Origin of the sequence: Pedobacter roseus (genome assembly GCF_014395225.1) — a bacterium.
In the GTDB taxonomy this organism is placed as follows: domain Bacteria; phylum Bacteroidota; class Bacteroidia; order Sphingobacteriales; family Sphingobacteriaceae; genus Pedobacter; species Pedobacter roseus.
The window spans coordinates 1,499,459-1,557,129 of record NZ_CP060723.1 but is presented as its reverse complement, the minus strand read 5'-3'; the positions used below and the strand labels follow the sequence as shown (position 1 = coordinate 1,557,129).

Annotated in this window: 44 protein-coding genes (2 of these 44 running past the window's edge); 23 read left to right on the top strand and 21 right to left on the bottom strand. The window is 41.9% G+C overall.

The annotated features are described in order from the left end of the window. Both H9L23_RS06875 and H9L23_RS06870 read right to left on the bottom strand, forming a co-directional pair. Positions 1-96, bottom strand: the 5' portion of a protein-coding gene (locus tag H9L23_RS06875) for an aminopeptidase P family protein (protein WP_187594268.1). Its footprint begins 1,680 nt before the window's first position; only the first 96 of its 1,776 coding nucleotides appear in the window; its start codon is at positions 94-96; its stop codon lies beyond the left edge, outside the window. 224 nt (positions 97-320) lie between these two features. Further along, positions 321-1,850, bottom strand: coding sequence for an arylsulfatase (locus tag H9L23_RS06870; protein WP_246474873.1), 1,530 nt, complete (start codon positions 1,848-1,850; stop codon positions 321-323). Positions 1,851-2,138: 288 nt separating this feature from the next. On the opposite strand from H9L23_RS06870, the gene H9L23_RS06865 reads away from it, so the two are divergent. Beyond that, positions 2,139-2,714, top strand: a complete 576-nt coding sequence (locus tag H9L23_RS06865) for a dihydrofolate reductase family protein (protein WP_187594267.1) — start codon at positions 2,139-2,141, stop codon at positions 2,712-2,714. Positions 2,715-2,723: 9 nt separating this feature from the next. On the opposite strand, the gene H9L23_RS06860 is transcribed toward H9L23_RS06865, so the two are convergent. Beyond that, entirely contained in the window at positions 2,724-3,605 is an 882-nt protein-coding gene (locus tag H9L23_RS06860) for a sugar phosphate isomerase/epimerase family protein (RefSeq protein ID WP_187594266.1), read from the bottom strand. Between the two features lie 93 nt (positions 3,606-3,698). Further along, complete coding sequence (locus H9L23_RS06855; protein ID WP_187594265.1) at positions 3,699-5,348, bottom strand: DUF4980 domain-containing protein; 1,650 nt, start codon at positions 5,346-5,348, stop codon at positions 3,699-3,701. 73 nt (positions 5,349-5,421) lie between these two features. Here H9L23_RS06855 and H9L23_RS06850 point away from each other — a divergent pair, with 73 nt between their 5' ends. Then, a complete protein-coding gene (locus H9L23_RS06850) occupies positions 5,422-5,925 on the top strand; it encodes a hypothetical protein (RefSeq protein WP_187594264.1) in 504 nt (167 codons plus the stop codon). A gap of 253 nt (positions 5,926-6,178) precedes the next feature. Next, positions 6,179-7,111 (top strand): patatin-like phospholipase family protein, encoded by a 933-nt coding sequence (locus H9L23_RS06845; protein ID WP_187594263.1) that lies wholly within the window; start codon positions 6,179-6,181, stop codon positions 7,109-7,111. Positions 7,112-7,153: 42 nt separating this feature from the next. Here the strand turns inward: H9L23_RS06845 and H9L23_RS06840 are convergent, their stop codons facing one another. From H9L23_RS06840 to H9L23_RS06825, 4 genes are all read right to left on the bottom strand, one after another. After that, positions 7,154-7,543, bottom strand: a complete 390-nt coding sequence (locus tag H9L23_RS06840) for a RidA family protein (RefSeq protein WP_187594262.1) — start codon at positions 7,541-7,543, stop codon at positions 7,154-7,156. A 135-nt stretch (positions 7,544-7,678) separates the two neighbouring features. After that, positions 7,679-8,767, bottom strand: a complete 1,089-nt coding sequence (locus tag H9L23_RS06835; protein ID WP_187594261.1) for a PAS domain-containing sensor histidine kinase — start codon at positions 8,765-8,767, stop codon at positions 7,679-7,681. 218 nt (positions 8,768-8,985) lie between these two features. Continuing rightward, on the bottom strand, positions 8,986-10,143 hold the full coding sequence (locus H9L23_RS06830; RefSeq protein WP_187594260.1) for a zinc-dependent alcohol dehydrogenase: 1,158 nt from the start codon (positions 10,141-10,143) through the stop codon (positions 8,986-8,988). A 21-nt stretch (positions 10,144-10,164) separates the two neighbouring features. Continuing rightward, positions 10,165-10,542, bottom strand: a complete 378-nt coding sequence (locus H9L23_RS06825; RefSeq protein WP_187594259.1) for a hypothetical protein — start codon at positions 10,540-10,542, stop codon at positions 10,165-10,167. A 372-nt stretch (positions 10,543-10,914) separates the two neighbouring features. On the opposite strand from H9L23_RS06825, the gene H9L23_RS06820 reads away from it, so the two are divergent. The 5 genes from H9L23_RS06820 to H9L23_RS06800 all read left to right on the top strand — a co-directional run bounded on the left by H9L23_RS06820 (position 10,915) and on the right by H9L23_RS06800 (position 16,794). Further along, on the top strand, positions 10,915-12,318 hold the full coding sequence (locus H9L23_RS06820) for a hypothetical protein (RefSeq protein WP_187594258.1): 1,404 nt from the start codon (positions 10,915-10,917) through the stop codon (positions 12,316-12,318). 331 nt (positions 12,319-12,649) lie between these two features. Then, positions 12,650-13,075, top strand: coding sequence for a hypothetical protein (locus H9L23_RS06815; protein ID WP_187594257.1), 426 nt, complete (start codon positions 12,650-12,652; stop codon positions 13,073-13,075). 175 nt (positions 13,076-13,250) lie between these two features. Next, positions 13,251-13,793 (top strand): DUF3347 domain-containing protein, encoded by a 543-nt coding sequence (locus tag H9L23_RS06810; RefSeq protein WP_187594256.1) that lies wholly within the window; start codon positions 13,251-13,253, stop codon positions 13,791-13,793. A 3-nt stretch (positions 13,794-13,796) separates the two neighbouring features. Continuing rightward, the gene (locus H9L23_RS06805; RefSeq protein WP_187594255.1) at positions 13,797-14,264 is read left to right on the top strand and encodes a heme-binding domain-containing protein; all 468 of its coding nucleotides are present in this window, start codon (positions 13,797-13,799) and stop codon (positions 14,262-14,264) included. 19 nt (positions 14,265-14,283) lie between these two features. After that, the gene (locus H9L23_RS06800) at positions 14,284-16,794 is read left to right on the top strand and encodes a multicopper oxidase domain-containing protein (RefSeq protein WP_187594254.1); all 2,511 of its coding nucleotides are present in this window, start codon (positions 14,284-14,286) and stop codon (positions 16,792-16,794) included. Positions 16,795-17,186: 392 nt separating this feature from the next. On the opposite strand, the gene H9L23_RS06795 is transcribed toward H9L23_RS06800, so the two are convergent. Next, the gene (locus H9L23_RS06795) at positions 17,187-17,423 is read right to left on the bottom strand and encodes a hypothetical protein (protein ID WP_187594253.1); all 237 of its coding nucleotides are present in this window, start codon (positions 17,421-17,423) and stop codon (positions 17,187-17,189) included. A 180-nt stretch (positions 17,424-17,603) separates the two neighbouring features. On the opposite strand from H9L23_RS06795, the gene H9L23_RS06790 reads away from it, so the two are divergent. The 8 genes from H9L23_RS06790 to H9L23_RS06755 all read left to right on the top strand — a co-directional run bounded on the left by H9L23_RS06790 (position 17,604) and on the right by H9L23_RS06755 (position 31,332). Further along, positions 17,604-19,004: a S41 family peptidase gene (locus H9L23_RS06790; RefSeq protein WP_187594252.1), complete on the top strand. Its 1,401-nt coding sequence runs from the start codon at positions 17,604-17,606 to the stop codon at positions 19,002-19,004. 78 nt (positions 19,005-19,082) lie between these two features. Beyond that, positions 19,083-19,697, top strand: a complete 615-nt coding sequence (locus H9L23_RS06785; RefSeq protein ID WP_187594251.1) for an RNA polymerase sigma factor — start codon at positions 19,083-19,085, stop codon at positions 19,695-19,697. A gap of 1,762 nt (positions 19,698-21,459) precedes the next feature. Next, positions 21,460-22,485 (top strand): FecR family protein, encoded by a 1,026-nt coding sequence (locus H9L23_RS06780; RefSeq protein ID WP_187594250.1) that lies wholly within the window; start codon positions 21,460-21,462, stop codon positions 22,483-22,485. Positions 22,486-22,653: 168 nt separating this feature from the next. Then, positions 22,654-25,905 (top strand): TonB-dependent receptor, encoded by a 3,252-nt coding sequence (locus tag H9L23_RS06775; protein ID WP_187594249.1) that lies wholly within the window; start codon positions 22,654-22,656, stop codon positions 25,903-25,905. Positions 25,906-26,287: 382 nt separating this feature from the next. Continuing rightward, complete coding sequence (locus H9L23_RS06770; RefSeq protein WP_187594248.1) at positions 26,288-27,589, top strand: hypothetical protein; 1,302 nt, start codon at positions 26,288-26,290, stop codon at positions 27,587-27,589. A gap of 101 nt (positions 27,590-27,690) precedes the next feature. After that, on the top strand, positions 27,691-28,764 hold the full coding sequence (locus tag H9L23_RS06765) for a hypothetical protein (RefSeq protein WP_187594247.1): 1,074 nt from the start codon (positions 27,691-27,693) through the stop codon (positions 28,762-28,764). 279 nt (positions 28,765-29,043) lie between these two features. Continuing rightward, positions 29,044-30,483: an inorganic phosphate transporter gene (locus H9L23_RS06760; protein WP_246474872.1), complete on the top strand. Its 1,440-nt coding sequence runs from the start codon at positions 29,044-29,046 to the stop codon at positions 30,481-30,483. Positions 30,484-30,510: 27 nt separating this feature from the next. After that, positions 30,511-31,332 (top strand): universal stress protein, encoded by an 822-nt coding sequence (locus H9L23_RS06755; protein ID WP_187594246.1) that lies wholly within the window; start codon positions 30,511-30,513, stop codon positions 31,330-31,332. 728 nt (positions 31,333-32,060) lie between these two features. On the opposite strand, the gene H9L23_RS06750 is transcribed toward H9L23_RS06755, so the two are convergent. Continuing rightward, positions 32,061-32,393: a hypothetical protein gene (locus tag H9L23_RS06750; RefSeq protein WP_187594245.1), complete on the bottom strand. Its 333-nt coding sequence runs from the start codon at positions 32,391-32,393 to the stop codon at positions 32,061-32,063. A 116-nt stretch (positions 32,394-32,509) separates the two neighbouring features. Between H9L23_RS06750 and H9L23_RS06745 the strand changes: the two genes are divergently transcribed. Then, positions 32,510-32,704 carry a KOW motif-containing protein gene (locus H9L23_RS06745; protein ID WP_187594244.1) on the top strand — a complete coding sequence of 65 codons (195 nt, stop codon included), beginning with the start codon at positions 32,510-32,512 and terminating at the stop codon, positions 32,702-32,704. A gap of 109 nt (positions 32,705-32,813) precedes the next feature. Beyond that, on the top strand, positions 32,814-33,170 hold the full coding sequence (locus H9L23_RS06740) for a response regulator transcription factor (RefSeq protein ID WP_187594243.1): 357 nt from the start codon (positions 32,814-32,816) through the stop codon (positions 33,168-33,170). A 21-nt stretch (positions 33,171-33,191) separates the two neighbouring features. Here the strand turns inward: H9L23_RS06740 and H9L23_RS06735 are convergent, their stop codons facing one another. From H9L23_RS06735 to H9L23_RS06700, 8 genes are all read right to left on the bottom strand, one after another. Further along, the gene (locus H9L23_RS06735; RefSeq protein WP_187594242.1) at positions 33,192-35,144 is read right to left on the bottom strand and encodes a PAS domain-containing sensor histidine kinase; all 1,953 of its coding nucleotides are present in this window, start codon (positions 35,142-35,144) and stop codon (positions 33,192-33,194) included. A gap of 749 nt (positions 35,145-35,893) precedes the next feature. Beyond that, positions 35,894-36,229, bottom strand: coding sequence for a hypothetical protein (locus H9L23_RS06730; RefSeq protein ID WP_187594241.1), 336 nt, complete (start codon positions 36,227-36,229; stop codon positions 35,894-35,896). Between the two features lie 281 nt (positions 36,230-36,510). Then, complete coding sequence (locus H9L23_RS06725; protein ID WP_246474871.1) at positions 36,511-37,371, bottom strand: PorP/SprF family type IX secretion system membrane protein; 861 nt, start codon at positions 37,369-37,371, stop codon at positions 36,511-36,513. Positions 37,372-37,384: 13 nt separating this feature from the next. After that, positions 37,385-47,503 (bottom strand): MBG domain-containing protein, encoded by a 10,119-nt coding sequence (locus H9L23_RS06720; protein ID WP_187594239.1) that lies wholly within the window; start codon positions 47,501-47,503, stop codon positions 37,385-37,387. 134 nt (positions 47,504-47,637) lie between these two features. Then, complete coding sequence (locus tag H9L23_RS06715; protein WP_187594238.1) at positions 47,638-48,153, bottom strand: phage tail protein; 516 nt, start codon at positions 48,151-48,153, stop codon at positions 47,638-47,640. A gap of 30 nt (positions 48,154-48,183) precedes the next feature. Further along, complete coding sequence (locus H9L23_RS06710) at positions 48,184-48,705, bottom strand: phage tail protein (protein WP_187594237.1); 522 nt, start codon at positions 48,703-48,705, stop codon at positions 48,184-48,186. A 30-nt stretch (positions 48,706-48,735) separates the two neighbouring features. After that, a complete protein-coding gene (locus tag H9L23_RS06705) occupies positions 48,736-49,266 on the bottom strand; it encodes a phage tail protein (RefSeq protein ID WP_187594236.1) in 531 nt (176 codons plus the stop codon). 24 nt (positions 49,267-49,290) lie between these two features. Beyond that, positions 49,291-50,247: a methionyl-tRNA formyltransferase gene (locus H9L23_RS06700; RefSeq protein WP_187594235.1), complete on the bottom strand. Its 957-nt coding sequence runs from the start codon at positions 50,245-50,247 to the stop codon at positions 49,291-49,293. Between the two features lie 282 nt (positions 50,248-50,529). On the opposite strand from H9L23_RS06700, the gene H9L23_RS06695 reads away from it, so the two are divergent. The 3 genes from H9L23_RS06695 to H9L23_RS06685 all read left to right on the top strand — a co-directional run bounded on the left by H9L23_RS06695 (position 50,530) and on the right by H9L23_RS06685 (position 52,708). Continuing rightward, a complete protein-coding gene (locus H9L23_RS06695) occupies positions 50,530-51,111 on the top strand; it encodes an aspartyl/asparaginyl beta-hydroxylase domain-containing protein (protein ID WP_187594234.1) in 582 nt (193 codons plus the stop codon). After that, a complete protein-coding gene (locus H9L23_RS06690; protein WP_187594233.1) occupies positions 51,108-52,079 on the top strand; it encodes a hypothetical protein in 972 nt (323 codons plus the stop codon). The genes H9L23_RS06695 and H9L23_RS06690 overlap by 4 nt, the downstream gene beginning before the upstream one ends. 83 nt (positions 52,080-52,162) lie before the next feature. Then, positions 52,163-52,708, top strand: a complete 546-nt coding sequence (locus tag H9L23_RS06685) for a hypothetical protein (RefSeq protein ID WP_187594232.1) — start codon at positions 52,163-52,165, stop codon at positions 52,706-52,708. Between the two features lie 92 nt (positions 52,709-52,800). On the opposite strand, the gene H9L23_RS06680 is transcribed toward H9L23_RS06685, so the two are convergent. Genes H9L23_RS06680 through H9L23_RS06670 form a run of 3 tightly spaced genes read right to left on the bottom strand, consistent with a single transcriptional unit; the run spans position 52,801 to position 55,846 of the window. After that, complete coding sequence (locus H9L23_RS06680) at positions 52,801-54,033, bottom strand: MFS transporter (RefSeq protein WP_187594231.1); 1,233 nt, start codon at positions 54,031-54,033, stop codon at positions 52,801-52,803. 4 nt (positions 54,034-54,037) lie between these two features. Next, positions 54,038-55,114, bottom strand: a complete 1,077-nt coding sequence (locus H9L23_RS06675; protein ID WP_187594230.1) for a zinc-binding dehydrogenase — start codon at positions 55,112-55,114, stop codon at positions 54,038-54,040. 48 nt (positions 55,115-55,162) lie between these two features. Beyond that, on the bottom strand, positions 55,163-55,846 hold the full coding sequence (locus H9L23_RS06670; RefSeq protein ID WP_223191045.1) for a phosphonatase-like hydrolase: 684 nt from the start codon (positions 55,844-55,846) through the stop codon (positions 55,163-55,165). Between the two features lie 290 nt (positions 55,847-56,136). On the opposite strand from H9L23_RS06670, the gene H9L23_RS06665 reads away from it, so the two are divergent. Together H9L23_RS06665 and H9L23_RS06660 are read left to right on the top strand one after the other, a co-directional pair. Continuing rightward, a complete protein-coding gene (locus H9L23_RS06665; protein ID WP_187594229.1) occupies positions 56,137-57,306 on the top strand; it encodes a sensor histidine kinase in 1,170 nt (389 codons plus the stop codon). Positions 57,307-57,398: 92 nt separating this feature from the next. After that, a protein-coding gene (locus H9L23_RS06660) for a RibD family protein (RefSeq protein WP_187594228.1) crosses the window boundary here: on the top strand, positions 57,399-57,671 show its beginning. Its footprint extends 441 nt past the window's final position; the window shows 273 of its 714 coding nt (coding positions 1-273); it begins with the start codon at positions 57,399-57,401; its stop codon lies beyond the right edge, outside the window.

Here is a 57,671-nt window from a genome sequence, read left to right as displayed (position 1 = left end):
ACTGATGTGCGGATCTGCAGCTGGAATAATATAAGCGTCTATATTTTGCGCGGTCATTAAATCGCGTAAAGCCTGCAATTTTTCTATATAGGTCATGTTGAGGAAGAATTAATATCGGTCAAATTTAAAAATTACAATGATATACACAGGGTGAACAGGTAAAGATTTTGCTTCCGAATGCTATAGCTTAGCGTTTTTAGCCGCGGATATACCATATAGGTGAATCGACTGATTAACCACAGATATACAGTTTTTTTTATCTGTATACATCCTTTTTACTAATGGTTAAATCTTTTAGCATGTAATGAAATAGTCAGAACTTACTGTTTTTCTTTTTCCAGCACGGGTATTTCGAAACGTTTAATGAGCGGTGTATGGTGTTCCTTTTTCGAAATGGCCATCATCTGTTTTACAATATCAGGATGGGCCGAGGCAACGTCATTCTGCTCTTTAAGGTCGGTATTTAGGTCGTACAACGTCCATTTATCATTGCCTTTCAACATCTCCAATCTTACCCCTTTCCAGTTCCCGATGCGAATGGCCTGCTGTCCGCCATATTCAGGGTATTCGAAATAGAGGTAATCATGTTGTATCTGTTTTCCTTTGTTTAAAATGGTCGGCAAAATGCTTAATCCATCAATTCCGGCTGGTGTTTTAATTTTCAAAAGGTCGCAAAAGGTTGGCATGATATCCAAAGTGGAAGAAATGAGGTCGCTGGTGGCTCCTTCTTTTACTTTTCCAGGCCAGGATACGATAAATGGTTCTCTGATGCCCCCTTCCCTAACAAAACCTTTGCCCCAGCCGTATTCGCCTTTAAAAGGACCATTGCTGTTAAAAAATACCGGATCAGCGCCTGCATTAAAGGCAGTACCGTTATCGGCACAAAACATAATGATGGTATTGTCGTAAACGCCTTCATCTTTGAGTTTCTTGATCAATTGTCCTACCTGCCGATCGAACAATGTGATCATAGCCGCATAGGTTGCGCGGGGATAACGGCAAGGAAAATAGGAACCGCCTAAAAATGGTTTCTCTTCGCCAAACTTTTTATGATAATAATCAACCAGGTCTTTAGGCGCCTGTAAAGATACGTGTGGCAAAGGACTGGCATAATATAAAAAGAAGGGGTTGTCTTTATTTTTACCAATGAAATTCAATGCAGCTTTGATCAGAAAATCGGGTGCATAGTCGTTCTGCTGGTATTTTTCATAGTTCTTTTCGTTTAAAGGATCAAGATCTGCCGGAAATTTAACATCCGGATCAACGATCTTATTATCAAGCGGTACCCTGTTTTCGTTCTCCCATAAATGCCCGCTGTAATAGGTGTGATCCTGCCGCTGGCAAATGAAACCGTAAAAGTAATCAAACCCCTGGCGGTTAGGCACACTAGCGGTCATCGGACTTCCTAAGCCCCATTTCCCTACCAAAGCGGTATTATAGCCCACCGTTTTTAATACCTTAGCAATGGTGATGGTAGAATCGGGTATAGGATACTGACCTTCGAGAAAAGGATTTGCTTCCATCGCTTTAAAATTCCATACATCGCCACGTTCGCCCCACTCGTGGTTACCACGGATAAATGCCTTGCCTGAGTTAATACCGGTCATTAAGCCATATCTGGATGGTGCACAAACGGGATAGGCATAATGTTGAGTAAAACGCATACCACGTTTGGCGAGTTCATCTAAATTGGGGGTTTCAATTTTTTGCTGTCCGTAGCTGCCCAGTTCGCCGTAGCCCAGGTCATCTGCAAGGATATACACAATATTGGGTTTGGATGTAGTTTTTTGAGCATAAGTGCCGGCAGTGCTTAGGCCAGCCAATAATATTAGGTAAATTCTTTTGATCATATACATTACCAGGTTTAGGTGATACAATATATTGATAACAAATGTTGCTGTGCTTATTTTTCTCTGCACAAACGTTTGCATAACAATGGCATATTGCCACATTTGAACAAAAACAGGCATAGTTTTAAACTGAATCTGATCTATTGTACCCTGTTTACTCCTGATTCAGTAAAATGGATCAGCATCAAATACAGCTAGTCACAAAAGCGGCCATATATTGTCACGATTGCCCCGTATGCGTGTACCTTTTGCTATTTATCTTTGATTAACAAGTAAATGGGAAATAAAATGAGAAAAATAAAGATTTTTGAACATATCTCGCTTGATGGGGTAATTCAACACGAAAATGATGAACACTTCACCTATGCCGGATGGACAAATCCATATCGTACCCCTGTAGGTTTAGCAATTTTGCTGGAAGCACAGGGCACTAATTTCGATTTGCTACTTGGCCGAACAACCTACAACCAGTGGTCTGAATTCTGGCCAAAGGCAGGCGACACGCCTATGGCAAACAGCTTAAATGCCGCGACGAAATATGTGGCCACACACAGACCGGACAGTTTAGAATGGGGACCAGCTGCAGATTTAGGTACTGATATTATAGCTGGTATCCGCAGCATCAAATCAACAGATGGCCCCGACCTGGTTTTATACGGAAGTTCTACCTTAACCTCATTGTTAATGGAACAAGGTTTGGTTGATGAGGTGGTATTGATTGTGTACCCGATTTTACTGGGACGGGGCAAACGTTTCTTTTCTGACCGTGTAAAGGCTCAGGAACTGGCTTTTGTAAACACCAAAACGACTCCTACAGGTTTGTTATTAAATACCTATAGATATGTTGGTGCTTTGCAAAGCTAAATTTTCCTTCTATTTGGAAGAATAAACCTCTGCAAGCTGAGCAGAAAGATATTTAAAGGCCTGTGGCATTTCTACGGCGGCATTACTGATACTGGCTTCCATAAAGATATAACCTTTATAGTTGATTTTCTTTAATGCCCGTAGGTATGGCCTGAAATCATCGCCAGCTACGCCCGGTAAAGTACGTTTCACTTTTTCGGCAATTTCACAAAATCCTACTTCTTTAGCTGCATTAATAATTTCATCGGGCGATTCGCCTTCACGCAGCATGTGGAAGACATCCACATTCAGCCTAAAATTGGGTTCGTTTACCTTTTTTACAATTTCTGCTGCTGCTTTTAACGAAGTAATAAAATTGGTTTCAGTGGTTTCGAGGTTTTCTAACAGGATTACGACATCGTTTTTCTTTGCAATCTGCCCGAGTTTTTTGCAAAGCATTACAAAATCTGCCTTTGCTTTTTCCATATCGTAACCTGCAGGAATACTCCTCGCTCCGGAACTACCCAGCACGATATATTTTACACCTGCTTGTTTTCCCCTCGAAAGCACAGTTTCGGTATAACTTAAAACTTTTGCCTCATCAACATCGGGGCCTGCTATTTTTAAACTACCCGGAAAGAAGAGATTACAGCTTAACACTTTACATTTCGCGGCTTTAATCCTTTTCAAATTGGCTTGAAACTCAGCATCGCTCAAAGTGGGCGATAATATTTTCGGCACCGATTCACCGATTAACCTGAAGCCAGCCGCATAAGCTGTACTATCTTGTGCTAAACCGCTTACAATGCCTAATTCCGGGTATTTTTGCTGCGCCGAAAGTGGACCTGAGGTCAGGAAAATAAGGAAGCTGGTAATAATTGATAAGGATGTATTTTTCATAATGTTACTCATTCAGAACAGGATTAAAGGATTTCAGGATTAACAGGATCATAGTTTTTAAATGATAGGATCATAGTTTTATAATGATTGGGGCGTTATGCGTGTTTATTCCCAAATCGATTTAACAGAATAAACCTTTAAATCTTTAATTTCGATATTATTTCCCCAAAACTGAAAGCCTTCGGTGTTTTTACCATCTAATTTTCGTTCCATCGAATAAGAATAAGCACCACCATCAATAAAAACTTCAATTGAGGTCCTGTCGATATAAATATCAGCAGAAATTTCCATGCTCGTCATATCCTCTGGCGAATAAAAAACACCGTTTACCAGGTTGAAATTCATATCATAATCCAGTATTTTCTGCCCGGAAAGGCTGAGACCCGCACTGGTGGCATGAGAAAGTTTCAGTTTTGTTTTAATCCGGATCCTGTCTGTATTGTTAAAGGTTTTGAGTTTTTCGATGGCATCCTTTGCACTTAAATTGCTCCATTCGCCAACGCTTTCGAAAAGCTGTTCTGCCTCTTTTACCGGTTCGCTTACCAAACGTAAGCCATCTTTTGTGGTTTTAAGTTTCAGTTCGGTGGGCAAAAGCATCATGCCGTTGAAAGGCATATCAGGGTGACCGATCTTGCCCCATCCTATCTGGATCCTCCTGCCATCACTTTCAGGGATATTGGTAAAGGTTTGAGCGGCGTAAATGCTTCCGGTTACATAATAATGTTTTCCAGATTCAGGCGTAAATTTCTTGCCGTCAAAAGTACCGGTCATATAGGTGTTGGAAGCCCCATACATTACCCATTTCGTTTTAGTTTTATCGCCATCAATGGGTAGTTCGAATAAATCAGGGCATTCCCAAAAACCAGTGGTATGGCTTTGGAATGTCCAGTCTTTTAAATTGGCTGAATTATAAATCGAGTGACCGTCACGCTCATTCAGCACCATTACCCAATGTTTGCCGGGTTTGTACCAGAAAACCCTTGGGTCTCTGGTATCTACACTGTTCCATTTTGCTTTCGAATCAATGATCGGGTTTTTACTGTATTTTGTCCATGTACGTCCTCTATCTAAACTATAAGCCACACACTGTACCTGTTTTTCATCGGTAAAAGCAGTGTAAGTGGCCACCATGGCAGGTGTGTTGCCTTTGTTAAAACCAGCAGTGTTGTCATAATCAATTACGGTTGAACCAGAAAACATCGTACCTGTTTGATCAGGACTTAAAGCGGTTGGCAACTCTTCCCAGTGGATCATATCTTTACTTACGGCATGGCCCCACGACATATTTTCCCACTCTCTTTCGTAAGGATTATGTTGGTAAAACAGGTGATACTCGCCTTCGTAAAATATAAGGCCGTTCGGATCGTTTATCCAGCCTCTTTTGGTCGTAAAATGAAACTGTGGACGGTTTTTCTCCTTATAAATGGACTTTTGACCTTCAATTTCGTCGTTCTGATAAATTTTCTGCAATCCGGCTGCATCCCCTTCATAACTGATTTTTATTGTTTTACCTTTCAGTGTGCTTACATCACAGAAAACCCAATATTCGGGTTCGTCTTTTGCCAACCGGATTTTAAAAATCCGTTCCTGTTTGCCACCAATTTCGAACATCATATTTGCCCTGGCCTGCTTTTGCGAAACGGGCAGGTTGAGGTAACGCTTGTTGATTTTGATTTCGATATCAGCTGCAAAGCCAAATTTGGATAGAAATAGTAAAGTGCCAATGGCCAAAATTGCTTTGTATATAGTTTTCATGTTCCGGAAACGGTAAATCGTTTTATCTATAAAAGGGAATACTGGTTAGAAAAGGAAAAGATAACTAAAAATAATGAGGCTGGTTAAAGTGTATTATTTTATTTACGTGATTCCTGTAGTTCCAGGAGCTCCGGAACATCCTTGCCCCGGCGAGGCACCTGAAAGCTCCTTCGTCGAACCTCAGCGCAGCATCGTTGAAGCTAAAAGCTCCGGCGAGGCACCTGAAAGCTCCTTCAGCGAACCTCAGAGCAGCATCGTTGAAGCTAAAAGCTCCGGCGAGGCACCTGAAAGCTCCTTCATTGAACCTCAAAGCAGCATTGTTGAAGCTAAAAGCTCCGGCGAGGCACCTAAAAGCTCCTTCGTCGACCCTCAGAGCAGCATTGTTGAAGCTAAAAGCTCCGGCGAGGCACCTGAAAGCTCCTTCATCGACCCTCAGCGCAGCATCGTTGAAGCTAAAAGCTTCGGCGAGGCACCTAAAAGCTCCTTCGTCGACCCTCAGAGCAGCATTGTTGAAGCTAAAAGGTCTGGCGAGGCACCTGAAAGCTCCTTAATCGACCCCTCAGAGCCTAATCATTGAAGCTAAAAGCTCCGGTGGGGTACCTGAAAGCTCCTTCGTCGACCCTCAGCACAGCATCGTTGCAGCTAAAAGCTCCGGCGAGGTACCTGAAAGCTCCTTCAGCGAACCTCAGGGTTTCATCGTTAATACCAGAATCTTTTAACTTAAAAACTCTAAGAATCAATGCGTAATTGACTCATTTTTGACTATACACCAGACTCCAGACTTAAAACTAAACCATTATATTTGATTATAATTTTCTTAGGAGCGTATCATGAAGACATTGGTTATTTCGGGCGGTGGTAGCAAAGGTGCTTTTGCTGGTGGTGTAGCAGAATACCTCATTAAATACCGCCAAACAAATTATGATCTTTTTGTGGGTTCTTCTACCGGTAGTTTGCTTATTCCTTTTTTGGCCATTGGCGATGTAGCACGCATTAAAAAGCTCTACACCACCATTTCACAATCCGATATTTTTACAGTTTGTCCATTCATCGTTAAATACAAAAACGGAAAAGTAAAACTGCGCATGAACCATTTCGGGATTATTAAGCAGTTTATTAAGCGACAGAAAACCCTTGGCGACAGTACAGGTTTAAGAAATTTAATCAGGAACAATTTTAAGCTTAAAGATTTCGAAACCATCAAATCGCTGGGTAAAGAAGTGGTGGTTACCGTGGCCAATTTAACCACACAACTAATTGAATACAAATCGAGCAATGATTATGGTTATGAAGATTTTTGCGACTGGATGTGGGCTTCGTGTAATTTAGCCCCATTAATGAGTCTTTACCAGAAAAATGGCAACGATTATGCTGACGGAGGTTTCGGGAACCTGATCCCGGTGCAGGAAGCGATTGTAAAAGGAGCAACCGAGATAGATACCATTGTTTTAAGACAGGAAAAAGCGGTTTATAACAACCCTCCCCTTCAAAATGCGATTGAGGTATTTGCCCGGACGAGTGATTTTATGCTCAACCAGATTGCGAACGACGACCTGATTATCTCGAAACTGCAAACGGCAAATAAGAATGTAAAAATAAATTTCTATTTCATTAACCGCGAACTCACCACCCATTCTTTTGTATTTAATAAACAGGAAATGACCACCTGGTGGCAGGAAGGATACGACCTGTTTAAAGCAAAAGACTGTACCACACATGTACTGGCAGTTGAAGCAGATGAGGGAATTAAACTGACCAGATAAAAAATGAGTTTCGGTCTGTGTGAACACAGACCGGGTTTTAATTTACTTTACAACAGTAGCTTCTAACTCAACTTTCAAAGTTTCAAAAAGGCTTTTTACTTCGAGCAAGGTTAGCGACTGCTGAATGTTGTGTTTAGCGATCCAATCCTGAAAGATATTAAAGTGCGGCCAGAGCTCGTGGGTAGCTGTGGTATAAATATTCAGCCTTACAATGCCACTGCATTCGTAACCTGCCTGTGCAATTACGGTTTCGAGGTTTTTCAGGGCAGCAATCAATTGTGTTTTCATATCTGCATCGCTCGATATTCCATCATCGCTAATGGCTGTCTGGCCTGAAATATATAAGGTACTGGTTACATTTTTTACTTCAACAGCCTGTACATAACTGCGCTGATCTTGCCATTTCCAGGGATTAATGATTCTTTTTTCCATCTTGCTGGTGTTTTAAATTAAACACCACAAAATTGCAGATAGCAATTGGAAGCTGTTGTTGATAAACCGCACGATTTTAATGTGAGGTTTATCACAGTTGCATTTTTTTATTTGCTGCGTAGTTTAGTATCAGGTTTAATGGGTAATATGTTCTAATTTTAAATACACTTTAAATACAGACCCTTTGCCAACTTCACTCTCTACGGTAATTTTTCCACCCGCATAATCAACAATTTCCTTTACCAGGTAAAGGCCTACACCGGTACCTTCAACATCATTATTTAAGCGTTGAAATTTAGTAAAAATGGTATTCAGGTTTTCTTTTGCTATCCCCATGCCGTTATCAGAAACGGTTATGGTAACATAAGCTTCTTCTAACGCCGTTCTGATTGTAACTACAGGAGCACGGTTTGCAGATTGATATTTAATGGCATTACTAACAAGATTATATACAATACTGCGCAGTTTTCGCCTTACAAACATTATTTCTGAAACCCCTATTTCAGTATTTATTACTGCTCCGGATTCTAAAATCTGAGGAGCAAGTGTAAGGCGGGCATCCTCTACAATATGCTCAAAACTGATCAGCTCTGCAAAAGCCTTGTATTTTTGCTGGTGATTTCTTGAATCCGTTAAATCGAAAATCACATCTTTCATTTTCTGTAAACTGTTCTCTACTTTCTCCAGTAAAAGGGGAAACCGTTCCATGCCTTTATCCGGCAATGCCTTTAACATTTCAATGGTCAGGTCAAGGCTGGTAAGAGGTGTTTTAATGTCGTGCGATATGGTATCCAGTAATAATTCATGTTCGGCAATCAAACGTTCCTGCTCTTTCAGGTCTCTGATGCGCATGGTGATCTCCACAAACGTAATAATCACTCCATTGGTTTTATTATTTTTCCTTACGATATAGGGTAGTATATTCATCTGGTACCAACGAAAATCGATGGTTTGAATTTCTTTTTCGAGGATTTCTCCTGTATCAATTACCTGCTGGATATTTTCCAGAATAGAAGGGAAACGGAAATTTTCTTTAACATCAGTTATTGGTTTGCCGATGTCACTGTCATTCAGGCTAAACTGTTTCATTGCAGGAGGCGTAAACTTCCTGAGCGTTAAAGATGCATCAACAAAAAGCTGTGGGATAATGGTATTACGGAAATAATTCTCCAGTTCTTCATTTAGATCGGTTAGTGCGTTAACCTGCAGTTTTTGATCGTGCATTTTTATGTTTTTATATATCAGGGATCGATGATGAAAATTCGTACAGATACGAAATCTTTCTAAAATAGTAAGAAAATTATCAAGGAAGGCAAAATTGCTATAAATACGCGTAGTAATCTGCAAAAATTAAATCGGGTATCGTTTTAAGCTTATAACCTTATCAATCCAGGATGGGTAAAAACAAAGGGCAGGTCTGGTGCCTGCCCTTTATTAAAAATTTAAGGTTTTAATACCACTTTTACACAATCCTCTTTTTTCTCATCAAAGATTTTGTATCCATGTGCCGCTTCCTCAAGTGGCAAACTGTGTGTAATGATATCATCAAGTACCACTTTACCATCGTTAACCAAACCGATTAGTTTATCGATATAATTTAAAACCGGAGCCTGCCCCTGCTTAATGGTAATGCCTTTATCGAACATACGGTGCAACGGGAAATTATCGTAAGTTGAGCCATAAACGCCCACAATGGAAACGGTTCCCATACGGCGAACGGCTTCAAAACACATATCGAGTACTTTCATCGATCCCTTTTCGAAATTAACTGTTGCCTTTACCTTATCCATAAAACTACGTTCGGGTTCAAAACCCACCGCATCAACACAAACATCAGCACCACGTCCGCCCGTCATGGCGCGGATGGCCTCAACTACATCAACTTTATGCGGATTTAAGGTATCAACATTATTAACGGCCTTTGCTTTTTCTAAACGGTAATCGAGCGGATCGATGGCAATAACACGGCTTGCTCCGTTTATCCACGCGGCTTTTTGTGCCATTAAACCCACTGGTCCTGATCCAAAAACAGCCACCACTTCGCCACCTTTTAACTGCGCCCAATCAATGGCCGACCAACCCGTTGGAAAGATATCCGTTAAAAAAAGGGCCTGCTCATCGGTTAAATGTTCGGGCACAATGCGCGGACTTACATCGGCATAAGGAACACGTACGTATTCTGCCTGCCCACCCGAATAACCTCCATAAAGATCGGTATATCCGAAAAGCGCCCCACCCTTCTGGTCCATCATATCGCCATTCGGGCCATAATGCTCATAATTGGAATTTTCGCAAGCGGGTGAAGCTTCATGGGTACAGAAAAAACAGGTACCACAAGAAATCGGGAAAGGTACCACTACCCTGTCGCCTTTTTTAAGGTTGGTGATACCAGCGCCCACTTCTTCAACAATACCCATAAACTCATGACCCAAAATCATGTTTTCCTTTTGTGGCACTGCGCCGCTTAAAATATGCAGATCGGAACCACAGATGGCGGTTGAAGTTACTTTTAAAATAACATCACGAGGATCGAGGATTTGCGGATCCGGCACATTATCTACCCTGATATCTCCTGGTTTGTGAAAAACAGCTGCTTTCATAATTCGGTAGTTACATCTGGATTAATAATTATTTTCTTTCTCTTCTGATTCGTCATCATTTTCACTTTCGAAACCGATTTCCTCCTCATCATCATCGGCCAGGGCACCATCATCGGCCAGGGCATCAAGATCAGCCGTAGTTACCGAGGGATCATCGTAATCGGCATCACTTCCAGCCATCTCGTCTTCCGCATCATCATCTTCAACGGCCTCATCGCTATCGGCATCGCTACCCTCAGTTTGTTCATCAAGATCAGATAATTCATCTTCTCCTTCTGCGCCGCTTTCACTTACCGGACCATCCGTAGCATAAGAACCATCATTCTCATTTGTTTGATCAGCATTTACCTTGTTTTGATCCAATTCGTTTTCGTTCTGCTCAAAATTTAAATTTTCCATGTTTTTATAGGTTGATCAGGATTTTATTATCCTTATTTAAACAACCTTATGTAATTGCCAATTGTTCAGCTAACAGCCGTTATTTATGCCCGCATTTATACCCGATTTTAATAGTGCGCTTAATGCCTTTCTTACTCATTCAAAAATACATTTGCGTAATATTTAAATTACAAACAAGTCTTTCTGTTTTAAATTGCTAACTTAAATTAATGATCCGCCCGTACAGGTGGATTTATTTTCAACCAATTTACTAAAACGTTTTATTTATACGATAAATACGTTTTACAATTGTTATGGGCCGCAAAAGATGTCGAAAGTGGGATGGCCGGTATGATTTGGGAATCAACTCAAACCTAAATATAAAAACCTATTATGAAACACAGATTAATCCTCATCCCGGGCATCCTGATCTTGCTTAGCCTCTCCTGCAAGAAAAAAGAACTGGAACAACAAGAGCAGCTTTTGAAAAAACCTGTCACACTGGCCAGTACCAATTTATTGGCCGAACCACCGCTAACCTGGCAGGAACACTGGTTCGACCATGTACAGGTGCTGCAACGCTTCTACCACGATACGAGCATTGTGGTTTACCACGATAATGATGTAAGCAGCACGGTTACCTGGCCTAATACCTATCTGGCCCAGGTATGGAACTATACCAAAAGTAAATATGGTTCGTTCGGCCCTGATTCACGTTTGTGGGCTATTTTTCACACGGGTAAGTATAGCGGCGGCCACCCCAGCACCTATATGGATGCCAGTCACGATTACCGGAATGTAATTGATGTAGGCTCATCGAGCACCAGCGCATGGTTATCGGGGACGGGTAACGACCTTGATATTACCACGCATGAGGTAGGCCATATTGTGGAAGGTGCATCGAGAAATGTGCTAAACTCTCCTGCATTTGGCATCTGGCACGACAGTAAATGGATGGAAATCTACATTTATGACGTTTATGTTGGCCTTAACCGCACTGCCGATGTACAACGCTGGTATAACCTGGTGGCCAATGGGGCCGAAAATTATCCAAAAGCACAGACTTACTGGTTTAGGGACTGGTTTTTTCCGATTTATAGTCAGCAGGGCGATGCAGCTTCTTTAAACAAATATTTTAGTTTACTGGCGCAATATTTCCCAAAAGAAACGGTAAATAACGGACAGGGCAACATTACCCGTTTTTCGAGATCAATGAATTATGGAGAATTTATCCATTTCTGGAGCGGAGCAACGGGCATAGATCTTAAACCCCTTGCTTTAAGCGCTTTTGGCACACTCGATGAGCAGGGCAACAACTGGACCACACAATTAACAACTGCCAGAACAGCTTTCCCTGGTGTAAGTTACCTGAAAGATACTTCAGGCTCGGCAACCCTAAGCGTAAGCAATGAAAATGCAGGTGGTGCTGGTGCTGCTGAAGGTTCGTCGAAACTGGCCGATAGCTACTACAATACCAAATTCTTTTTGGGTGGCTATCCTGCTACTTTCTGGGCGCAGCAAACTTTTACATCAGCTCAGGTGGTTAAGGGTTATACCATCACTGCCGGCAATGATGCTCCAGACCGTGATCCGAAAGGTTGGAAATTAATGGGATCTAACGACAATGTGAATTTTACACAGCTTGATATCCAGAGCAACCAGACTTTTGGTTTAAGAAGACAAACTAAAAAAATACTGATCAGCAATACCACAGCCTACAAATATTATAAATTGTTTATCACTTCGAACAATGGAAGTGCAGATCTGCAGTTTAGTGAATGGAGGTTGTTGCAGTAACATCTTAACTATAATGGCCAGGGATTTATGAGTTGAGCAATCCCCGGCCGTTATTACCATTGCCTCGCAGCGCCTGTTCCGATTTTTCGGAAGGTGTCCGCAGTACGGTCTATCATTGTTTTTTTTGAAAATCAATACCTGCATTTCAATTCGGTGTTCATTCATGATGTAACGACATTTCCCACTTCGACTCCACATCTACAACAATAAGATTCTTTACTGCATTCAGAATGACAACCTATTAAATGAATATAATCCCATCTAAAAATCATATAAACTTTCGCCAGAATTATATAACTCTCTTCGATCAGCGCAGCATAAATTTGTTGCTATGAAACTTAAGGCAGTTTTCTTCCTCGTAGTATTTATGCTCAATACCCTTGTGGGTTTTGGCTGTTCCATATTAATGGGAAACGAAGGACATGAACACAGCCATCAGGAACATCAGCATCAGGCTTCAAGCCATCATCACTATACAGATCAATCACCTGATGGTGCTTATAGCAATTTAAAAATCACATCAACTGCAAATTCCTGTTGCAAAACGCTGGTGAATGATTTTCTTATACAGGGCAAACTCATTCCAGATTATGCAAAGCTGAACCTTAAAGCACCCGCGTTGGTTCCGTTTGGTTTTAACTATACTTTCATTCAGGAAGAAAAAATCATTAATGCAGATCAGCAAAATACCGATCAGCATCAATACCATCCGCCGCATCCCGACATCAGGATATCCATACAGAGTTTTCAGATATAGCATTAAGATAATATCTTTTTGTATCCCGCTGATTTCGCAGAAAAGGGAAGCAGATTTAAACATATCTATAATATGTTTAAATAACATCTGCTGTAAGCTGCGCTTTTAATCCTTTAAATCTGCGGGAAAAATTAAAAATCTTAATGCGGTTTAAATCATTTTAAAATAAAAACACATGAAAACTTTAATATATAGTTTTGCTTTCTCTTTATTATTCATCAGCACATACTCTGCAAATGCTGCAGCTAAAAAAGTAATCATTCTTGCTGAAGATCAGGCACCTAAAAACAGTCCGACTGCAATTTTAGATGCTTACCTCAAATTAAAAAATGCCCTCAGTACCGACAATGCTCAAAATGCCGCAACAGCCGGAAACGAACTGGTAAAAGCATTTAAGGATTTCGATCAATCTAAACTCACAGCCGCGCAACGCAAAACCTATACCGATATTGAAAGTGATGCTAAAGAGCATGCGGAGCATATTGGACTTAATGCAGGTAAAATTGCTCACCAACGTGAACATTTCGATATGCTGAGCAAGGATATCTACGACATCGCTAAATTATTGGGTGCTGGCCGCGAAATTTACGTTGACAGGTGCCCGATGTACAACAAAGGCAAAGGGGCTATCTGGCTTAGTGAGGTGAAAGACATTAAAAACCCTTATTTCGGAAAAGCAATGTCTACCTGTGGTTCGATCAAGGAAACATTGCATTAACAAATGCTGAGCGTAAAAAAAATTATAATTGGACTGCTATTGATTATCGTAGCAGCCCAGTTTTACAGGCCTGTTCAAAACAAAGATTTATCAGCTATGTCAGATCATATTTCGAAGGTTGTTACCATCCCTCACCAGGTAAATGGCATACTCAAAAAAGCCTGTTACGATTGCCATAGCAATAACACCAGTTATCCCTGGTATGCTCAAATACAACCGGTTAACTGGTATCTCAACAAACACATTAAGGCAGCAAAAGCGCAGCTCAATTTTGATAACTTTAAGCATTATAGTACCCGGAGGCAGTTGAGCAAACTCCGTGCGATTGAGAACAGTGTGGAAGAGGGTACTATGCCCATTGCATCTTACACATTGATCCATAAAAATGCGGTATTGAGTAAAAGTGAAAAAAAATTGGTTATGGCCTGGGCAGCAGCATCGAGAGATAGCCTTGAACAAATTCCGTTTTAAAAAAGATAAATACCGAAAGATGAAAAATATAATATTCAGCATTTTAATGTTCTTTTCACTAGGCGTTTCTGCCCAGGAGATGAAAGGAATGAAAATGCAAGAGAAAGAAAAAGCGGCAAGTACGGTTTATACCTGCCCCATGCATCCAGAAGTACTTTCTGATCAACCCGGAAAATGTCCTAAATGCGGGATGAACCTGGTGGCTAAAAAGGAAAATGCTCCGAAAAGCAAAACCGAACATGAGGAAATGCGTGGATCAGAGGAGGAAAAGATGGATATGAAGGGGATGAATATGGGAAATCCCGACCTAATGGATAACATTAAAAAAGCGAAAGCCAATCTTGGTCCAATAAAAACTTTACCTTCTAATGCGCTTCCAAGAACCGTACGCTATGATTTATATGTTACTGACACTACTGTTACCTACGGTGGTAAACCTAAACATGCTATTGCGGTAAACGGCAGTATCCCCATGCCTACTTTAACTTTTACCGAGGGTGATACCGCCGAAATTTATGTGCACAATAAATTAATGGAAGAAACCTCTATGCACTGGCACGGACTTTTCCTTTCAAACCGTTACGATGGAGTGCCCAATATGACGCAGATGCCGATAAAACCAGGTGCTACACACCATTATAAATTCCCGGTTATACAAAACGGCACACACTGGTACCACAGCCATACCATGCTGCAGGAACAAATTGGCATGTATGGTGCTTTTATCATCAAAAAACGCAATGAATGGGACATTCCGTCTATACCCTTGGTACTAAGCGAATGGACCAATATGAAACCAGAGGAAGTGCAAAGAAGCCTCCATGCGGCTACCGATTGGTTTTCGATTAAAAAAGGGACTACACAAAGTTATGCAGAGGCCATCAAAACCGGGAATTTCAAAACCAAGGTAGTCAATGAGTGGAAAAGAATGAATGCCATGGATGTTAGTGATGTGTATTACGATAAATTCCTGATCAACGGAGAAAACCAATATTTGCAACCGAAGTTTAAGGCTGGCGATAAGGTAAGGTTAAGGATTGCCAATGCAGGCGCGTCATCTTATTTCTGGCTAAAATATGCTGGCGGGAAAATAACCGTAGTGGCAACTGATGGCAACGATGTAGAACCTGTGGAGGTAGACCGTTTGATTATTGCAGTTTCTGAAACCTATGATGTGGTGGTTACCATTCCGGAGAATAAAAATTATGAATTTTTAGTCACGCCTGAAGACCGGACCAAATCAGCCTCTCTATGGCTGGGAAGTGGGGGAAAAGTAGCAGCAGGGAAAATGCCAAAACTGAAATATTTCGCGGGGATGAAGATGATGAACGATATGATGGACATGAACGGCAATATGGTAGAGATGAAAGGAATGAAAATGCAGAACCAGATAATGGACATGAATACCGTAATTACAGGGCCGGCAGACATCAAGAAGATGGATAAAATGGACGATATGGATATGGCTGATATGGACATGAGCACCGAAAAGCCCGATATCGTGACTTTAAACTATAACATGCTGCGCGATCCTAAAAAAACGGTATTGCCTAAAGGACCGGTACGGGAACTCAAATTTGACCTTACCGGCAATATGAACCGTTATGTATGGACACTGGATAATAAAACGGTTTCGGAATCGGATAAAATCCTGATCAAAAAAGGCGAAAACCTAAGGATTATTTTATACAATAACAGCATGATGCGCCACCCGATGCACCTCCATGGTCATGATTTTAGGGTCATTAACGGACAGGGAGATTATGCCCCGATGAAAAATGTACTCGACATTATGCCTATGGAACGGGATACGATCGAATTTGCCGCTACAGAAAATGGTGGCGATTGGTTTTTCCATTGCCATATTTTATACCACATGATGAGTGGCATGGGCCGGGTATTCAGCTATGAAAATTCGCCTCCCAATCCTGATGTACCCGATCCAAAACTAGCCCAACGCAAACTCTTCCGGGACGATCGGATGCCGCACCTGATGGGGCGTGTAGGCATAGAAAGCAGTGGTAGCGATGGACAGTTGATGCTGGCACAAACCCGTTGGTCGCTCAATACCATGTGGCATTTGGGAACCAACGCTATGATGGGTTACGAGAGCGAAACCATGTTGGGCAGGTTTATTGGCCGGAACCAATGGTTGTTTCCTTATGTGGGTTTCGATTATCATTACAAAAAATTCAATCCCGATGAAAAAAACATTTTCGGAAGTGATGAACGCAATATGTTCGGGCAGATCAGCAATAAAGAAAACCGGAAAACCATTGTGGCGGGTATCGCTTATACCCTACCGATACTCATTGTTGCCGACGCCAGGATTGATGGTAACGGAAAATTAAGGTTTCAGCTGGGACGGGAAGACATCCCGGTTTCGAAACGTTTACGGGCAAACTTTATGGTGAATACGGATAAAGAATATGCCGCAGGCCTTCGGTATATACTAACGAAATATATCTCACTATCTACGCACTATGATAGCGATATGGGCCTTGGCGGTGGATTAACTTTTAATTATTAGTGATAAAATAAAAACGGGATAAATCGGTAAGGCACCTATTTATCCCGTTTATGAAATAAGCCAAACATCCATTTAGGCTTATCAAATAACCAAATAATAACTAATATCTATGATAGATATGCCTCAAAACTAGCAAGGCAAGATGAATAAAAAATGAAGTTTTTATTTCTGCAGACAATCGAACAGATACATGACAATCGGGATAAATAGTTGTAGAGGAAGGAGTCGAACCTTCGGCATGCTACCGGCCAGCGCTCTACATCGACCTTTTTCTTTAGATCGCCGCAAAAGTAAAAAGTCAGCTTACATTTAAATGCTCAAACCAAAAGCTTAACGCTTTAATAACATGGACTTTTTTAAGCAAAAAACAACCTGCAGCCCATTTAACTGATTTACAGGTAATTTGGCCTGAAGGTTTGGCTTAATACTTTTAATTCTTCGTTATCAATAAGATTAGGATCATCAAACTGCTTTTTCAAAAGATTTATGGGTACTTTTATCGTTCCATTGGTGGTACGGATGATGCAGATTTCGTGATCGGCGGTAGAGGATACATAATGTCCGATTTCGGCTTCAATTTCAGATAAACGGATCAGCAATTCGTAATAGATGTAGAGCGGGATATTCACCACGCAAAGTTAACACAATAAAAAGCAAACATTTAATTATTGTTATGTTAACGTTAATTCATCTGCTAATCATAAATTAACAGTGCCCATTTTTCATTTCAGTTCACCAGCCGGAGTTTAAAACTTAATCCCCGCTTAACAATAGTAGTTTTAAGTTTGTTGTTGAAATTCAGAAAAGTTATGAAAAAACGCTCAACTCACTTAAAAAGAATACTTTATTGCTGTTCTTATTTTATTTTTCTGATCATTTCCCTTCATTCCTGCAAAAAAGATAAAAAAAGCCCCGATTATCCTGCGGGAAGCAACGAAAACATCAATACCTGGATAATTGATAGCCTAAAACGTTATTATTACTGGAACGAGCAGCTACCCTCCGATCCTAATATCGGTTTATCACCCAAAGTTTTTTTTAATTCGGTGCGCAATGCATCCGACCGCTTTTCTTATATCAATATCCCCAACGATGCCACAACCATTACACCGAACAACCGGAACTTCGGTTTTGATTATGTTACCGTTAGCGACCAGAACAGCGCAAAGGTAATTGGAATTATTAAACTGGTTTTAAAAGATTCACCTGCATCACGGTCAGGATTGAAACGTGGAGATTACATCAGCAAAATAAACGGAAAAACCTTAACAACTGCCAATGCACAGGCCCTGCAGGAGGAAATTTTAAGTAGCGACCGCTTTTCGATAACGCTGGCAGAGCAGAATAACAATGTATGGACAGATACACGTGCCATAGAACTGACTAAAGGGGCAATCCTCGATCAAAAAGAAATCAGTAAAGTGATAGAAAGTGATGGAAAAAAGATCGGTTACCTCTATTTTCTTGATTTTAATGGTGGATTAGCCAGTTCATTAATTCCGGTTTTCAGTAATTTTAAGGCTGAGGGCATTACCGACCTGATCCTCGATCTACGTTATAATTCTGGCGGTCAGGTAGCAGAAGCGGCAGCAATATGTGCCATGATTGTACAGAATATATCTTTCGATAAAGCATTCATTACCTATAAGGGTAATAAAAACGGCGGAACCAGAACAGAATCCATCGGTACCGCAGCTACTTTCGATCGGACTGTAAATTTCAATGTCCTTCTTCAGCAAAACCTGGGCTTAAGCAAGGTTTATATTCTGTCAACCGCCGCCACAGCATCAGCTTCGGAAGTGATGATCAACAATTTAAAACCCTTTATCCAGGTGATACAAATCGGTGAAAAAACGAGGGGAAAAGATGAAGCATCGTTCAGGATATTTGATGCACGGATTCCAAAACAAGTCAACTGGGAAATGCACCCGATTGTGTATAAACTATTTAACGCACAGGGAACTGGTAATTATAGTGCTGGTATCCCACCCGATTTGACTGTAAATGAAATCAACACCTTACCCCTGCTCCCATTTGGCGATCAGGCCGATCCGCTGATTAAAGCAGCAATGGCCAGGATAAGTGGTAAAGTAGCCAAAACAGGTGTAAGCCTTAACACTATGCTTTCGGGAGCTTTCCAACCCGGAAATATTTTAATGGATTCGAGGGCCCAATCGGCGCAACAGGGCATAATTATTACTCACCGATAGCAGAGACAGAAAAGGTTCTCATTAGCTTAACATTAACTTTAAACGCAAGCCCTAACTTGCCTCCGTTAACCGCTACTCATGGAAAAGTTGGAAGATTTTAAAAATATAAAACTCCTGAATGCATTGAAAGCTGGCGATTCTGCCGCTTTTAATGAAATTTACCACAAGTACCGCCAAAAAATATTTGGTTATGCCTACCATTTTACCCGCTGCCGCGAAGAAGCCGAAGAACTTACGCAAGATAGCTTTGTGAGACTCTGGGAAAACAGGACTAAAGTAGACCCGGAAAAGAATTTCGATGCTTTTCTTTATACCCTGATCCGCAATAATTTTTTGGGCACACTCCGTAAAAAAGCAAGGGAAAAAGCCTACAGTAGTGAAAATTTAGCACAACAACAATCTTTTAATGCGATCGAGGATGAACTTGATGCCAAAGAATCTAAACAGCTGGCACAGGAAGCGATCGAAAGCCTGTCTCCACAGGTAAAACGGATATACCTGATGAGCCGGAACGACCACCATACTCACGAGGAAATATCGCAGCTAATGGGGATTTCTAAAAACACGGTGAACAACCACATCAAAAAATCGCTGAGCATCATGCGGAAATACTTTAAGACTTATTCGCCAGAAACGATAATATCATTGGTAGTGGTTCAATTGTTCATTAGCCACTGGTTCATTGGTCATTAGTTAATTAGTCATTAGTCATTGGTTATTCATGTCCATCATCCACCTTACATTTTCCATTGTAAAAGATCCTTCGACTACACTACCATTGACAGAATCCAAGAGAAAAGTCGTCATCTCGACTGTAGCGCAGCGAAATGGAGAGATCTATTTATCAAGTTATCGAAATCAAATTTAAAAGATTTCTCCACTGCGGTCGAAATGACGATACTTTGAGAGCATTCAGCTTCTTATCCATCTGTCATTATATTGATTTTTATAAAATAAATTATCGCTCAGGATGACAATTAGCGTTAAATTTTCCGTATTTCTGAGTCCCGTGGCTAAAATTAGCGTAAATTTTAGTCCATTTTTACCATTAAGAATTTAAGAACATTAAGGTTTATAGTTAACTACTGAGACAATCGCTAACTGATCATTGATTGTTGGTCATTGGTCATTCATGTCCATCATCCATCTTACATTTTCCATTGTAAAAGATTCTTCGGCTACGCTACCATTGACAGAATCCAAGAGAAAAGTCGTCATCTCGACTGTAGCGCAGCGAAATGGAGAGATCTATTTATCAAGTTATCGAAATCAAATTTAAAAGATTTCTCCACTGCGGTCGAAATGACGATACTTTGAGAGCATTCAGCTTCTTATCCATCTGTCATTATATTGATTTTTATAAAATAAATTATCGCTCAGGATGACAATCGGCGCTAAATTTTCCGTGTTTCTGAGTCTCCGTGGCTAAAATTAGCGTAAGTTTTATTGCATTTTTACCATTAAGAATTTAAGAACATTAAGGTTTATAGTTAACTACTGAGACAATCGCTAACAGGTCATTGATCGTTGGTTATTGGTTATTCATGTCCATCATCCACCTTACATTTTCCATCGTAAAAGATCCTTCGACTACGCTCAGGATTACAATCGGCGCTAAATTTTCCGTGTTTCTGAGTCTCCGCGGCTAAAATTAGCGTAAGTTTTATTGCATTTTTTACCATTAAGAATTTAAGAACATTAAGGTTTATAGTTAACTACTGAGACACTCACTAACTGGTCATTGAAAATTGATCATTGGTTATTCATGTCCATCATCCACCTTACATTTTCCATTGTAAAAGATCATTCGGCTACGCTACCATTGACAGAATCCAAGAGAAAAGTCGTCATCTCGACTGTAGCGCAGCGAAATGGAGAGATCTATTTATCAAGTTATCGAAATCAAATTTAAAAGATTTCTCCACTGCGGTCGAAATGACGATACTTTGAGAGCATTCAGCTTCTTATCCATCTGTCATTATATTGATTTTTATAAAATAAATTATCGCTCAGGATAACAAACCGCGTCAAGTCTTCCGTGTTTCTGAGTCTCCGTGGCTAAAATTAGCGTAAATTTTAGTCCATTTTTACCATTAAGAATTTAAGAACATTAAGGTTTATAGTTAACTACTGCGACAATCGCTAACTAGTCATTGATTGTTGGTCATTGGTCATTGATTTATTCATGTCCATCATCCACCTTACATTTTCCCATCCTAAAAGATCCCTCAAATACGCTCAGGATGACAATCGGCGCTAAATTTTCCGTGTTTCTGAGTCTCCGTGGCTAACTCCTAAAGCGCTCGCTAATTGATCATTGAAAATTGATATTGGTCATTAATTTACCTAATTCTTCTTTTTTTAAAAAAAATCTTCTCCTCCTATAGCTGTATGCCAACTCTCGTGCATATATACAGTAACGCGCAGCATAAAAGCGTTAAGAACAAGTATAAAAGTGAAACAAGATTACATTAAAATATTATTTGAACAATACCTGGAGGGCAAAACCAATCAGGAGGAGGAAAAAATCCTGTTGGATTATCTCGCCGATCCGGCGAATGGCGACAGCGAATTTCATGCGGTGATGGATAAAGCATGGAAAAAGCAAAACCATCAAGCCGATTACACTCCGGAAGCCAACCAGGGTCTTAACCAAATCTGGAACAAAATTGAAGAGCGAAAACCAAAAAGCAGATCGCTATACCCAATACTAAAATATGCCGCCGCTATCGTTGTGGTTATTTCTGCAGCGTTTGGTTGGTACGCCTACAAAAAAGCACAAGAGCCTATACAAGCAGCCATTGCCTTTTTAAGTAAAACGACCCAAAAGGGCGAAAAAGTGAAATTGATACTACCAGATAGTTCCATTGTATACCTTGGCGCCGGCAGTAAACTCACCTGGCCATCACATTTTGTTAAAGGCAAACTGAGAAATATCCGGCTGGAGGGTGAAGCCTTTTTTGAAGTTAAACATGATACCAGCAGTCCATTTATAGTACATAGCGGACAAATGCAGACCAGGGTTTTGGGTACTTCCTTTAATATTTATGCTTATCCGAAAGACGGGACCTTTAGTGTGGCGGTGCGTACCGGTAAAGTAAAAGTTTCGGAAAACAGGGAGGGAAAATTAAAACAACTTTCGCTGCTTACCCCAGGAATGAAATTATTATACCATTTAAAAGCACACGATTACACTGTCCGTAACGAGCGCATCACCGAAGTTAACGCCTGGATTAAAAACAGCTTTGCTTTTAAAGATGTAGCCCTTCCCAATATGTTTAAATCATTGGAAAGGTATTACAATGTTCATTTTGAACTGAAGACCAATAAATTCGACCACTGCAGGTTTAACGCTACGTTTACCAACAAAAGCATTGGCAATATAATGGAAGAAATCCGCGTGATGAGCGGCAAAAAGATGAAATATAAAATAGACACTGCGAACAAAACAATTACCGTATGGGGGGAGGGCTGTCAATGATGAGTTAGCGATATGCTATGGCGCTGCAAAAGGCGCAATAAACCGGATTTATACCTGTGAAAAACAAATTAAACCTCTTAACATGAACAAGGAGCCGGATTGCTCGAACAATCCAGCTCCTAAAACAAAAGTTTTTAACCCGTGAGAATTAAAAAACATCTTGAACCTATGAAAATAGGGTTTTACGACTATATAAAAGAATATTTTATCAATTTGGATTACCGCCCTATGGTAGCCATAATGGTGCTGTGCACTTTTTTATTTAATCAGGGCATGGCCAGCAGCTTTGCACAAACACCAAAAGAAAGCAGTTTGAGCATTAAAATAGCCGGAATGAGCATTCCAGGTGCACTTTCGTTGCTTGAAGAAAAAGCAGGATTTTCAATCAATTACAATAAATCGATTTTCAGTCAAAATGGAAAAGTAAGCCTTGAAGTAAAAAACATGGCTCTTGAGCTTATCCTCAAAAAAATATTGTCGGGCACCAGGGTAACGTACAGGTTTGCTGATGCCAATACCATATTACTTTATAAATTACCGGATCCGGTAAAACCGGGCCGGATATCTGGAAAAATATTCGATGAAAAAGGTGAAACCCTACCTGGTGCTTCTATTAAAATTATCGAAACGGGTAAAGCCACCCAAACGGCCAGCGACGGAAGTTACAGCATCAATGTAGAACCAGGTACCTATACAGTAGAAATCAGTTATATTTCTTATGCAACACAACGCATTAGTGATGTAACAGTAAAGGCTGATAAAGCCACACCTTTGGATATTTCGTTAAAACCTGATGCAAAAGGACTTCAGGATGTAGTGATAACCGCCACATACAAAAAAGCGTCAGTTGAAGGTTTATTGGCCCGTCAGAAAAATGCTTCCGAAATCAGTAACGGGATCAGTGCCGAACAGATTGCCCGCACACCGGACAAGAATATCGGCGAAAGTTTAAAAAGAATCAGCGGTGTAAGCTCGATAGACAATAAATTTGTTATTGTTCGGGGAATCGGTGAGCGTTACAATTCGGCTCAGTTAGATGGTGTAACCCTGCCGAGTACAGAAGCGCAAACCCGCAATTTTTCTTTCGACCTCATCCCTTCCAACCTGGTTGATAATGTGGTGGTAAGCAAATCGGTAACGCCCGATATGAATACAAGCTTTGGTGGCGGCCTTATCCAGATCAACACGAAAGATATTCCCTCCGAAAATTTTATAAGTTTTACTGCAGGTACATCATACAACGACCAGAGTACAGGCAAAGATTTTTTAAGCCATAAAAGAGGCAAATATGATTATTTCGGCTTCGACGATGGCAGAAGGGATTATCCTGAGGGTTTAGAGCATACCGTTAAAACCGTTGCACCCAACAATACACTTACAGACACCGAGTATCAGAAAAAGGTAACCGATCAGAGCAAAAGATTTACTCAGGATAATGTGAGTGTGTATAAATACAAGGCTGCACCTTCGCAGAATTACCAGTTCACCATCGGACATTCTGTAAACCTGGATACTGCAGGCCAGAATAAATTTGGCTTTACAGGTGCACTGAGTTATAGAAACACACAAAACATCAACCTCATCGAAAATCAGAACAGAAGCGACTGGAATATTGCTTACCCCAATAACAGCGGTGCTGCCTATGATTTTAATACCACATTGGGAGGAATATTGAATTTCGGTTTACAACTAGGCAAAAACAGGTTCAGCCTACGCAATACCTACACCCATTTGTATGATAACAATATGGTAAGGATTACCGGTTTCAACAAAGATGAAACCAATTTTAACCTTCCGCCCAACCGCATTCAGGAAGCTGATGACCCAACTTATACCGATTTGCTACAAAATAAACTGAGCGGGCAACATCAGCTGGGAAAGGTAAAAATAGAATGGGATCTTGCACGTACCAGTATCCACAGGGAAGAAAAAGACCTGGTAATTGCTTCCAGCAGTCCTAAACTGATCGGAAATGAATACCAGTATTTTTACAACTATAACCTTTCTACACAAATAGAAGTAATGCCGATGTCGCGCCACCATTATGAAAATGAGGAAGGGCATTACTCCTGGAATATTTCGGCTGCCGTTCCATTTAATGTTAAAAGCACCCGCAACAGTTTAAAAACAGGTTATTTTGGTAACCGGAAAAAAGCAGAATTCAACTGGCAGATCGCATCATTTTCGGGAAGTAATACTTTAGCAGATAGTTTAAAATACATCCCGGTAAGCGAAATGATCAATCCGGCCAACATCAGTTTCGACAAGTATTTCTACTCGGTTAATCCATACTTTTTGGATAATTATGAAGGAAAAAGCAATACACATGCAGGTTTTATTATGCTTGATAACCGTTTATTACCGAACCTCCGCCTGGTTTGGGGAATCCGCGCTGAATATTACCAGTATAAAGAAGTTAAAAATGGCTATAGCAATGCCCAGTCGCAATCAATTTTCGCCCTTAAGCCCGATCGCAAATGGCAATGGCTTCCTTCTGCAAATTTAACCTATAGTCCTATTGATGCCCTGAATGTAAGGGCCGCTGTTTCAAGCAGTGTTATCCGCCCTGAACTACTGGATAACAGCCGTTTTTTCAGGTATAGTCCTTATCTCGACGGACAGTTTGGTAACCAGGGATTGTACAGCACCAGGATTAACAGTTATGACATCAAAACTGAATGGTTTCCTGAACTGGGCGAAATCATTTCTGTGGGAGGATACTATAAATATTTCGACAAACCTGCCGAAATCACCATTAGTTCTGCTAGTGGCAATTACACGTATTACACCAAAAGCTCCGACTGGGCAAAAGTTTACGGACTTGAATTCGAATTCCGCAAAAACCTCGGCTTTGTTACTGAATGGCCTCTTTTGTCGAAATTAACCGCCTATGGGAATCTCACCCTACAAAGGTCGGTTGTGAGGAGCACCTATCTAATCCCCGATCCTGCAAATCCAACCGGACCGAACATACAGGCAACGATCAACCAAAAAAGGGCCATGTACGGCCAGTCACCCTATCAGTTCAACGCAGGACTTCAGTACATGGATAAACACTTCAGTTTTAATATAGCCTATAATAAGTCGGGCTATAAAACCTATATCGTAGGTGATAAACCTATTGATATTGAATATGAGCGTGCCCGCGACCAAATTGATGCACAACTGGCCTATAAATTTTTAAACAATAAATTCGAAATAAAGGTAAATGCGGCCAATCTGTTAAATAGGGCTTCGTTTTTTTATCGCAACACTGCTAGCTACGAGCGTAATCCCGATTACGTTGCAGGGCAAAGTGATGAGAGCGATTTTATGCGTTTAAAACCGGGCTTCAGCAACAAGTACGAAGAAGGAGACCTTATTTTATTCAAACAGAAATTCGGCCGTACCTACAGCACTTCCATTACCTATAATTTTTAATGCGACCATGAAAAACAATATAAATAAAGTTAAACCATTTAATCAGAAAGGAGGAATAGAGTTTCCTGCATAGCCATAAAAAAAACGAAAGGTTGTATCAGAACCCTCCGTTTAAACCGATCATTTCTAGTGGAACGGCCAATCCAGGATAAACCTGAAATATTTTAAAAACCTGCTGTTAAAAGCCAAGGGCAGCCAACAGATCTGCTTAGTTATCGATAAGAAATACTAAGATATAAAAAACATCCTATTTAGTGATATGTGGGCCTTTATTTCCATAAAAATAAGGATTTATATGCCCTTACCTCTAAATAACCAAAAAAAATCAACCTAAAAAACATGGATCATACCTATCAGATCCTATGAAAACAAAAAAACGAAAATGAAAAATTTCAAAAACTTAATCGGTCTTTTATCAATTGTTGCTGTTTCTTTTACAGCTTGTAAAAAAAATGAAGGTGCTTCATCTGCATTCGGCAACCGCAGCACTTCAGCAGCAGATTATTCACAGTCATCGTTACCGGTTGTAGCGGTTAGCGGAGACATTACCAGCTCTGTAACCTGGACAGCAGGAAACGTTTACGAATTAAGTGGTGTAGTAACCGTTAGAAACGGCGCAACCTTAACCATCCAGCCAGGTACTTACATCAAAGCATCGGTTAATACTCCAGGTGTACAAAATGGTGTATTGGTTATTGCTAAAGACGGTACCATCAATGCTGCTGGTACAGCTGCTGATCCGATTGTATTTACAAGCCGTAACCTTTTAGATGGTAATGCCGGTACAACTGGTACTCCTGGCGATTTTGGTGGTGTTATCATTTTAGGTAATGCAACAATCAACGTTGGCGATAAACTGATTGAAGGTTTAGCTAACGAATCTAAATTCCACTACGGAGGTACTAACGATGCGGATAACCGTGGTACTTTCCAATATGTGCGTATCGAGTATGCAGGTTTCCAACTGGCTGCAAACGTTGAGGTTAACGGTTTAACTTTAGGTGGTGTAGGTAGCGGTACTACTATCGATCACGTACAGGTTTCTTACGGTTTAGATGATGGATTCGAATTTTTCGGTGGTACAGTTAGCCCAAGCAATTTAATTGCCTTAGCTTCTGACGATGATCAGTTTGATTTCGACAATGGTTTCAGTGGTATCCTTACTGATTGTATTGCTATTGCAGATAAAAACGCTACACACAGCACAAGCGGTGGCGCAAGCGATTCAAACGGTATCGAATCTGATAACAATGCACCTGCAGAAGATGCTACTTTTAGCTTAACTCCTAAAACACACCCTGTTTTAATTAATGTAAGCGTTTTCGGTACAGAAAATACTTCAGGTATTGCCGGTTTAGGTTACCGTAACGGTATCCGCGAGCGCAGAGGTTCGGAAGTTACTTTATCTAACGTAGTTGTTTCTGGTTACAACACCGGTATCGCTTTTGATGGTGATGCCAATGCAAGTCTTTCAGATATCTCTACTACATCCGTTCACGGTTTCGTCAACTCAATTACAGCAGCAGTTGGTGCTTATGTTGATGGTGGTGGTAACAACCTGGTAGTTAATGCAAGCAACGCAAGTTATTTTGGTGTGAGCCAGCCATGGTACAATACACCAGGTTCTCCATCTACAGTTACGCTTCCAACTTGGGCTGCTAGCTGGTCTAAACTTGTATTTTAATTTTTTCTCTCTCTAATATCAAAAGAGACCGTACCTTTTTAGGTATGGTCTCTTGATTATAAAAACAGGATTGTCCTGTTTTAAACGATAATTAACCTTTTATGAAACTAAAAATCTTTACCATTTTCTTTTTTTCTGCCCTAATTGCCTTAAGTTTATCTTGCCGCAAAGCAGAACTTCTTCAGCCCGAGCAACCAAAAGTTATCCAGTTAAGCATTACAGGGGCATCTGATGTAGCGTTAGAATACCTGTATAAAGACAGTATTATAGCCACCCCTCCTGTTGGCAGCATTAATGTAAAAACACTTCTTTCTGTAAAAGACCAGAACGCTACTTTAAAAGTGAGAAAAAAAGGCAGCACAGAAATATTATTAACCAAAACCATCACCGCGGTACCATTTGATCAGAACATCAGTTTATTTTATGATGGAACCAAAATATATAACAGTGCCATTTCGCTGGTTGTTAAAGGTTTTGTCGTATCCGGCGAAATCGAATTCCTGCTGGATGGCAACCTACTGTCGTCGGGTACCAGCATCGTTAACAATACATTTTTTATCCTCATTGATAAAGGCACCACCAGAGAAGTTACCATCCGTAAAAAAGGGACAACCGAAATTCTCTTTACCAAAACAATCCAATCTGAAATAGCCAGGCAGAATATTGATTTCTTTTTCGACGGAACTAAAATCGCAGATAATGTAAAACTCACTCCTCCGGCAAACCCTGCCAATATGATGATTAGTGCAAAGTTCGAAACCATATTTGCCCCGCAATTTAAAAATGTTGATGTAGATATTGTTTTTTATACAAAACCCACATCGGCCGCCATTACCACGGCTGGTACCAAAGTTACACCTGAGCTTAGGCTTACCCTCAAAAAAGATGGCTCGTTCAATTCGATCGAACTTCCGCCACTGCCCGGAGCAAATTACATCTACAGTTTTGATGTATTTGAAGCGGGAACAAACAATGTTCCATACACTACCACAGCCTCACCATTTGTAAACGCAGCATTTCCTTTTAAACAGAACGAAGGAAGGTATGGTTCAATCAGTTTTGAAGCAAATTCATCAAAGTTATTTATTATAAAGGATACAAAAAATCTGGCCGGCGCAACAAAATCCACCTATTTTTCGGGTGCTATTACCGATCTTTCTCAATATTTCAAATAAAATCATTAATTAAACTATAATAAAGGGGGAAAGCCTGGGCATTTTGCCGGGTTATCCCCCTATTAAGTTTATTGGATACTCCAGTATTTTACAATTGAGCATTAAACTGGCGATTGTCATCGTTTATAACGAAGATAAATGAGGGGTATGATTTTATCGCTATTGAGTCAAAAAACAGCCACCCACTTTAACGTATTGATAACAATCATTTAACATTCAAAACGATTTAAATCAGTTACTTATTCAGTTATTTGAAAGCGCAGATAAATGATCTGCACCATGAATATCCAAACTGATTTTATGCCGTCGTTCTGCACCATATTACCCTTTATAGGAAACACCGATTTAAGTACTCCACTCGCCATTGTTTTTATCGTTTGCCTGCTCGCCGTAGTCGGATTTGAGTTTGTAAACGGTTTCCATGATACGGCCAATGCGGTAGCTACTGTAATTTATACTAAAGCGTTAAAACCAGTTATTGCCATCCCCTGGTCGGGATTTTGGAATTTTATGGGTGTATTTACCGGAGGGATTGCCGTTGCGATGGGTATTTTAAAACTCGTTCCGCTAGATACTTTGATGAACCTTCCCATTGGCGTTGGGGCAGCGATGGTTTTGGCTGTTTTACTGGCCTCTATCGCCTGGAATCTCGGCACCTGGTACCTGGGTATCCCCTGCTCTAGTTCGCACACCATGATTGGCGCCATGATCGGCGCCGGTTTGGCTTTTACCTGGTACTACGGCGGCAAGGGAGTAAACTGGGGTAAGGCCGAAGAAATCGGTTTATCGCTCATTTTATCGCCCATTATTGGCTTTGGTCTGGCCATGTTACTGATGTATTTTTTAAAACATGTAATTAAATACCATGCCCTTTTTCATATCCCAAAAGGTGAAAACGACAGGCCGCCCTTACTGATCAGGGGATTACTGATTACCACCTGTACTTTGGTGAGCTTTTTCCACGGCAGCAACGACGGACAGAAAGGTGTGGGCTTATTAATGCTGATCCTGATTGCTTTTCTACCTGCAAAATTTGCCGTGAACCACCACATCCCCAATGATAAAGTATTGTTCCAGCTGAATCAAACCGAACAGGTGCTTCAAAAAACAGCAACACTTAACCAGGGAAAAACATTAGATATTACTTCCCTTGTAAAGAAAATAGATAAAGCGAAATATCATTTATCGCTTAAAAATGAAACCGACAAGAAAAACACTTACCTTTTCCGTAAGCAGATTGAAGAGGTTGTGGCTTCGATAAAAACAGTAAGGGAAGATAAAACATTGGTAATTAACCCTGCTGACGATCAACTCCTTCATGATAATTCTTCCGAATTATCGAAACTGGTAGAATTTGCGCCGCTTTGGGTAATTCTTTTAATTTCAATTTCACTCGGATTGGGCACCATGATTGGCTGGAAACGCATAGCGGTTACCATTGGAGAAAAAATCGGTAACGAACATTTAAATTATGCCCAGGGCGCTACTTCCGAAATTGTTGCAGCTTCTACCATTGGCCTGAGTACTGCTTTTGGCTTGCCGGTAAGCACCACACATGTATTATCGAGCGGGATAGCCGGTGCAATGGTGGCCTCTGGCGGAAGAAAAAACCTCAACAGTAACACGCTTAAAAATATTGGATTGGCCTGGGTACTTACCTTGCCGGTATCGATTGTATTGTCTATTTTGTTATTTATGCTTTTTCACCTGTTTATTTAACAGTTTCAAAATATTATTCTCTAAAAAATGAAACAGATACTTGTAGCAACGGATTTTTCAAGAAGCGCCGGAAATGCCCTCTCCTATGCATTGGCTATGGCAAAAACGCTGAAAATGGAAGTGGTAGCCATCCATGCCATCCATCCTACCGAAGGTATAAATAACAGCACTTATAACGCCATTTTTATCGAATCATATTACGGAAATAAAAGAGCTGCTTTAAAAGAATGGGCCGAAAACATCCGCGAAAGGGAAAACCTTAAAGACGTAAAACTCGAAACGATATGTGATGTTGGTTTTTTAAAAACAGTAATTACCAAACACACCGAAAACAATCCGGTAGAGCTGTTGGTAATGGGCATTACAGGTGCCACGGGAATTAGCGGAATTGTAGGCAGCAACGCCAGCATGGCGGTTACTAAAATGAGAATACCTACCCTGATTGTACCTTTAGAGAGCAGTTTTACCAACTTCCCGATTATTACGCTTGCCACTGATTACGAAACCGTATTATCGCCAAAAGATATTACCGCCCTCAGCGAACTGTTAAAAGCCTCGGGAACAAAAAAAATGCAGGTACTTTATGTGGCCGAAAAATCAGATGAGGTACATATCCAGACGGGAGAAAAAAGGATCAGGGATCTTTTACCAGATACGGAAATCGAATTTAACTACATTATGGATAGCAGTGCACCGAACGGTATTATGGATTTCATTAAAAGTAACCATACCGATATCCTTTGCCTGGTTAAACACCACCACAACATTATTTATCGCTTATTTACCAGCAGTACGGTTAACCAGGTAATGAATAAAACGGTGAAGGCTATTTTGGTATTACACGAATAAGAGAGAATGGAGGATGGAAAATGTAAGATGGAATGAATCACCAATAATCAATTTTCAATGACCAATTAGCGAGTGTTTTAGGAGTTAACTGTTAACCTTAATGTTCTTAAATCCTTAATGGTTAAATGATAGAAAATAAAATTTACGCTAGTTTTAGCCACGGAGGCACGGAAATCACAGAGAATCTAACGCGGTTTGTCATCATGAGCGTAGTCGAAGGATCTTTAAGGATGGAAAATGTAAGAGGGATGATGGAATGAATCACCAATAAGCAATTTTCAATGACCAATTAGCGAGCGTTTTAGGAGTTAACTGTAAACCTTAATGTTCTTAAATCCTTAATGGTTAAATGATAGAAAATAAAATTTACGCTAGTTTTAGCCACGGAGGCACGGAAACACGGAAGATTTAACGCGGTTTGTCATCCTGATGGATAATTATTTCATAAAATCAATATAGAAGACAGCGCTTTTTGGCAAAATGACAGGCTGCGCGAGATCGTCATTCCCAACCCGATTGGGAATCGTAATGCAAGCGCTTTAAGATTCCCGCCTGCGCGGGAATACGGCCGTGCTAATGGATTCAGTCTATGGTAGCGTATTCGAAGGATCTTTAAAGGGATATTCAAGGGTAGTTATTACAGGTGAATAGTTTAATGCTGGGCGTTTTGCAACAGTTAACCGATTTAAACAATTAACCGATTAACCCAATAACTGCAAATGAACCGACTACTTCCTCACCTTTTTATAAAGCCTTTCAATCTTCTTAGCATCTTTTTTAAAAGTATCGAGGTAATCTTCTATTTCCTTTTTTGATAGTGTTTCTACCCTGGCTTTAACTTCATCCTTAAAAAGACCTACCGCGAGTAACTGGTTCTTACCATCACGGAATTTTACATTCGGAAAAAGCTCAGTAATGTGACGTTTATTCCTTTCCCTGATTTCGCTTAATTTGGTAAAGGATTTCGGATGTTTGTCGCTGTTTACATCCGTGAGGGCATTGTAATAGTCGTAATCGCCGATATAATTAATGAGATTTAGGGTAACAATGTTCGGATCCATATTATACATTTGTTTCAGTTAAATATAGTATTTTGTGTTCGGAATATCCTAATTAACAGCATTTTTAGAAGATAATTGAATTAATCATGACAGGGTTTATTTTATAGCTTTAACAAATGGAAAACGATACAAAAACAACAACACTAAAAGATGGCGACCTATGCTTTGTTATAGCCGGAACACATAAAGGTAAATGGGGTGCCGTTCGGGATATTAATACCAGTAAAACCGGACATATTACCATCACAGTAGAACAGGGAAATTCGGTAAAGTTTAAAACCCTGATGAAAAATGTGACGGCTAAATCATAAGGCTGAAAGTAACAAAGCCAATAAAAATGTTAAATAAATTATAGAATTTATTAAAACAATTTATCTTTATCGCGGGTAGTCTATCCACTAATGTTTACTAACTATATTTATGGGCAAAAAAATCAGCATTCTCGAAGATGATCAGGGAATCAGGGAAATCGTTGAACTTATTTTTTCACAGGAAGATTACGAAGTGACGGGTTTTTCAAACGTAAATGAATTTATGAGCCGAAAATCTAATGTGGTACCTGATCTTTTTCTGCTCGATGTAATGCTCCCTGACGGTAATGGCTTAAATGTGTGCGATATGTTAAAATCTGAAGAAGCCACCAGTAATGTTCCTGTACTGATGATGAGTGCACATGCCGACCTGATTACTATGAAAAACCAATGTAAGGCCGATGGTTTTATTTCCAAACCTTTCGACATTGATCATTTGGTCAATATGGTAAAAAACGCAATCTAAGCCATCAGTAGCAGATAAATTTTATACTTCGTTTTTATCAAGGGGGAGGGTAAAGAAAAAATTGCTGCCTTGTCCGGGTTCGCTTTCAACACCGATTTCGCCACCATGACGCTGCACAATATCTGCGCAGATAAAAAGACCTAAACCAAGTCCCGAAACCTGTGTACCCATTTCATCAGCCCTAAAATAGCGGTCGAACAAGTGCGGAAGTTTATCGGCAGGAATTCCCGGGCCATTGTCCCGAACGGAAATCTTTACAGATTCACCCGATGCTTTAATCCCAAGAAAAATACGCTTAGAATCCGGCGCATATTTTACGGCATTATTTACCAGATTAACTACTACCTGATCAATACGGTGTTCATCGGCGAAAACCATCAGGCTCGTATCGCCTTCCAAAACCAATTCGTGACTACCAGACTCCCTTACGTGTAAGCAACATTTTTCGAGCATATCGCCAAGGTTGAACCAGCTCTTTTTAAGGCCTACATGCCCCTGGTTAATTTTGGATACATTGAGCAGATCATCAACCAATTCGGTGATTTTATCCATACTCCTGGAGGCCTGATCGATCACTTTTGGAAAAAGCAGGGTATTCGGGTTTTCACGCATCCTGACCAGCAATTGGAGCGAGGCTTTTAACGTGGTTAAAGGCGTTTTCAATTCATGACTGGCAATTGATATAAAATCATCTTTTTGCTGTTGCAGGGCTTTATACACGGTAACATCCATAACGGTGCCGAGTGTGCGCGTACGGTTTCCTTTGGCATCGAAATAAACTTTTGCCTGAAACCTCAGCCATTTTAAGGGGGAACCTTCACGTATGTACCTGGCCTCGTAAAAAATCCGGCCGGTTTTTTTGGCTTCTTCGTGTGCCAGTACACTTAAATGGGCATCATCGGGATGATAATGATCGATGATGGTTTCTCTATTTACCCCATTTCCAAGTCCGAAAATTTCATCAAAACGCGCAGAACCTACCAATTCGCCTGTATTGTAATTAAGTTCATAGGTACCAATTTCTGCCGCTTCTACCGCAAGGCGGATACGTTCTTCAACTTCTTCAATGGCATGCCTGGTGCGCACCTTTTCTGATACATCGATGCCCACCACCATTACGGCAGAAACGCTCCCTAAAAGGTCAGTTACAGGTTCGTAAACAAAATCGATAAAAACCTGTTCTGGTGATCCATTGCGGATGAGCACAAGTTCTGCTTCAGTAGCAACAAATGCTTCGCCCGATTGAAACACTTTTTCCATTATAGGGGAATAAGCTTCTGCGGCTTCTGGCACGCCATCCCAAATGGGTTTTCCATCTAATGTATCTCGTGCTTTCCCAACAAGTTCGAGGTAGCGATCATTTACTTCACTTACCACCAGATCGTTTGCCCTGATTACACATATCGCAAAAGGAGCCTGTTGAATGAGATTTCTAAACCTTTCTTCGCTCAGTTCGAGCAAACGTGCCGATTCGGTAAGTTCTTCGTTTGTGGTAGCCAATTCTTCGTTGGTTGCAGCAAGTGCTTCGTTTATTGCGGCTAACCTTGCATTATTTTCTATTGCCTCCAAACCCATGCGATTGATGCTGGCTGCCGATTCTACGAGCTGGGTAACGTCTGTTGCATAACAAACTACACCTATTATCCTGCCATCAGTATTTTTTACGGGCTGATAGGAAAAGGTAAAATAAAATGTTTTGAGCTGACCATCGATTATGAGATCGGCACGGTCGTTTACAGCATGGTAGGCTTCTCCCGTGGCCATTACCTGGCGTAACAGCGCTTCAAAAGGCTGACCATCAATTTCAGGAAGTGCTTCTAAAAAAGGTTTACCAATTACAGAGGCATCTTTTCCCCAGGCTTTTAAGGTTGCTGCATTTGCCAAAGCAACCCGAAGTTCATCACCAAGGATCAGGTATATGGGATAAGGTGAGCCTTCTATAAGCCCGGCCAGAATGTCTTTATCAAGGATCATAATTGGGATAATGGCAATGCAACATTTGAGCCTGCGTATGCCAATTACGAAGTTAAAAAAGAAGTGGATATTTTGCTAATGAGAGAAGGAGAATTTGAAGGATGATGGAAGTGAATAATCAAGGAGCAATAACCAATTTCCAAGGACCAATAACCAATGATCAATAAAAATCACGATAGAAGACGGCGTTTGTACAAAATTATCCGATTTAAACAATAAATACGAAAGTTTCTGCTCCATGCTAACCAATGAACAAATGGCTAATGAACTAATAAATCAGATTGGAATTAACCGATTTAAACAATACGAAAGTCTGCTCCATGCTAACCAATGAACAAATGGCTAATGAACTAATAAATCAGATTGGAATTAACCGATTTAAACAATACGAAAGTCTGCTCCATGCTAACTAATGAACAAATGGCTAATGAACTAATAAATCAGATTGGAATTAACCGATTTAAACAATACGAAAGTTTCTGCTCCATGCTAACCAATGAACAAATGGCTAATGAACTAATAAATCAGATTGGAATTAACTGATTTAAACAATACGAAAGTTTCTGCTCCATGCTAACCAATGAACAAATGGCTAATGAACTAATAAATCAGATTGGAATTAACTGATTTAAACAATACGAAAGTTTCTGCTCCATGCTAACCAATGAACAAATGGCTAATGAACTAATAGATCAGATTGGAATTAACCGATTTAAACAATTAGCCAGTTAACCCAATAAAGCAATAAATTATTTCTCCCCCTCGCCTGCAATACCCAGGTTGCGAACCACGTTAAGAACACCGGTTTGCCAGTGGAGGTAACCCAGCATACCACAAACGTCGATTACCTGATTTTCGATTTTTGCAGGCACATCATTCACCACGCGGAAGCGGATTTTATATTTTGGATTATAACTGATGTAAATAATGATATCGTCGTTACGCTCACCAACATCAGCAAGAAAAGCCAGGTGTTGATCACGCAGCTCATCAGCCGCTTGCTGCAAACGTCCATTCATTAATCTCGAAAGTGCTTTATCCGGAACAAAATCCGTCTCCAGGATAGCCAATACCGTAACGACCATGAACGCAAAAGTAAAAACCTAAATCATACCTGCAAATACAATCTCTCAAACTACTGAAAATGAGCATAAATAATTTTATCAGTTTCTCCGAAAGCTCGTCATCACAGGATAAAAAGCTCCTGATCAGCAAAAAAACAATTCTTTTATATTAAACAGATCAAGATCATGCAACCCTTCGTACCAAAGTAGATACGCCTGCTATTTTATCAATAATGATGGCAAAAAAAAAACGGGTATCAGAACGATACCCGCCATTAACAATAATTAGCTTGTTATTTTTTCTACCAGTTGATACCCAGATTAACCTCAAAACTTCCGGCGGTATAACCGCTTAATGCACCAGTTTGTGTGGTGTAGGAAGTATTAATGGAATATTTCTTTTTGTAATGTAAACCCACACCGAAACTTGCTGCTTTACTGGTATGATACATGGCAGTAAACAATACCTGCTGATTGGCGATGCCAAACTGTCCGCCTACATCAACAATATCGGCAATCTCCGTGAATGAACGATAGGCGACCTTTGGCTGAAAGATATTCTCTCCCAAAGGAATTTTATACCCGGCCGAGGCATAAACCACAGGCGTATTGATCAGTTTGAAATTATCCCGTTTGAAATAATTTTTCAGGTTAACCATTGCAAAATCTGCATTGAATCCTTTAGTGGTTAGCGCAACCCCAAAATCGCCGTCGAAATAGGTTTTATGATCGGTATTGTAAGCACCGATCTGGCCATCATTCGGGTTACCGATCAGGTCCTGCATATCTATCCTTTGATTCATAAAACCAGCTGATAAACCGAAATGTAGTTTAGCCGTTTCGCTGAGCGGAAGGTGATAAGCATAAGTTGCCACGATACGTGTTTGCCTTTGCAGACCGGCTTTATCAAGGTTCATGTTTAAGCCGACACCTACCCTTTCCCATCCATAAGTGGCGGTAAGGTTTTGTACTACAGGCGCACCAGGCACATCATTCCACTGCGAACGGAAGGCAAGATCTACATCTGCACCCGCTGCTGCCCCGGCCATGGCCGGGTTAGCGAGGTAGGTATTATTGAAATATTGGTTTAACAACGGACTGGTTTGTGCTTTTACCTTCGAAACCCCGATAAGAGCAAGCAATATCAATATTTTTGTTTTCATCGTTTTCATTTTATTAACGGTTTCTGATAATCGTGATAAATCCTTTTTGAACAAGTTTATCTGGTCCATAAGTGATGATGTAATAGTAAGTACCTTCAGCGAGGTCGTTACCTCCGATCGTGCCGTTCCAGCTATTGTCATATCCTTTTTTATTGTACATCAATCTACCGTTGCGGTCGAAGATTCTTACTTCGTTGCCCGGGTACATATCAATGTTCTGTACAATCCAGGTATCATTCACGCCATCGCCGTTTGGAGTTAAAATGTTGTTTGCAACAATTTTATAATCTTCGGCCACTTTAATGGTGATCGATCCGATACTGCTACATCCGTTTGCGTTGGTTACACGTACCGTATAAGTGGTGGTTTGTGCAGGACGAACGGTAAGCGTTGCCGTGTTCTGTCCGCTTATAATTCCACTTGCTGTAGACCAGCTGTAGCTTGTGCCACCGCTTGCGGTTAATGCTGCAGTTTCGCCTTTACTAAGATCGGTACCTTTGTTGCTTACAATATTTACCGTTGGAAGTGCATTGATAGTTAATGTACCGTTTACATAAACAAAACTGTAGTTATTAGCTACACCACCTGCCGGAACAAGTGTATAAGTACCTGCCACATTTCTATTTGCAGTTGTGCTTACTGTTGGTTTTGTGCTCAATGCCGTTTCAGTATCGCCCACTTTGAATCCGCTGTAGCTTACACCAAATGTTGGGAAACCATCTGACTGGCACATTGAAGCATTGCTTGCTGTTACGGTAAGTACTGTTTTATTAATCGTAAGGTTAGCACTTAAATAAGTAATTGCATAGTTGCCGCTTAATGTAACTGTACCTTGATTAATCGCATAAGTGCCTGCATTTTCGCCAGCTGCCCTGGTCAAACTTCCACTAAAGCTATCACCTGTTTGTAACGCCGGACTGAAGGTATACGTCAATGCAGGATCAACATCACCATAAGTTTTACTTTTCGCTGCTGCGGTTACCGTGATGGTTTTAGCACCAATGGTCAGATTAGCTCCAACATAAGTTAAAGTATAGTTAGCGTTTAAAGCAAGTGTTCCCTGGTTAATCGCATAAGTGCCCACATTTTCGCCAGCTGCCCTGGTTAATGATCCTGTAAAGGTATCCCCTATTATCAATGCCGGAGCAGAAGTATAGGTTAAAGCCGGATCGGCATCACCATAAGTTTTGCTTTTCGCTGCTGCGGTGACTGTGATGGTTTTCTTGTCGATGGTAAGGTTGGCACCAATATAAGTTAAAGTGTAATTAGGGTTTAAGGCTAATGTACCCTGATTGATGGCATAAGCACCTACGTTTTCGCCAGCTGCCCTTGTTAATGATCCTGTAAAGGTATCAGTACCAACCAACGCCGGAGCAGAAGTATAGGTTAAAGCCGGATCGGCATCACCATAAGTTTTGCTTTTCGCTGCTGCGGTGACCGTGATGGTTTTCTTGCCGATCGTCAAATCTGCACCAACATAGGTTAAAGTGTAATTAGGGCTTAAGGCTAATGTACCCTGGTTAATCGCATAAGTACCGATATTTTCGCCAGCTGCCCTGGTTAATGATCCTGCAAAGCTATCAGTACCAACCAATGCCGGAGCAGAAGTATAGGTTAAAGCCGGATCAACATCGCCATAAGTTTTGCTTTTCGCTGCTGCGGTTACCGTGATGGTTTTCTTGCCGATGGTTAAATCTGCACCAACATAAGTTAAAGTGTAGTTAGCATTTAAAGCAAGTGTTCCCTGATTGATGGCATAAGTGCCCACGTTCTCGCCAGGTGTCCTGGTCAGGCTTCCGCTGAAACTGTCGCCGGTTATCAATGCCGGAGCAGAAGTATAGGTTAAAACCGGATTGGCATCGCCATAGGTTTTGCTTTTTGCTGCTGCAGTTACCGTGATGGTTTTCTTGCCGATGGTTAAATCTGCACCAACGTAGGTTAAAGTGTAGTTAGTGTTTAAAGCAAGTGTTCCCTGGTTGATCGCATAAGTACCCACATTTTCACCAACTACTCTGGTTAATGATCCTGTAAAGCTATCAGTACCAACCAATGCCGGAGCAGAAGTATAGGTTAAAGTTGGATCAACATCACCATAAGTTTTGCTTTTCGCTGCTGCGGTTACCGTGATGGTTTTCTTGCCGATGGTTAAATCTGCACCAACATAAGTTAAAGTGTAGTTAGGGTTTAAAGCAAGTGTTCCCTGGTTAATCGCATAAGTGCCCACATTTTCGCCAACCGCTCTGGTTAATGATCCTGTAAAGGTATCAGTACCAACCAATGCCGGAGCAGAAGTATAGGTTAAAGCCGGATCTGCATCACCGTAGGTTTTGCTCTTAGCAGCGGCTGTTACCGTAATGGTTTTCTTGCCGATGGTTAAATCTGCACCAACGTAAGTTAAAGTGTAGTTAGCGTTTAAAGCAAGTGTTCCCTGGTTAATCGCATAAGTACCTACATTTTCGCCAGCTGCCCTGGTTAACGATCCTGTAAAGCTATCAGTACCAACCAATGCCGGAGCAGAAGTATAGGTTAAAGCCGGATCGGCATCACCATAAGTTTTGCTTTTTGCTGCTGCGGTCACCGTGATGGTTTTCTTGCCGATCGTCAAATCTGCACCAACATAAGTTAAAGTGTAGTTAGGGCTTAAAGCAAGTGTTCCCTGGTTAATCGCATAAGTACCCACGTTTTCGCCAGCTGCCCTGGTTAATGATCCTGTAAAGGTATCAGTACCAACCAAAGCCGGAGCAGAAGTATAGGTTAAAGCCGGATCGGCATCACCATAGGTTTTACTTTTCGCTGCTGCGGTTACCGTGATGGTTTTCTTGCCGATCGTTAAATCTGCACCAACATAGGTTAAAGTGTAGTTAGGGTTTAAAGCAAGTGTTCCCTGGTTAATCGCATAAGCACCCACGTTTTCGCCAGTTGCTCTTGTTAATGATCCTGTAAAGGTATCAGTACCAACCAATGCCGGAGCAGAAGTATAGGTTAAAGTTGGATCAACATCACCGTAGGTTTTACTTTTTGCTGCTGCAGTTACCGTAATGGTTTTCTTGCCGATGGTTAAATCTGCACCAACATAAGTTAAAGTGTAGTTAGGGCTTAAAGCAAGTGTTCCCTGGTTAATCGCATAAGTACCCACATTATCACCAACTACTCTGGTTAACGATCCTGTGAAGCTATCGCCAGTTACCAATGCCGGAGCAGAAGTATAGGTTAAAACCGGATCAGCATCACCATAAGTTTTGCTTTTCGCCACTGCGGTTACCGTGATAGTTTTCTTGCCTATGGTTAAATCTGCACCAACATAGGTTAAAGTGTAGTTAGGGCTTAAAGCAAGTGTTCCCTGGTTAATCGCATAAGCACCCACGTTTTCACCAGGTGCCCTGGTTAATGATCCTGTAAAGGTATCAGTACCAACCAATGCAGGAGCAGAAGTATAGGTTAAAGCCGGATCAGCATCACCATAAGTTTTGCTTTTTGCTGCTGCGGTTACGGTGATGGCTTTCTTGCCGATGGTTAAATCTGCACCTACATAAGTTAAGGTATAGTTAGTGTTTAAGGCTAATGTACCCTGATTGATGGCATAAGTACCCACGTTTTCGCCAGCTGACCTGGTTAATGATCCTGTAAAGGTATCAGTACCAACCAATGCCGGAGCAGAAGTATAGGTTAAAGCCGGATCGGCATCACCATAGGTTTTGCTTTTCGCTGCTGCGGTTACCGTAATGGTTTTTGCACCGATCGTTAGATCAGCACCAACATAGGTTAAAGTGTAATTAGGGCTTAAGGCTAATGTACCCTGGTTAATCGCATAAGCACCCACGTTTTCGCCAGCTGCTCTGGTTAATGATCCTGCAAAGGTATCAGTACCAACCAAAGCCGGAGTAGAAGTATAGGTTAAAGTTGGATCAACATCACCATAAGTTTTACTTTTCGCTGCTGCGGTTACCGTGATGGTTTTAGCACCAATGGTCAGATTAGCTCCAACATAAGTTAAAGTGTAATTAGGGCTTAAAGCAAGTGTTCCCTGGTTGATCGCATAAGTGCCCACATTTTCGCCAGCCGCCCTGGTTAACGATCCTGTAAAGCTATCGCCAGTTACCAATGCCGGAGCAGAAGTATAGGTTAAGGTTGGATCCGCATCTCCATAAGTTTTGCTTTTCGCAACTGCGGTTACCGTGATGGTTTTCTTGCCGATGGTTAAATCTGCACCAACATAGGTTAAAGTGTAGTTAGGGTTTAAAGCAAGTGTTCCCTGGTTAATCGCATAAGCACCCACGTTTTCACCAACTACTCTGGTTAATGATCCTGTAAAGCTATCCCCTGTTACCAATGCCGGAGCAGAAGTATAGGTTAAGGTTGGATCCGCATCTCCATAAGTTTTGCTTTTCGCAACTGCGGTTACCGTGATGGTTTTCTTGCCGATGGTTAAATCTGCACCAACATAGGTTAAAGTGTAGTTAGGGTTTAAAGCAAGTGTTCCCTGGTTAATCGCATAAGCACCCACGTTTTCACCAACTACTCTGGTTAATGATCCTGTAAAGCTATCCCCTGTTACCAATGCCGGAGCAGAAGTATAAGTTAAAACCGGATCAGCATCACCATAAGTTTTGCTTTTCGCAACTGCGGTTACCGTGATGGTTTTCTTGCCGATGGTTAAATCTGCACCAACATAGGTTAAAGTGTAGTTAGGGTTTAAAGCAAGTGTTCCCTGGTTAATCGCATAAGCACCCACGTTTTCACCAGGTGCCCTGGTCAATGATCCTGTAAAGGTATCAGTACCAACCAATGCCGGAGCAGAAGTATAGGTTAAAGCCGGATCGGCATCACCGTAGGTTTTGCTCTTAGCAGCGGCTGTTACCGTGATGGTTTTCGAACTGATGGTTAAATCTGCACCAACATAAGTTAAGGTATAGTTAGTGTTTAAGGCTAATGTACCCTGATTGATCGCATAAGCACCCACGTTTTCACCAGGTGCTCTGGTTAATGATCCTGTAAAGGTATCCCCTGTTACCAATGCCGGAGCAGAAGTATAGGTTAAGGCCGGATCGGCATCACCATAAGTTTTGCTTTTCGCCGCGGCAGTTACCGTAATCGTTTTTGTGGTTACGATTAAAGCTGTCGCATTCGATGAAGCTTGTACAAAATCATAATTATTAGCACTTAATCCTGTTCCGTTAATTCCATACGAACCAGCTGGAGAATTTGCAGATGCAAGCGTTGACCAGCTAAGTGTGCCGGTTGTTGCTGTTGAGATCGTTTCCGAATTTACAAATCCAGTAACTGTTCCTGATAAAGCCGGAACAGCATCACCATAAACTTTAGATGAAGTATTTGCTGTATAAGTTAGTGTCGCTTTAGCAACTATACTTGATGGTATACTCACTGTTGGACTATTTGCATTGCTGCTGGTTAACACTACATTTCCAGAAATATTCGTACCCACTGGCGCATTTGCTTTTAATCTTACATATACAGTTCCCGATACAGTTCCAGAACTTCCGATAGTAACAGAAGAACTATAGCTCACATTATCAGCACTTACCTCAAAATTGGTGCTAGAAGATGGGGTAGCCGTAATACCTGCTGATAAACCGGTACCCGATACCGAGACGCTGGTTGATGCTGATGCGGTTCCGTAAGTTGTGCTTAAAGCAGATGGAAAAGTACCGGCTGAAGCAGTAATTAAAGAGGGTTGAGTATAGGTAATCGAATATTGACTAGCAGCCGTATTACCATTGCCCGCAGCATCCTGTGCCACATTAGCTGCAATGTTCATGGTTACCGCACCATTTGCTGTTGGCGTTGCATTAAAGGTATAAGTAGTTCCACTGCCCGAAAATCCACTGAGTGTGGCATTTCCCGGTGTAATCCCCCCTGCCACAAACCCTGTTACAGACTCTGAAAAGGTAACTGTAAATGGAATTGGTGAAGTACCCGTCGAACCACCCGATGCACCGGCCGTACTGCTGATCACCACCAACGGAGCCTGATTATCTATGGTAGCATTACTACTACCAACTGTGGTTTTTGTATTTCCTGCGTTATCTGTTGCTGTAACAGCTACATTCCTGTTAGTAGCATTAATTGCCCCGGCAGCAATTGTATAAGTTGCTGTCCAGGTACCGCTGCTGTTAGTTGCCGCGACCGCACTTCCACTGCCAAACTGGCTGAAGTTAATGGTTACCGAAGAAATAATATCCGTGTTGTTATCTCCGGCAGCTGTATTATTCCAGGTAGCGGTTATTACATCACCGATTTTATACGTACCACCTGTTCCGCTGGCGCCGTTGATGCTAATGTTAGCATCGGTGACCAGCGGTGCCACATTATCTACAATAGCATTGTTGGTCCCTGTCGTAGTTGTTGGACCAGCAGAATTTGTTGCAGTTACGGATATATTCCTGTTGGTGGCATCAATAGTACCGGCAACAATAGTATAAGTAGCTGTCCAGATGTCATTATTGTTGCTGGCTGTAACCGTAGCGCCACCACCAAATTGACTAAAATCTATAGTTACTGCGATAATACCCGAATTATTATCGCCAATAGCAGAATTATCCCAGATTGCGGTTACTACATCTCCTATCTTGAATGCACCGCCCGTCCCACTTCCGCCACTAATATTAATCTTCGCAGCTGTAACAGTAGGCGCAGCGATATAGGTAAACTGGTCGCTGGCACTGGTCGCGCTGGTTCCACCTGCTGTAGTGATGCGGACATCAACCGTACCTGTTCCTGCCGGTGCGGTCGCAGTGATCTGTGTTGCCGAGTTAACGGTGAAGCCTGTAGCCGCCGTAGCCCCATACCTCACCGCGGTCGCCCCGCTGAAGTTGGTGCCGGTAATGGTCACGCTAGTGCCTCCGCTGGCAGGGCCGCTGGTTGGGCTCAAAGCCGTTACCGTTGGCGCAGCGAGATATGTAAACTGGTCGCTGGCACTGGTCGCGCTGGTGCCACCTGTTGTAGTGATGCGGACATCAACCGTACCTGTTCCTGCCGGTGCGGTCGCCGTGATCTGTGTTGCAGAGTTAACGGTAAAGCCTGTAGCAGCCGTAGCGCCAAATGTTACCGCAGTCGCCCCGCTGAAGTTGGTGCCCGTAATGGTCACGCTAGTGCCTCCGCTGGCAGGGCCGCTGGTTGGGCTCAAAGCCGTTACCGTTGGCGCAGCGAGATATGTAAACTGGTCGCTGGCACTGGTCGCGCTGGTGCCACCTGTTGTAGTGATGCGGACATCAACCGTACCTGTTCCCGCCGGTGCGGTCGCAGTAATCTGTGTTGCCGAGTTAACGGTAAAGCCTGTAGCCGCCGTAGCGCCGAACCTCACCGCGGTCGCGCCGGTGAAGTTGGTGCCCGTAATGGTCACGCTAGTGCCTCCGCTGGTAGGGCCACTGGTTGGGCTCAAAGCCGTTACCGTTGGCGCAGCGATATATGTAAACTGGTCGCTGGCACTGGTTGCGCTGGTGCCACCTGTTGTAGTGATGCGGACATCAACCGTACCTGTTCCTGCCGGTGCGGTCGCCGTGATCTGTGTTGCAGAGTTAACGGTGAAGCCTGTAGCTGCCGTAGCGCCGAAGGTTACCGCAGTTGCCCCGCTGAAGTTGGTGCCCGTAATGGTCACGCTAGTGCCTCCGCTGGTAGGGCCACTGGTTGGGCTCAAAGCTGTTACCGTTGGCGCAGCGATATAGGTAAACTGGTCGCTGGCACTGGTTGCGCTGGTGCCCCCTGTTGTAGTGATGCGGACATCAACGGTGCCTGTTCCCGCCGGTGCGGTCGCAGTGATCTGTGTTGCCGAGTTAACGGTGAAGCCTGTAGCTGCCGTAGCGCCGAAGGTTACCGCGGTCGCGCCGGTGAAGTTGGTGCCCGTAATGGTCACGCTAGTGCCTCCGCTGGTAGGGCCACTGATTGGGCTCAAAGCCGTTACTGTTGGCGCAGCGATATATGTAAACTGGTCGCTGGCACTGGTTGCGCTGGTGCCACCTGCTGTAGTGATGCGGACATCAACCGTACCTGTTCCTGCCGGTGCGGTCGCAGTGATCTGTGTTGCCGAGTTAACGGTGAAGCCTGCAGCAGCCGTAGCGCCGAAGGTTACCGCAGTCGCGCCGGTGAAGTTGGTGCCCGTAATGGTCACGCTAGTGCCTCCGCTGGTAGGGCCACTGGTTGGGCTCAAAGCCGTTACCGTTGGCGCAGCGATATAGGTAAACTGGTCGCTGGCACTGGTTGCGCTGGTGCCACCTGCTGTAGTGATGCGGACATCAACCGTACCTGTTCCTGCCGGTGCGGTCGCAGTGATCTGTGTTGCCGAGTTAACGGTGAAGCCTGCAGCCGCTGTAGCGCCGAAGGTTACCGCGGTCGCACCGGTGAAGTTGGTGCCCGTAATGGTCACGCTAGTGCCTCCGCTGGTAGGGCCACTGGTTGGGCTCAAAGCCGTTACCGTTGGCGCAGCGATATAGGTAAACTGGTCGCTGGCACTGGTTGCGCTGGTGCCACCTGCTGTAGTGATGCGGACATCAACCGTACCTGTTCCTGCCGGTGCGGTCGCAGTGATCTGTGTTGCCGAGTTAACGGTGAAGCCTGCAGCCGCTGTAGCGCCGAAGGTTACCGCAGTCGCCCCGCTGAAGTTGGAGCCCGTAATGGTCACGCTAGTACCTCCGCTGGTCGGGCCGCCGGTTGGGCTCAAAGCCGTTACCGTTGGCGCAGCGATATATGTAAACTGGTCGCTGGCACTGGTCGCGCTGGTGCCACCTGTTGTAGTGATGCGGACATCAACCGTACCTGTTCCTGCCGGTGCGGTCGCAGTGATCTGTGTTGCCGAGTTAACGGTGAAGCCTGTAGCCGCTGTAGCGCCGAAGGTTACCGCAGTCGCCCCAGTGAAGTTGGTGCCCGTAATGGTCACGCTAGTGCCTCCGCTGGTAGGGCCACTGGTTGGGCTCAAAGCCGTTACAGTTGGCGCAGCAATATATGTAAACTGGTCGCTGGCACTGGTTGCGCTGGTGCCACCTGTTGTAGTGATGCGGACATCAACCGTACCTGTTCCTGCCGGTGCGGTCGCCGTGATCTGTGTTGCCGAGTTAACGGTGAAGCCTGTAGCCGCTGTAGCGCCGAAGGTTACCGCGGTCGCCCCGCTGAAGTTGGTGCCGGTAATGGTCACGCTAGTGCCTCCGCTGGTAGGGCCACTGATTGGGCTCAAAGCCGTTACCGTTGGCGCAGCGATATAGGTAAACTGGTCGCTGGCACTGGTTGCGCTGGTGCCACCTGTTGTAGTGATGCGGACATCAACCGTACCTGTTCCTGCCGGTGCGGTAGCCGTGATCTGTGTTGCCGAGTTAACGGTGAAGCCTGTAGCTGCCGTAGCGCCAAAGGTCACCGCAGTCGCCCCGCTGAAGTTGGTGCCGGTAATGGTCACGCTAGTGCCTCCGCTGGCAGGGCCACTGGTTGGGCTCAAAGCCGTTACCGTTGGGACAGGTAGTGCCCTACCCACATTTATTGTATAAGTTTTAGTTGTAGTTCCATCCTGTGCCGTAACCAAAACAGTAATTGCATTGTTTCCGACACTTAAATTTACACTAAAAGGGCTCCCACTAGTTGCTGTAGTTCCATTTATTTTAATAGTGGCATTTGCCTGGTTTCGGGTTGGCGTAATATTAATACTCGATGTACCATTGGTAACACTTGCCGAATAGGTTATTCCACTACTTGAAAATGCGGGAGTTAATGTACCTGCTGATATGCTTAAGGCTGATAAGGTCGCATCATTTGAGCTCGCACTGATAACATTACCAGTGAATACCGTGATCTGATCTGGAGGGCTAGTAGATTGCCAGGTGCCGTTACCCAGTGCAGGTGGATCTGGAGTTGTTGCCGTCGTATTATAATATGCTGTCGCATAACTACCTCCGATGTCCACTTGTACTTCCCATCTTGTACCAGTATAAATTATTCTATATGTAGTAGAGGAACCTGTTGAAGTCCCCAAATACACATTACGTCCACTACTAGTACTGGAAACCGTAAGTGTAGTTGTCGTGTTACCATGACTTTGTTCATAGGTATCTTTAAATTGGATCTGTGCACTTACAGTTAGCGCAACCAGTAAAAGAACGGCGGTAGAAAATAAGGCGAGTAGAGCTTTTTTCATATAGTTTGGGATATAATTCTAATGTCAATTGACAATCAGAAACAGCAATCAGCAATCAGCATATCTGCTGTTTTTTATTATGAATTCGAAATACCACGGCTTTGCGAATACCAATGCCGTGGTAAAACATGATGTTAATTTCTTGCAGGAAACACTCCTTGTAAAGCAATTACATAGTATAATGCCATGTAAGGCTGCATTATCGGTACAGGCAGGCTATTGCCGGCAACTCCCACTGTTAACGGATTCATTTGCACGTTTGGCAAATTAGTGGTGTAATCGTTATCAAACCTTCCTTTATCCGCAAAATAGTTGCCTGTTGGCGTTGATACCGTTCCATTTGCACTTACTGCTTTAACATTGTGGGTATGCGAAGGCAGATTAGTTACATTAAGCGTTACAGTTTCTGTTCCATACTGTTCACCTAGCGGAAGGGGAGTTAAGCCTGGTCCGTTACCTGCCCCTACCGGAACGGTTCCCTGCAGATTAGGTAATGCAAAAGTAGTTGTGCCATTGCCGCCATAGGTTGTACCTAAGATCGAATATAATGCAGAATTTGATTGAATAGCCAAAAGCTGGCCATTACAAAGGGCCCAGCCGCTGGGAGCAAAGCTTTCCCCTATCAGTTTTATTTCTCCTATAAAGTTCATTTCTTATATTTTTTTGAGGTGCTGTGTGAATTAATTTCTAGACGGGTACATACCTGTTGTAGCGATAATAAAAGTTAGGCCCAAATAGGGTTGTTGTATAGGTAGTGGCGCACTACTACCTGTAGCACTTAGTGCTCCGGGGGCCATTACGGTGTTTAAGCCTGCATTTGAAAAATCAAGATCTGGTGCAACAGAATCAGCAAAGTAAGTTCCAGCTGGCGCAGTAGTTGTACCCGGGGCATTATTTGCAGCAAAGAAGTGATTGTGTGCAGGTAACTGACTTGGCAATAATGTAACATTTTGAGTACCGGCCATTTGACCTTGAGCGTAGGTAGTACCGCTATTTGGGTTTCTTCCAACACCAAGCGATACACGCCCCTGTAAGTTGGGTAGGGCAAATGTAGTTGTTCCGTTACCACCATAAAAGGTACCTAAAAGCGAAAATAATGCTTGATTTTGTTGTACTGGTAAAATTTGCCCGTTGCATAGTGCCCAACCTTTTGGCGCAAAATTCATGGCAACTATTCTTATATCTCCTAAATAATAATCCATTTTTTCAGTTATTAAATTTTAAGTAATTGGTTAGTTACGTGCAGGATATATACCATTTAAAGCGATGATATAATTTACAGCTAACGATGGCTGGCTGATTCCGAATGGTACATTGCCACCTGCTGAAGATACCGACTGGCTACCCATCACCACATCTGGTGTAACAGTATTCGGAGCAAAATCAGGATCTGTCGACCCAGTATTTGCAAATGCATTATTGGTTGGCAAATTGGCATTACCTTCGGCACTTTGAGCCATTAACGGATGGGTATGACTCGCCATTTGGCTTACGGTCATCGTAACCTGCTCTGTTCCGGATTTTTGTCCCAAAACAACAGGTGTCAAGCCAGGTCCGGTACCCATGTGTACTGGTACCCTGCCCCTAAGATCGGGTATTGCAAATGTAGTTACTCCATCGCCTCCATAAGTGGTACCTAAAAGTGTATAAAGCACTTCATTCTGACTGATAGGGAGAGTTGCACCATCGCATAAGTGCCAGTTTACTGGCGCAAAAGTTCCAGCAAACATCCTGATCTCGCCGACGTAATTTGAATCTAACATAGTAAGTTGGTTTTTGGTTAAATATTAATTGTATATTTCGTGGTATTCGAAAATGCTGTTTTCAAATTTTTCACCCGGCTTTACGCCCAATGCTGCTAACTTAGAACCAGTTAAAAAACCTTCACTAAGCTTGATAATATTGATTCTCAAAATTTTGCGATCGGCACATTGCACATATACACCACTTGCATCGGCATGCACTACTGTACCGGCATCAACAAGAGATTCTCCTTGAGCCTCAACTGGCGAGACTTCCAAAATCCTAACCAATTGGCGTTTAAAGGTAGTTACTGCTCCGCCAGCACCAGGATTACAGGCATTCACCTGTGCTTCTACTTCTGCTGCCGTTTGCAACATCCAGTCAATAGCAATATCAGCAGCTGTAGCCTTCGAATAATAGCTTGGCGTTACTGCAACAGTGTGTTGTTCTGTTACTTCGCCACTGTTCTTTAGTTTTTCTACTAGTTGAACAACCATATTAACCGCTACAGCACTATGCCTGCCATCGGCAATGCCCCAGGTTTCGCCAGGTATAAAAGGCAAAGGCTCTTGCAAAACCACAGCGCCAGTATCAAAACCGGAATCAACTTTATGAATACTTACACCCCCGCTTGTCTCTCCGTTTTTCATTTGCCAAAACAGAGGATCGGGCCCCTGGTAAGCAGGCAGCATACTGAAGTGAACATTAAAGAATCCAAATATTGGAAATTCATAAAGGTCAGCTGGGATTCGGTAAGAAAAACCAAACATCACCACTAAATCTGGCTGGATATCAACAAACAGCTGCTTAGTAGTTGTAAGCAACTGACGTCTGTTTACTTTGAAAAAAGAAATATTACTTTTATTACAGAAATTTTCGATTTCAGTATGTTGAGCCTTAAGCTTATCAGTTGATACAACTGCTTTTAATAAACCCTGCGTGTTGAAATAGTCTATTATAGGAACAGACGATAGGTGGTTAGAAAATATAATTATTTTCACTGAGAGCGGGATTAAAATGGGATGATTTTTAGATGACGTAAATTTATTCAATTTATTGTTAACTCCAAACAGGAATTAATAAATACTTAAAAATAAGTATTCGTAAAATCTTAATCATACATAAGAAATATTATCAGTAAATTTTATTTTATTTACATTATGGTTATTTACTCCAGAGCAAACAATGACATCCCTATAAAATCAATACAAATCGATCTAACAAATATTACATCCAGTTGGACCGGGCATTTCAATACATCGCACTATAACGGTACGTGGAAGGTGCTGCCTTTACGCACACCAGATGGTACCGATAATATTTTTCCGGATTTGCTTAGTGCAGATTGTTATAAAGATCATCCCAACATGCAATTGTTCCCTTCAGTGAAACAGATTATTGATGGATTACAATGCGAAGTAATGTCAGTACGCTTGCTTAATCTAACGGCGGGGTCAGTAATCAAACAACATCGCGATGCCGAACTGGCCTTTGAAAAAGGCGAAGCCCGGCTCCACTTTCCCGTCCAGACCAATGCTGAGGTAGAATTTTACATCAACAACGAACGTGTGATCATGAATGAAGGCGAATGTTGGTACATTAATGCCAATTTGCTACATCGCGTAAGCAATAATGGACATACAGACAGGATACACCTGGTTATCGACTGTAAAGTAAACCCCTGGTTGGAGCAATTGATTTTAAATACCGAAATTATTGCCCATGCTCCAGACGAAAATCGATCTCCTGACTTATTAAAGCAGATGATCATTTCATTAAAAGAACAAAATAGCCCAAGAGCACTTCAAATGGCAGATGAGCTACAACAAGAATATGATACCTTATTATTAAGTAACCAGCCATGAGCAGCCATTTAAACAACTGGATACCTTATCAATTAGTCAATAATAACGACGAATATAGCTGTAAATGGCTCTACACTAACGGCAATCAGTTTACCGGCCCTTTTTTTAGCGAATCGGTAGGTGAATGCCTCTCGCATCCTTTTAATTCGGGTAAATTTAAACCTTACAGCCATATAAGCGTGATACCTGAATGGGCGTCAAACCTAAATAGCCTCGAACCAACCGCGTTTATATTCCATGTATCCAGATGCGGATCTACATTGATTTCCCAGTCGTTATGCCTCAACAATGAGCACATCGTTTTGCCAGAGGCTCCCTTTATAGATGAAGTGCTCAGGCTGACAAAAAATAATAAATACCTATCGTCCCAACATCATGAAGAGGTGGTAAAAGCCGTTGTTAAAATTTACGGACAAAGTCCTGAAGGCAAGAAAAAACACCTGTTTATTAAGACCGATAGCTGGCACATTCATTTTATGCCCCTGCTCAGGAAACTTTATCCTAAGGTACCCTTCATCTTATTATACCGCAAACCTGACGAAGTAATCCGTTCGCATCAAAAATTGAGGGGAATGCAAGCTGTGCCGGGAGTAATACCAAATGAATTATTGGGCATTGAAGCAGGCGGCATTGAACCAGGCGATTTTGATGGCCATACCGCAAAAGTACTCGAAAATTATCTGGAAGCCTTTATCAGTACATCGCAGAGAGACCCACTGTCCCTGCTGATTAATTATAATGAGGGGATTATGGATATGATGCAGCGATTTTGCAACTTTACTGGTGTAACATTAAATGATAAAGACTGGGAGCAGATCAAAATCCGCAGCCATTTTAATGCAAAACATCCCAATCAGGTTTTTCATGAAATTCAGCCTGAAGCGGAAATCCCTTTATATCAACAACAAGCTTTTAAATTCTATAACCAGCTCGAAGAATTGAGAAAAGCACAGGCTGTAATGGTATAAAATGACCAGAACATTTTAAGTCTGACCGGTGTTGATTTACCAGTGAACAATATCACCAGCAAGAAGTTACATCACATAAATCTATGACAAGCGCAGAAAAACTGGCAGATTGGGTGGAAGATAAACACAAAAACCAGCTCATTAAAAGCACTTTATTTCCCTATTTCGACCATTTAAACAAAGTAGCCTTAATGGCAAAAAACGCTACCGAATGGGGTTACGAAATAGGCCTTTGTCACGATTTATTAGAAGATACAGCTACCACAAGTACAGAGCTACAAACGGCACTGGTGCATTTTGGTTATCCTCAAACAGTAGCTGATCTCATTACTGCCTGCGTAGTGGAACTAACGGATGTTTTCACTAAAACAGCTTATCCCGAATTAAGGAAAAAGGAAAGGAAAAAACTGGAAAACAAGCGACTGCAAACCTTAAGTGCTGCTGCCCAAACGGTAAAATATGCCGATTTGATCGATAATGTAGCCTGGATGATGAAATATGACTTAAAACATGCGGCCAAATACCTCAAAAAGAAATCGGTTCTTTTAACCAACTTAACTCTTGGAAATGTTTATTTAAGGCAACAGGCCATGGATATTATTCAGCAAGAACTGTTAAAATTAGAATAACCTTAACAGCATTTGCCTGGCTAAAAATTTTGATTACAAAAAAAGCGCCTCATTAAGAGAACGCCTGATATCCAGAGACTAATCTGACTGCTTTAAACAGTTTTAACTATTGGTAATTTCATAAACTTCACTGCGCCAACACTACAGGCAGACAATAGGCAGAGTACCGAAATAACAATAAAAATACTATTGGTACTTCCTGTTGTATCGATAGCAAAACCCAGTAAAGGCTCGCCAAAAGCGGCAAAAAGGTAAGCGATCATATTCATAAAACCTATACCGGTACCAGTAAGGCTACTTCCTAAAAAATCGGGACTAAGCGGAAAAAAGCAAGCCTGTGGACCATATACGAAAAAACCGGCCAATAACATCAATACCCCACCTAAAAGCAGGTTATGAACTGGTGCGACATAAATGAGAATGGCAATAATGGCACTTATCGACATGCCAAAGATAATGGCTTTGATCCGGTCTCTTTTAAACAAACTATCAGATAACATTCCGAAAGTAAGTGCCCCGGCAGCCATTCCTACAGGTAATAAAAAGGTCACCCATAAATTACCAGGATTATCTTTCCAGTTACCTCCTAAATAATGAACCGGAACCCAAAAAATAAGGCCGTAACGCGCCATACTTTCAAAGCCAAAACCAAGTGAGGCCACCATAAACCTTTTATTGCTCAATACCAAACGGTAGCGGTTTACCCAGCTTACTTCTGGTTGTTTTTCTATTTTGGTATCTTTGGCAAGATCTGGTTTATCGCGGGCGATAATCAGAAAAGCAGTTGCCGAAATTAACAGTAAAAGCACCGGTAACCTGAAAAGCATACGCCACTCATAACCCTGCTGCAATAAAATAATAGAAAGCAGGTAAGTAACTACAGAAGATAGTCCGGCGGCCATGGTGTAAAAACCAAAGGCTTTGCCCCGCTCCTCCTCACTCCACCAATTATTAATCAGTTTTGCGCCGGGCGCAAAGGCCATCGATTGAAAATAACCGTTCAAAGCCCACAGTATCATAATTAGCGTTCCGCTGTTGGCAAAACTGATGGCAACATTGGTGATGATAGAAAGATATGCGCCCACCGTAACCATTAAACGTGCACTAAAACGGTCGGCAAGGTTTCCGTTGATTAACTGCCCGATGGAATACCCCATTAGCATTGAAAAACTGATCCAGCCAATTCCCGTGTACGGAATATGCAGATCTGCCGCCATCCCTTTTGCAGCCCAACCAAAATTGTGCCTGCCTGTATAAAAAAACAGGTAACAGAACATGGTAATCAACAGCATTTTCCATTGCTGTACCCTAAATTTCTTATCCATTTTACTAAGCTTGCTGCTGATCCAGATTAATACCTACACGAAGCGGTTTATTTGCGACGGCAAAATCAAATGCCTCATTGGTATTTAAAAGATCAAATTCTTTTGAAACCACTTTTTCAAATGGAAAAACCTGATAATTCTTACTGATGAAGTTTACCGCATAAACAAAATCTTCGAAATTGTAATTATGTAAACCTTTAATGGTAATTAACTTCCGCACTATCGATTCTGCATCAACCTGCACTTTACGCGTATTAAATACCGCACCAATCCATACTGCTGTTCCACCGATGGCCAGTTTCTCGATACTATTTTCCATCGCATCAGCCGAGCCACTCATGTCAAATGCAAGTTCAATGCCTTCCGGCAATCCCACCGAAGCCCCTGTTAACAGGTGAGTTTCGTTTGCGCCAAAAGCCACCGCCTGTTCAAGCCTTTGAGGATTGATATCAGCGATGTGAATATAACTGGCTCCTGCGTCTTTACACATCGCTGCACATACCATCCCGAGTAAGCCACTTCCGGTAATAAGCACTTTTTTCGATTTAACATCTCCAGCCAGCCTTAATGCGCCAGCTACAGTAGCTACCGCGCAATTAATAATTGCCGCTACAGGCAAGGGTACTGCCGTTGAGATTTTGAGTACTGCTGTACCCGGTTTTAAGATACAATGGGTCGACAAACCGCCATGCAATGCATCATTGGCCGTAATTTGTGCATGCCCGTATTTAAAAAGCTTTTCACCTTTCTGCGGCATCCCGGCTTTCGACATGGCGGAATCAGGATCGGAAGAAAAAATACTCCAGGTTACCCTGTCGCCGATTTCCAGTTTATTTCCCAGGTAATCTTTTTCCTCATGACCTTCAGCAAAGCCTGTAATTTCGCCTACAATCTCGTGCCCCAGTACGGTTGGCACTTTCTCTTTTCGCAAGCCACAATAGGTATGCAGGTCGCTGCCACAAATTGTGGTGTAAAGGTTTTTGATCAGGATTTCCCCTTTTTGCAGGTTAGGAATTTCTTTTGTTAGCACTTCCATCGGTTGCCCTTGTCCGTTAAAAGCTACTATTCTGGCTTTATCCATTGCAATAAATACTAATATCAGGTATAGAAAGAATGTATAAATAAATTATTAATCAATGAGTGGTAACAGGTCGATCAGGTTGTCGATGATCAGATCCGGGTGAGCCTCCATTAACTGGGCCGCAGTATGTGCTCCGGTGGTAATCCCGATGCTAAGCCCACAACCTGCATTTTGTCCTTCTTCTATATCAATGGCCGAATCGCCTATTTTTACCACGCTGCTACTGTCGGTGATATTAAATTTTTTCATCGCAAATTCGATCATATCAGGATCAGGCCTGTTACGCGAAACATCAGAAGCAGTAACCAACGCATCAAACTCTCTTCCCACGCTCCAGCCAAGTTTCGTGATAATCGAATTAGCCGTAGCACTGTCATACCCGGTATTCAGCACAGCAAAAATTTTTCTACTCTTCAGTTCTTTAAACAGTTCTACCGCATTTGGCTGAGGGAGAATATCTTCAGTAGCATAAGCATGGGTTAACGCAACAATAAATTCATCATATATTTTAGCTGTAAGGGCTTCATCGCTCACACCAGCATAAGTAGATAATACCGAACGGATAGCCTGTCTTTTTTCTTTCCCTGCACCCTGCGCAAGCACCTGATCCAAACTAAATTCAAAACCCGCATTGTTAATGGCCTTTTGAAGCGTTTTATACACCAGATTATCTTCATTTACTGTGGTTCCGGCCATATCAAAAACCACCATTGCTATTTTATTCTTTTCCATTTAAAATCTAATTTATGTATTTGTTTCCCTTTTACCTGCAGGAATTAAAATGTTTAGCAAAACTAAACAATGTTTACACAAAACAAATTTTATACGTATTAATTTTTTGTTAAGTTTATGCTATCCCGACTTCAACCATAACAAATGAGCTTTATTGGCACTTATGTAACCATTATGTTGCTCATGCTATCAAATTTGACCGGGTTAAACGCGGATAAAAACGCTAAAATGATTCGCTTTTTGAATATTAAATATCGCTATCTTGTGGATCCCTATTATTTAAGGAATTTATGAAAGAATCTGCAGAAATCCTTAGTCTGATCAAAACCTACGAAACACGCGAATCGGACCTGAGACTGAACATTGCCCAACTCAAAAGCTTAAACGAGGCATTACGAATTGCAGATGAAAGAAGCGCGATACTCAACTCGATTATTGAGAGTTCTGACGATGCAATTGTGAGTAAAGACCTCAATAGTATTATAACCAGCTGGAATAATGCTGCTGAAAGGATTTTCGGTTACAGTGCATCAGAAATGATTGGCAAATCGATCATGAAAATTATTCCGCCCGACCGTGCTGAAGAAGAACCGCATATACTTGGCCAGCTGAGGCAGGGAATCAGGGTGGATCACTTCGAAACAGAACGGCTTAGAAAAGACGGTACACTGATTAACGTTTCGCTAACCATTTCACCCATTAAAGACCGCGATGGAAATGTAGTCGGTTTATCTAAAATTGCAAGGGATATTACTTATAAAAGAAACATAGAAATTAAGAAGAATGAATTTATTGGTTTTGTAAGCCACGAACTCAAAACACCCTTAACCTCCCTGCGCTCTTATATACAGGTAGCTTTGCATAAAGCCAAAAAGGATGAACAGGAGTTTATCTGCCAGGCACTTTCGAGAGCTGAAATGCAGACCAAAAAAATGGAAAATATGATTTCTGATTTTCTGAGCATTTCGAAATTCGAGGATGGCCAGATGAAAATTAATCCAGGCCGGTTTGATATGGCTAATTTGATAAGGGAAAACCTGGAGGATGCCCGAATCGCTTCAGCAAAACATGTACTGGTTTACATTGGTGCCGATGAAGCTTATGTATACGGCGATCAGGAAAAACTCTCGCTTGTACTTACCAACCTGATCAGCAACGCCCAAAAATACTCGCCCAATGGTGGCACCATAACCATAAATTGCCAACAAAAAAATCAACACTTTTTTATTAGCGTGAGTGATGAAGGTATTGGTATTTCTACTGCCGACCAAAAGCTGATGTTTGGAAAATTCTTCAGGGTTAACAGCGAACAGACTAAATTTATAAGCGGCTTCGGAATAGGTCTTTACCTCGCCTCCACTATCATCAGTCTTCATCAATCTTCTATTACCGTAGAAAGCGAACCTGCTAAAGGCTCAACATTTTCATTTCATATAGCTGCTTCAACAGAGACTGTATAAGCAAAATATTCAAGGCACTAATGCTTAAATGAGGTATTCCTGCAAACAAGACCTATATTTTTTTGTTGAAGTGAAATAAAATATAAACGAATATGAATAAGGACCTGCCCTACGTAATCTGTTTGATGATGACCTCTGTTGATGGGAAAATTTTAGGCGAAAAATGGGGCAATAGTCCAAAAATGGAATTATTGAGGGGAACATTCGAAAAAATCCACGAAGAAATTGGCATAGGTGCGTGGATTGTAGGACGTACCACAATGGAAAAAGATTTTACCGGTTTTGCAAAACCGGTATTAAAAAAGGGGCATCATCAAGTTGACCGGAATGACTTTGTTGCCGGGCAACAATCAACCACTTTTGCA

Excerpts from the sequence above, each read along its gene's own strand:
- H9L23_RS06800 (WP_187594254.1), top strand. The coding sequence starts at position 14,284 with ATGAAAAATATAATATTCAGCATTTTAATGTTCTTTTCACTAGGCGTT.
- H9L23_RS06820 (WP_187594258.1), top strand. The coding sequence starts at position 10,915 with ATGAAACACAGATTAATCCTCATCCCGGGCATCCTGATCTTGCTTAGC.
- H9L23_RS06710 (WP_187594237.1), bottom strand. The coding sequence starts at position 48,705 with ATGGATTATTATTTAGGAGATATAAGAATAGTTGCCATGAATTTTGCG.
- H9L23_RS06680 (WP_187594231.1), bottom strand. The coding sequence starts at position 54,033 with ATGGATAAGAAATTTAGGGTACAGCAATGGAAAATGCTGTTGATTACC.
- H9L23_RS06770 (WP_187594248.1), top strand. The coding sequence starts at position 26,288 with ATGAAAAATTTCAAAAACTTAATCGGTCTTTTATCAATTGTTGCTGTT.
- H9L23_RS06760 (WP_246474872.1), top strand. The coding sequence starts at position 29,044 with ATGAATATCCAAACTGATTTTATGCCGTCGTTCTGCACCATATTACCC.
- H9L23_RS06740 (WP_187594243.1), top strand. The coding sequence starts at position 32,814 with ATGGGCAAAAAAATCAGCATTCTCGAAGATGATCAGGGAATCAGGGAA.
- H9L23_RS06790 (WP_187594252.1), top strand. The coding sequence starts at position 17,604 with ATGAAAAAACGCTCAACTCACTTAAAAAGAATACTTTATTGCTGTTCT.
- H9L23_RS06765 (WP_187594247.1), top strand. The coding sequence starts at position 27,691 with ATGAAACTAAAAATCTTTACCATTTTCTTTTTTTCTGCCCTAATTGCC.
- H9L23_RS06810 (WP_187594256.1), top strand. The coding sequence starts at position 13,251 with ATGAAAACTTTAATATATAGTTTTGCTTTCTCTTTATTATTCATCAGC.
- H9L23_RS06690 (WP_187594233.1), top strand. The coding sequence starts at position 51,108 with ATGAGCAGCCATTTAAACAACTGGATACCTTATCAATTAGTCAATAAT.
- H9L23_RS06705 (WP_187594236.1), bottom strand. The coding sequence starts at position 49,266 with ATGTTAGATTCAAATTACGTCGGCGAGATCAGGATGTTTGCTGGAACT.
- H9L23_RS06675 (WP_187594230.1), bottom strand. The coding sequence starts at position 55,114 with ATGGATAAAGCCAGAATAGTAGCTTTTAACGGACAAGGGCAACCGATG.
- H9L23_RS06865 (WP_187594267.1), top strand. The coding sequence starts at position 2,139 with ATGAGAAAAATAAAGATTTTTGAACATATCTCGCTTGATGGGGTAATT.
- H9L23_RS06825 (WP_187594259.1), bottom strand. The coding sequence starts at position 10,542 with ATGGAAAATTTAAATTTTGAGCAGAACGAAAACGAATTGGATCAAAAC.
- H9L23_RS06855 (WP_187594265.1), bottom strand. The coding sequence starts at position 5,348 with ATGAAAACTATATACAAAGCAATTTTGGCCATTGGCACTTTACTATTT.
- H9L23_RS06665 (WP_187594229.1), top strand. The coding sequence starts at position 56,137 with ATGAAAGAATCTGCAGAAATCCTTAGTCTGATCAAAACCTACGAAACA.
- H9L23_RS06785 (WP_187594251.1), top strand. The coding sequence starts at position 19,083 with ATGGAAAAGTTGGAAGATTTTAAAAATATAAAACTCCTGAATGCATTG.
- H9L23_RS06715 (WP_187594238.1), bottom strand. The coding sequence starts at position 48,153 with ATGAACTTTATAGGAGAAATAAAACTGATAGGGGAAAGCTTTGCTCCC.
- H9L23_RS06815 (WP_187594257.1), top strand. The coding sequence starts at position 12,650 with ATGAAACTTAAGGCAGTTTTCTTCCTCGTAGTATTTATGCTCAATACC.
- H9L23_RS06725 (WP_246474871.1), bottom strand. The coding sequence starts at position 37,371 with ATGAAAACAAAAATATTGATATTGCTTGCTCTTATCGGGGTTTCGAAG.
- H9L23_RS06775 (WP_187594249.1), top strand. The coding sequence starts at position 22,654 with ATGAAAATAGGGTTTTACGACTATATAAAAGAATATTTTATCAATTTG.
- H9L23_RS06845 (WP_187594263.1), top strand. The coding sequence starts at position 6,179 with ATGAAGACATTGGTTATTTCGGGCGGTGGTAGCAAAGGTGCTTTTGCT.
- H9L23_RS06730 (WP_187594241.1), bottom strand. The coding sequence starts at position 36,229 with ATGGTCGTTACGGTATTGGCTATCCTGGAGACGGATTTTGTTCCGGAT.
- H9L23_RS06860 (WP_187594266.1), bottom strand. The coding sequence starts at position 3,605 with ATGAGTAACATTATGAAAAATACATCCTTATCAATTATTACCAGCTTC.
- H9L23_RS06835 (WP_187594261.1), bottom strand. The coding sequence starts at position 8,767 with ATGCACGATCAAAAACTGCAGGTTAACGCACTAACCGATCTAAATGAA.
- H9L23_RS06685 (WP_187594232.1), top strand. The coding sequence starts at position 52,163 with ATGACAAGCGCAGAAAAACTGGCAGATTGGGTGGAAGATAAACACAAA.
- H9L23_RS06670 (WP_223191045.1), bottom strand. The coding sequence starts at position 55,846 with ATGGAAAAGAATAAAATAGCAATGGTGGTTTTTGATATGGCCGGAACC.
- H9L23_RS06750 (WP_187594245.1), bottom strand. The coding sequence starts at position 32,393 with ATGGATCCGAACATTGTTACCCTAAATCTCATTAATTATATCGGCGAT.
- H9L23_RS06850 (WP_187594264.1), top strand. The coding sequence starts at position 5,422 with ATGAGGCTGGTTAAAGTGTATTATTTTATTTACGTGATTCCTGTAGTT.
- H9L23_RS06840 (WP_187594262.1), bottom strand. The coding sequence starts at position 7,543 with ATGGAAAAAAGAATCATTAATCCCTGGAAATGGCAAGATCAGCGCAGT.
- H9L23_RS06755 (WP_187594246.1), top strand. The coding sequence starts at position 30,511 with ATGAAACAGATACTTGTAGCAACGGATTTTTCAAGAAGCGCCGGAAAT.
- H9L23_RS06870 (WP_246474873.1), bottom strand. The coding sequence starts at position 1,850 with ATGATCAAAAGAATTTACCTAATATTATTGGCTGGCCTAAGCACTGCC.
- H9L23_RS06830 (WP_187594260.1), bottom strand. The coding sequence starts at position 10,143 with ATGAAAGCAGCTGTTTTTCACAAACCAGGAGATATCAGGGTAGATAAT.
- H9L23_RS06735 (WP_187594242.1), bottom strand. The coding sequence starts at position 35,144 with ATGATCCTTGATAAAGACATTCTGGCCGGGCTTATAGAAGGCTCACCT.
- H9L23_RS06745 (WP_187594244.1), top strand. The coding sequence starts at position 32,510 with ATGGAAAACGATACAAAAACAACAACACTAAAAGATGGCGACCTATGC.
- H9L23_RS06805 (WP_187594255.1), top strand. The coding sequence starts at position 13,797 with ATGCTGAGCGTAAAAAAAATTATAATTGGACTGCTATTGATTATCGTA.
- H9L23_RS06720 (WP_187594239.1), bottom strand. The coding sequence starts at position 47,503 with ATGAAAAAAGCTCTACTCGCCTTATTTTCTACCGCCGTTCTTTTACTG.